At 58.2% G+C, this 57,671-nt stretch carries 52 protein-coding genes, 4 tRNA genes and 1 pseudogene (2 of these 57 cut by a window edge); 24 read left to right on the forward strand and 33 right to left on the reverse strand.

What is annotated here, in order from left to right; genetic code table 11:
- The 12 genes and pseudogenes from neuB to DDIC_RS02510 all read left to right on the forward strand — a co-directional run.
- Positions 1-619, forward strand: the 3' portion of a protein-coding gene (gene neuB, locus DDIC_RS02455; RefSeq protein WP_136398983.1) for an N-acetylneuraminate synthase. The gene continues 395 nt to the left of window position 1, outside the view; only the last 619 of its 1,014 coding nucleotides appear in the window; the start codon falls outside the window, past its left edge; it ends in the stop codon at positions 617-619.
- Between the two features lie 44 nt (positions 620-663).
- Positions 664-1,770 (forward strand): UDP-N-acetylglucosamine 2-epimerase, encoded by a 1,107-nt coding sequence (neuC, locus tag DDIC_RS02460; protein ID WP_247647523.1) that lies wholly within the window; start codon positions 664-666, stop codon positions 1,768-1,770.
- A complete protein-coding gene (locus tag DDIC_RS02465; protein WP_136398985.1) occupies positions 1,770-2,801 on the forward strand; it encodes a nucleotidyltransferase family protein in 1,032 nt (343 codons plus the stop codon). The genes neuC and DDIC_RS02465 overlap by 1 nt, the downstream gene beginning before the upstream one ends.
- A gap of 5 nt (positions 2,802-2,806) precedes the next feature.
- Positions 2,807-3,745, forward strand: a complete 939-nt coding sequence (locus DDIC_RS02470; RefSeq protein WP_136398986.1) for a Gfo/Idh/MocA family protein — start codon at positions 2,807-2,809, stop codon at positions 3,743-3,745.
- A complete protein-coding gene (locus DDIC_RS02475) occupies positions 3,727-4,446 on the forward strand; it encodes a cytidylyltransferase domain-containing protein (RefSeq protein WP_136398987.1) in 720 nt (239 codons plus the stop codon). Before DDIC_RS02470 ends, DDIC_RS02475 begins: the two co-directional genes overlap by 19 nt.
- Positions 4,446-5,234, forward strand: coding sequence for an SDR family oxidoreductase (locus DDIC_RS02480; RefSeq protein ID WP_136398988.1), 789 nt, complete (start codon positions 4,446-4,448; stop codon positions 5,232-5,234). The genes DDIC_RS02475 and DDIC_RS02480 overlap by 1 nt, the downstream gene beginning before the upstream one ends.
- Positions 5,235-5,337: 103 nt before the next feature.
- Entirely contained in the window at positions 5,338-6,522 is a 1,185-nt protein-coding gene (locus DDIC_RS02485; RefSeq protein WP_136398989.1) for a hypothetical protein, read from the forward strand.
- Complete coding sequence (locus DDIC_RS02490; protein ID WP_136398990.1) at positions 6,510-8,306, forward strand: ABC transporter ATP-binding protein; 1,797 nt, start codon at positions 6,510-6,512, stop codon at positions 8,304-8,306. The genes DDIC_RS02485 and DDIC_RS02490 overlap by 13 nt, the downstream gene beginning before the upstream one ends.
- 271 nt (positions 8,307-8,577) lie before the next feature.
- On the forward strand, positions 8,578-9,492 hold the full coding sequence (locus DDIC_RS02495; protein ID WP_168732450.1) for a glycosyltransferase: 915 nt from the start codon (positions 8,578-8,580) through the stop codon (positions 9,490-9,492).
- A gap of 160 nt (positions 9,493-9,652) precedes the next feature.
- Positions 9,653-10,738, forward strand: coding sequence for a DegT/DnrJ/EryC1/StrS family aminotransferase (locus DDIC_RS02500; RefSeq protein ID WP_136398992.1), 1,086 nt, complete (start codon positions 9,653-9,655; stop codon positions 10,736-10,738).
- Positions 10,739-10,997: 259 nt separating this feature from the next.
- Positions 10,998-11,213 (forward strand): annotated as a pseudogene (locus DDIC_RS02505) (phosphomannomutase); the annotation flags it as partial.
- A gap of 1,208 nt (positions 11,214-12,421) precedes the next feature.
- On the forward strand, positions 12,422-13,627 hold the full coding sequence (locus DDIC_RS02510) for a glycosyltransferase family 4 protein (RefSeq protein WP_136398993.1): 1,206 nt from the start codon (positions 12,422-12,424) through the stop codon (positions 13,625-13,627).
- A 195-nt stretch (positions 13,628-13,822) separates the two neighbouring features.
- Here DDIC_RS02510 and DDIC_RS14115 read toward each other — a convergent pair whose 3' ends face one another.
- From DDIC_RS14115 to DDIC_RS13765, 8 genes are all read right to left on the reverse strand, one after another.
- Entirely contained in the window at positions 13,823-14,023 is a 201-nt protein-coding gene (locus DDIC_RS14115) for an integrase core domain-containing protein (protein ID WP_136400987.1), read from the reverse strand.
- A gap of 290 nt (positions 14,024-14,313) precedes the next feature.
- On the reverse strand, positions 14,314-15,279 hold the full coding sequence (locus DDIC_RS02520) for a glycosyltransferase family 2 protein (protein WP_136398994.1): 966 nt from the start codon (positions 15,277-15,279) through the stop codon (positions 14,314-14,316).
- Positions 15,272-16,312, reverse strand: a complete 1,041-nt coding sequence (locus tag DDIC_RS02525) for a polysaccharide deacetylase family protein (protein WP_168732451.1) — start codon at positions 16,310-16,312, stop codon at positions 15,272-15,274. Before DDIC_RS02525 ends, DDIC_RS02520 begins: the two co-directional genes overlap by 8 nt.
- Before the next feature lies 1 nt (position 16,313).
- Positions 16,314-17,474, reverse strand: coding sequence for a glycosyltransferase family 4 protein (locus tag DDIC_RS02530; RefSeq protein ID WP_136398996.1), 1,161 nt, complete (start codon positions 17,472-17,474; stop codon positions 16,314-16,316).
- Positions 17,475-17,737: 263 nt separating this feature from the next.
- On the reverse strand, positions 17,738-19,456 hold the full coding sequence (locus DDIC_RS02535) for a DUF6056 family protein (protein ID WP_136398997.1): 1,719 nt from the start codon (positions 19,454-19,456) through the stop codon (positions 17,738-17,740).
- A 78-nt stretch (positions 19,457-19,534) separates the two neighbouring features.
- Complete coding sequence (locus tag DDIC_RS02540) at positions 19,535-20,614, reverse strand: GNAT family N-acetyltransferase (protein WP_136398998.1); 1,080 nt, start codon at positions 20,612-20,614, stop codon at positions 19,535-19,537.
- A 254-nt stretch (positions 20,615-20,868) separates the two neighbouring features.
- A complete protein-coding gene (locus tag DDIC_RS14120) occupies positions 20,869-20,946 on the reverse strand; it encodes a hypothetical protein (protein WP_432612325.1) in 78 nt (25 codons plus the stop codon).
- 252 nt (positions 20,947-21,198) lie between these two features.
- Positions 21,199-21,636 carry a hypothetical protein gene (locus DDIC_RS13765; RefSeq protein ID WP_168732454.1) on the reverse strand — a complete coding sequence of 146 codons (438 nt, stop codon included), beginning with the start codon at positions 21,634-21,636 and terminating at the stop codon, positions 21,199-21,201.
- Here DDIC_RS13765 and DDIC_RS02550 point away from each other — a divergent pair.
- Both DDIC_RS02550 and DDIC_RS13850 read left to right on the forward strand, forming a co-directional pair.
- On the forward strand, positions 21,574-22,803 hold the full coding sequence (locus DDIC_RS02550) for an ISL3 family transposase (protein WP_432612324.1): 1,230 nt from the start codon (positions 21,574-21,576) through the stop codon (positions 22,801-22,803). The two genes, DDIC_RS13765 and DDIC_RS02550, sit on opposite strands and share 63 nt — an antisense overlap.
- Positions 22,794-23,285: a transposase gene (locus DDIC_RS13850; protein WP_247647525.1), complete on the forward strand. Its 492-nt coding sequence runs from the start codon at positions 22,794-22,796 to the stop codon at positions 23,283-23,285. Before DDIC_RS02550 ends, DDIC_RS13850 begins: the two co-directional genes overlap by 10 nt.
- A gap of 307 nt (positions 23,286-23,592) precedes the next feature.
- Here DDIC_RS13850 and DDIC_RS02560 read toward each other — a convergent pair.
- The 5 genes from DDIC_RS02560 to DDIC_RS02580 all read right to left on the reverse strand — a co-directional run bounded on the left by DDIC_RS02560 (position 23,593) and on the right by DDIC_RS02580 (position 25,475).
- Positions 23,593-23,667, reverse strand: a tRNA-Gly gene (locus tag DDIC_RS02560).
- A 5-nt stretch (positions 23,668-23,672) separates the two neighbouring features.
- A tRNA-Gly gene (locus DDIC_RS02565) sits at positions 23,673-23,747 on the reverse strand.
- A gap of 34 nt (positions 23,748-23,781) precedes the next feature.
- Positions 23,782-23,855, reverse strand: a tRNA-Cys gene (locus tag DDIC_RS02570).
- 9 nt (positions 23,856-23,864) lie between these two features.
- Positions 23,865-23,939: transfer RNA gene (locus DDIC_RS02575), tRNA-Gly, on the reverse strand.
- A 231-nt stretch (positions 23,940-24,170) separates the two neighbouring features.
- Complete coding sequence (locus DDIC_RS02580; RefSeq protein WP_136399000.1) at positions 24,171-25,475, reverse strand: phenylacetate--CoA ligase family protein; 1,305 nt, start codon at positions 25,473-25,475, stop codon at positions 24,171-24,173.
- 313 nt (positions 25,476-25,788) lie between these two features.
- Here DDIC_RS02580 and rsfS point away from each other — a divergent pair, with 313 nt between their 5' ends.
- The 4 genes from rsfS to DDIC_RS02600 all read left to right on the forward strand — a co-directional run bounded on the left by rsfS (position 25,789) and on the right by DDIC_RS02600 (position 29,972).
- Entirely contained in the window at positions 25,789-26,202 is a 414-nt protein-coding gene (gene rsfS, locus DDIC_RS02585) for a ribosome silencing factor (protein WP_136399001.1), read from the forward strand.
- Positions 26,199-27,758 carry a 2,3-bisphosphoglycerate-independent phosphoglycerate mutase gene (gpmI, locus tag DDIC_RS02590; RefSeq protein WP_211088906.1) on the forward strand — a complete coding sequence of 520 codons (1,560 nt, stop codon included), beginning with the start codon at positions 26,199-26,201 and terminating at the stop codon, positions 27,756-27,758. The genes rsfS and gpmI overlap by 4 nt, the downstream gene beginning before the upstream one ends.
- A complete protein-coding gene (locus DDIC_RS02595; protein WP_136399003.1) occupies positions 27,751-27,993 on the forward strand; it encodes a hypothetical protein in 243 nt (80 codons plus the stop codon). Before gpmI ends, DDIC_RS02595 begins: the two co-directional genes overlap by 8 nt.
- 407 nt (positions 27,994-28,400) lie before the next feature.
- Positions 28,401-29,972, forward strand: coding sequence for an outer membrane homotrimeric porin (locus DDIC_RS02600; protein WP_136399004.1), 1,572 nt, complete (start codon positions 28,401-28,403; stop codon positions 29,970-29,972).
- A 461-nt stretch (positions 29,973-30,433) separates the two neighbouring features.
- On the opposite strand, the gene pstA is transcribed toward DDIC_RS02600, so the two are convergent.
- From pstA to DDIC_RS02615, 3 genes are all read right to left on the reverse strand, one after another.
- Entirely contained in the window at positions 30,434-31,252 is an 819-nt protein-coding gene (gene pstA, locus DDIC_RS02605) for a phosphate ABC transporter permease PstA (protein WP_136400989.1), read from the reverse strand.
- 239 nt (positions 31,253-31,491) lie between these two features.
- Positions 31,492-32,382 carry a phosphate ABC transporter permease subunit PstC gene (pstC, locus tag DDIC_RS02610; protein WP_136399005.1) on the reverse strand — a complete coding sequence of 297 codons (891 nt, stop codon included), beginning with the start codon at positions 32,380-32,382 and terminating at the stop codon, positions 31,492-31,494.
- An 84-nt stretch (positions 32,383-32,466) separates the two neighbouring features.
- A complete protein-coding gene (locus DDIC_RS02615) occupies positions 32,467-33,285 on the reverse strand; it encodes a phosphate ABC transporter substrate-binding protein (RefSeq protein WP_136399006.1) in 819 nt (272 codons plus the stop codon).
- 247 nt (positions 33,286-33,532) lie between these two features.
- Here DDIC_RS02615 and DDIC_RS02620 point away from each other — a divergent pair, with 247 nt between their 5' ends.
- The 4 genes from DDIC_RS02620 to phoU all read left to right on the forward strand — a co-directional run bounded on the left by DDIC_RS02620 (position 33,533) and on the right by phoU (position 37,809).
- Entirely contained in the window at positions 33,533-34,210 is a 678-nt protein-coding gene (locus DDIC_RS02620) for a response regulator (RefSeq protein WP_136399007.1), read from the forward strand.
- Positions 34,211-34,307: 97 nt separating this feature from the next.
- The gene (locus tag DDIC_RS02625) at positions 34,308-36,161 is read left to right on the forward strand and encodes an ATP-binding protein (protein ID WP_136399008.1); all 1,854 of its coding nucleotides are present in this window, start codon (positions 34,308-34,310) and stop codon (positions 36,159-36,161) included.
- A complete protein-coding gene (pstB, locus tag DDIC_RS02630; RefSeq protein ID WP_136399009.1) occupies positions 36,158-36,913 on the forward strand; it encodes a phosphate ABC transporter ATP-binding protein PstB in 756 nt (251 codons plus the stop codon). The genes DDIC_RS02625 and pstB overlap by 4 nt, the downstream gene beginning before the upstream one ends.
- A 92-nt stretch (positions 36,914-37,005) precedes the next feature.
- Positions 37,006-37,809, forward strand: a complete 804-nt coding sequence (gene phoU, locus DDIC_RS02635; RefSeq protein WP_136399010.1) for a phosphate signaling complex protein PhoU — start codon at positions 37,006-37,008, stop codon at positions 37,807-37,809.
- A 78-nt stretch (positions 37,810-37,887) separates the two neighbouring features.
- On the opposite strand, the gene dapA is transcribed toward phoU, so the two are convergent.
- The 17 genes from dapA to DDIC_RS02720 form a co-directional block, all read right to left on the reverse strand.
- Positions 37,888-38,766, reverse strand: coding sequence for a 4-hydroxy-tetrahydrodipicolinate synthase (gene dapA / locus DDIC_RS02640; protein WP_136399011.1), 879 nt, complete (start codon positions 38,764-38,766; stop codon positions 37,888-37,890).
- Positions 38,767-38,881: 115 nt separating this feature from the next.
- Entirely contained in the window at positions 38,882-39,157 is a 276-nt protein-coding gene (locus DDIC_RS02645) for an HU family DNA-binding protein (protein WP_136399012.1), read from the reverse strand.
- Positions 39,158-39,272: 115 nt separating this feature from the next.
- On the reverse strand, positions 39,273-40,085 hold the full coding sequence (locus DDIC_RS02650; RefSeq protein ID WP_136399013.1) for a MinD/ParA family protein: 813 nt from the start codon (positions 40,083-40,085) through the stop codon (positions 39,273-39,275).
- On the reverse strand, positions 40,085-40,897 hold the full coding sequence (locus DDIC_RS02655) for a diguanylate cyclase domain-containing protein (protein ID WP_136399014.1): 813 nt from the start codon (positions 40,895-40,897) through the stop codon (positions 40,085-40,087). Before DDIC_RS02655 ends, DDIC_RS02650 begins: the two co-directional genes overlap by 1 nt.
- Positions 40,881-41,994 (reverse strand): peptide chain release factor 2 gene (prfB, locus tag DDIC_RS02660; RefSeq protein ID WP_136399015.1). Its coding sequence is split into 2 segments (ribosomal slippage): positions 40,881-41,918 and positions 41,920-41,994, totalling 1,113 coding nucleotides; the frame shifts between segments, so codons are not numbered across the junction. The genes DDIC_RS02655 and prfB overlap by 17 nt, the downstream gene beginning before the upstream one ends.
- Positions 41,995-42,180: 186 nt before the next feature.
- Entirely contained in the window at positions 42,181-43,785 is a 1,605-nt protein-coding gene (gene lnt / locus DDIC_RS02665; RefSeq protein WP_136399016.1) for an apolipoprotein N-acyltransferase, read from the reverse strand.
- Complete coding sequence (locus DDIC_RS02670) at positions 43,782-44,645, reverse strand: hemolysin family protein (protein ID WP_136399017.1); 864 nt, start codon at positions 44,643-44,645, stop codon at positions 43,782-43,784. The genes lnt and DDIC_RS02670 overlap by 4 nt, the downstream gene beginning before the upstream one ends.
- 79 nt (positions 44,646-44,724) lie before the next feature.
- Positions 44,725-45,657, reverse strand: coding sequence for a hypothetical protein (locus DDIC_RS02675; protein WP_136399018.1), 933 nt, complete (start codon positions 45,655-45,657; stop codon positions 44,725-44,727).
- Positions 45,658-45,694: 37 nt separating this feature from the next.
- On the reverse strand, positions 45,695-47,641 hold the full coding sequence (gene mnmG, locus DDIC_RS02680) for a tRNA uridine-5-carboxymethylaminomethyl(34) synthesis enzyme MnmG (protein ID WP_136399019.1): 1,947 nt from the start codon (positions 47,639-47,641) through the stop codon (positions 45,695-45,697).
- Positions 47,634-48,875 (reverse strand): M20 family metallo-hydrolase, encoded by a 1,242-nt coding sequence (locus DDIC_RS02685; protein ID WP_136399020.1) that lies wholly within the window; start codon positions 48,873-48,875, stop codon positions 47,634-47,636. Before DDIC_RS02685 ends, mnmG begins: the two co-directional genes overlap by 8 nt.
- A gap of 157 nt (positions 48,876-49,032) precedes the next feature.
- Positions 49,033-49,299 (reverse strand): PxxKW family cysteine-rich protein, encoded by a 267-nt coding sequence (locus DDIC_RS02690; protein ID WP_136399021.1) that lies wholly within the window; start codon positions 49,297-49,299, stop codon positions 49,033-49,035.
- 191 nt (positions 49,300-49,490) lie between these two features.
- Entirely contained in the window at positions 49,491-50,201 is a 711-nt protein-coding gene (locus DDIC_RS02695) for an ABC transporter ATP-binding protein (protein WP_136399022.1), read from the reverse strand.
- Between the two features lie 3 nt (positions 50,202-50,204).
- Positions 50,205-50,975: an ABC transporter ATP-binding protein gene (locus tag DDIC_RS02700; protein ID WP_136399023.1), complete on the reverse strand. Its 771-nt coding sequence runs from the start codon at positions 50,973-50,975 to the stop codon at positions 50,205-50,207.
- Positions 50,972-51,943, reverse strand: coding sequence for a branched-chain amino acid ABC transporter permease (locus tag DDIC_RS02705; RefSeq protein WP_136399024.1), 972 nt, complete (start codon positions 51,941-51,943; stop codon positions 50,972-50,974). The genes DDIC_RS02700 and DDIC_RS02705 overlap by 4 nt, the downstream gene beginning before the upstream one ends.
- The gene (locus DDIC_RS02710) at positions 51,940-52,845 is read right to left on the reverse strand and encodes a branched-chain amino acid ABC transporter permease (protein WP_136399025.1); all 906 of its coding nucleotides are present in this window, start codon (positions 52,843-52,845) and stop codon (positions 51,940-51,942) included. The genes DDIC_RS02705 and DDIC_RS02710 overlap by 4 nt, the downstream gene beginning before the upstream one ends.
- A gap of 157 nt (positions 52,846-53,002) precedes the next feature.
- Complete coding sequence (locus DDIC_RS02715; RefSeq protein ID WP_136399026.1) at positions 53,003-54,124, reverse strand: branched-chain amino acid ABC transporter substrate-binding protein; 1,122 nt, start codon at positions 54,122-54,124, stop codon at positions 53,003-53,005.
- 339 nt (positions 54,125-54,463) lie between these two features.
- Positions 54,464-54,778, reverse strand: coding sequence for a hypothetical protein (locus DDIC_RS02720; RefSeq protein WP_136399027.1), 315 nt, complete (start codon positions 54,776-54,778; stop codon positions 54,464-54,466).
- Positions 54,779-54,827: 49 nt separating this feature from the next.
- Between DDIC_RS02720 and DDIC_RS02725 the strand changes: the two genes are divergently transcribed.
- Complete coding sequence (locus tag DDIC_RS02725) at positions 54,828-57,008, forward strand: amylo-alpha-1,6-glucosidase (protein WP_136399028.1); 2,181 nt, start codon at positions 54,828-54,830, stop codon at positions 57,006-57,008.
- Positions 57,008-57,671 carry the start of a glycosyltransferase family 4 protein gene (locus tag DDIC_RS02730; protein ID WP_136399029.1) on the forward strand. The gene runs 683 nt beyond the window's last position, so the window shows 664 of its 1,347 coding nt (coding positions 1-664); it begins with the start codon at positions 57,008-57,010; its stop codon lies beyond the right edge, outside the window. Before DDIC_RS02725 ends, DDIC_RS02730 begins: the two co-directional genes overlap by 1 nt.

The following is a 57,671-nucleotide window of genomic DNA, read 5'->3' on the forward strand; positions in this document are numbered from 1 at the left end:
TGGCAGCTTGGGAAAAGACATCATCCTTTCCACAGGCATGAGCACCATTGGAGAAGTGGCCGATGCCATGCGCATTCTGGAGGCGGCAGGCACCCCCCGCGCTCGCATCACTTTGCTGCATTGCACCACCCAGTATCCTGCTCCCCTGGACTCGGTGAATCTGCGCGCCATGCTGACCCTGCGCGAGGGTTTTCCGGGTGTCGCGGGCGTGGGCTATTCCGACCACACGCAAGGCATTGAAGTGCCGTTGGCGGCGGTGGCCTTGGGCGCAACGGTCATTGAAAAGCATTTTACTCTGGACAAAAATATGGAAGGCCCGGATCACAAGGCCAGCCTGGAGCCTGACGAACTGCGGGCTATGGTCGCGGGCATCCGCAGGGTGGAACGTGCCATGGGCGATGGAGTCAAGGCCCCGGCACAGGCAGAAATCCTCAACATGGCTGTGGCGCGCAAGAGCCTTGTGGCGGCGCGGCCCATCAAAAAAGGGGACCTGCTCAATGAAGAAAACATGACCGTCAAGCGCCCTGGCAACGGCATTTCTCCCATGCGATGGGACGAATTTGTTGGCAAGGTTGCAACGCGTGACTATGCCGAGGATGAACTGCTGTGCGAACCATAGCCGTTTTTACGGCAACACGGGCGGAATACGGCCTGCTACGCCCCTTGCTGCTGTGCCTGCGCGAAGGCCGCCAGTGTCGCTTGCAACTGATTGTGAGCGGGACGCATTTGTCCCATGCCCACGGCTACACACTGACGGAAATACGCAGTGACGGCTTTGAGCCAGACGTCATGGTTCCCCTAAACTTTTCAAAGGACTCCCCCGAACATCTTTGCGGCGCATTGGGTACAATGATTGCGGAAACCGGTGCGGCTCTCACACGCCTGCAACCTGACCTTCTTGTTTTGCTGGGCGACAGGTACGAATGCCTTGGCGCGGCCACTGCCGCCGCCATGATGCAGGTACCTGTGGCGCACATTCACGGCGGCGAAATCACCCGTGGAGCCATGGATGACAATTTTCGCCACGCGGTGACAAAGCTGGCTCACCTGCACTTCACTTCTTGCGAACAGTACCGCCAGCGTGTCATCCAACTGGGTGAACAGCCCCAGTGCGTGTGGAATGTGGGTGCACTGGGCGTGGAAAACGCACTTTCACTCCCTCTGCTGGACGAAGCTTCCGTCCGGGAGTATTTGCGCCTTGAAGCAGGTCGTCCGTATTTTTTGTGTACTTTCCATCCCGTGACGCTGGAGCCGGGGCAAGAGGAAACGCAGTGGCTGGAGGTGCAACAGGCGTTGGAAAGGTATGTGGACCATGCGGTTATCGTCACTGGCGCCAATGCCGACCCCGGCGGGGGGCTGATCAACCGCTTGCTGGAGGAATGGAGTCAGCAACAGCCTGAGCGGGTGCGGTTGTTTACCTCTCTGGGGGTGCTGCGTTATCTTTCCGCCGCAAAATATGCCGCCTGCGTGGTGGGAAATTCTTCCAGCGGTGTCGTGGAGATCCCTTCTCTGGGTACACCGGTGGTCAATATCGGCGACCGGCAGCAGGGGCGTATTGCTTCATCGGCTGTTTTGCACTGCCCATCACAGGCGGGCGATATCGTCACAACCATGGCAAGGGCTCTGACTCTGCAATTTCGGGAATACGCACGTATTACGCCTAATCCCTACGAAAAAAACGGAACCAGTGCCGCGATTGCCGAAATATTGCTAACTTTCCCCCTTGAAAGTATACTTAAAAAAGTATTTTACGACATTGCGAGGTACTGATGATCTGGAAGGAGTTGCGCCTTTACCCCGAGCAATCTGTGCGGGACGCGCTCACACTTATTAACAGTACTGGAGAGCAGTTCGCCCTTGTAACCAATACTGAAGACAAACTCGTTGGCGTTGTCACCGATGGAAATGTCCGTCGTGGACTTTTGGCGGGCATATCGTTGGAAAGCCCCGTCCACACGCTCATGCAACCATCTCCCCACGTTGTGGATACCACCACATCCGCAGTGCAGGCCCTGTATTTGATGGAAACAGCATCCCTTACCCACCTGCCGGTACTGGGAGACGATGGCACTGTGCGCCATGTCTGGAGCCTGAAAAGCCTGAAGGGGGTAACCCCACTTCCCAATAGCGTGGTGCTTATGGCTGGAGGCTTGGGAACGCGGTTGGGCGAGCTGACCCAAAACTGCCCCAAGCCCATGCTTGACGTCGCGGGGAAGCCGATTCTGCAGATTGTTCTTGAAAATTTTATCAATGTGGGCTTTCGCAATTTTTTCCTGGCGGTGAACTATCTGTCGGAGATAATCATTGACTATTTTGGCGATGGTTCACGCTTCGGCTGCCAGATTCAATATCTGCGCGAACCCAAACGTATGGGTACGGCGGGCGCGCTCTCGCTGTTGCCGCCCCAGACAATGCCGTTTCTTGTCGCCAACGCCGATATTTTGACACACCTCAATATGCGCTGTTTGATACATGAGCATCAGGCCCACGACAATTCGGCAACCATGGTAGTCAGAAAACACTCCGTACAGATCGCTTATGGCGTTGTCGAAAACGATGGAAAGGGCAATCTCACAGGCATCAAAGAAAAACCTGTTTTCAATGTTCATATCAGTGCTGGCATTTATGCGCTGTCGCCTGCCGTCTTGCCCATGATTCCCTCCAATACGTTTTTTGATATGCCGGATTTGTTCCAGGAACTTTTGCGGGCGGGCCAGTGCCCCAGAATTATGGAAACAGACGACTACTGGCTGGATATAGGGCAGTTGCCCGACTACAAGCGCGCGCAAGACGAGTTTTGACCGGCATGACAAATCCAACTGTTCTTGTATGGGGGCACGGCTCTATTGGCGCGCGGCATGCCCGGCTTGCCGACGAGCTTGGGGCTTCCGTTATCTGCGTGAGCTCGCGTGACGGTCTGCCGTTTCCTTCTGTCAGGCGACTGTGCGACCTGCCGGGAGGCTTTGTTCCGGAAGTGGTCGTTGTGGCGACTCCCACCGCATTGCATGCGGAACACTTGCGTATGGCCTGCAGCCTTGGGGCTCGGCTGGTATTGGTTGAAAAACCCCTTGTGTCCACCACTGCGGAAATCGGTTCCTGGCTGACGCAGGAACAGCGGCAGAGAATTGCTGTTGCGTACAACCTGCGCTTTCACCCCGCAGTTCAGCGTTTGCGGGCGCTTTTAGAAGGGAAACGGCTCTTGGCCTTGCACCTGCATGTGGGGCAGTACCTGCCTTCCTGGCGTCCTGGTCAGGATTACCGCCAAAGCTATTCCTCCTCCCGGCAGCTTGGCGGCGGCGTGCTGCGCGACCTCTCCCACGAACTGGATCTGGCCTGCATGCTTGCCGGTCCATGGAACCGCGTTGCGGCCCTGAGCGGCCGCGTTTCTCATCTGCAAATCGAAAGTGAGGATTCGGTGACGGTTTTGGCTGAGCACGCGGGCTGCCCGCAGGTGAGCATTCACCTCGACTATCTGCAGACTCCCGCGAGGCGTGAAATTGTGGCCGTGCTGGAAGACGGCGGCGTAAGCTTGAACCTGCTGAATGGCAGGCTAGGTTATGACGGAAAGGAAGAGTTGTACCAATGTGAAAGGGACACTGCCTACCGTGGTCAGATGCAGGCTGCTCTTTCTGAAAAAACAGAGTTTTTGTGTTCATTTTCCCAAGGGCTTGACGTGGTGTCTTACATTGACGCCATTGAAGCGGCCGTAGCAAGGCAGGAGTGGGTATGGCGCGCCAACCAGTAGTTTATGCCTTTATTTTCGCACGGGGTGGCTCCAAGGGGGTGCCTCGTAAAAATATCCGTTTGCTCGGCGGCAAGCCGCTTATTGCCCACGCGATTGAGACCGCCAGTCAGATTGCCGCAGTACAGCGTATTATCGTGTCTACGGACGACGCGGAGATCGCGGAGGTGGCCCGGCAGTGGGGGGCGGAAACTCCCTTTATGCGCCCGCCGGAACTGGCCAGCGACACAAGCCCGGAATGGGAAGCCTGGCGGCACGCCCTGCGGCAGGTTGGCTGCACCGAGCAGGGCGGTCCGTGCGACGTCTTTTTATCATTGCCTGCCACAGCGCCCCTGCGCAGCGTGGCGGATGTGGAGCGCTGTCTTGCCGTGTTCCACGAAACCGGCTGCGATGCGGTTATCACCACCACGCTGGCTGCGCGGCACCCCATGTTCAACATGGTTCGGCAAGAGGAGACGGGGCTAGTTCGCCTTGCCATGGGCGCACCTGCAGGCTACAGTCGGCGCCAAGACGCCCCGCAACTTTTTGATATAACCACAGCAGCCTATGTGGTGCGTCCCCAGTTTATTTTGACGGGAAACAGGCTGATGGATGGGTGTGTGCGTCAGGTGGTTCTGCCGCGTGAACGCGCTGTGGATATTGATGATGAAACAGATTTAGCGTTTGCGGAGTTTTTGTTCGCACGCCAACAGGTACATAAATAATGGATATCCTACTGCATGGCAGGGTAGCGCTGGTTACCGGGGCGGCCGGGCATATTGGACGTGCCCTTTGCCAGGAATTGGCATCACATGGGGCTTCAGTGGCAGTGCTGGATGTGCGGGAACAAGATTGCAAGCTGGTATGTGAAGAAATCACCGCGCACTACGGTGTGCCAGCCTTGCCTGTGCCCTGCGATCTTGCCAATGACGAAAGCGTGCACGCAGCACCCCACCGAGTGGCCGAAATTTTGGGCGGTCTGGACATCCTGGTCAACAATGCTGGCTTTGTAGGTACAAGCGGCTTGTCCGGTTGGGTGACGGATATTGAACGGCAGACGACGCAAACCTGGCGTCAGGCGTTTGAAGTCAACCTCACAGCGCCGTTCACCCTGTGCAGGGAATCCATTCCTTATCTGAAAAAGAACGGGTACGGCAGCATTATCAATGTTGCTTCCATTTATGGTGTTCTTGGGCCGGACATGGGCCTGTATGAAGGCACAAGTATGGGTAATCCCATTGCGTACGCCGCGTCCAAGGGGGGGCTTATACAGATGTCGCGCTGGCTCTCCACCGTCCTCGCCCCTGACATTCGCGTCAACAGCATCTGCCCTGGCGGCGTGTGGCGCAACCAGCCAGAGGCTTTTGTGGAGCGCTACAAGGCGCGTACCCCCATGCGACGCATGGCCACGGAAGAAGACATGGTAGGAACTGTCCTCTACCTTGCCAGTGATTTGTCGCGCTATGTCACAGGGCAGAATATCATGATTGATGGCGGCTGGGCTGCGTGGTAATGCGCGCAGCCGCTGACTTGCAAGTCCGGCATACAAAAGCAGCAAAGAAACTATGGTAACGCGCAAAGTAGTTACTCTCGCCGCATGTCCCCTTAAAGAGAACATGATGAAGGTCGTGCATCTGGACGGCCTGTTGCGGGCCGGCATTGATTTTGCGGCCTGGAATGTCTGCGAGGCCATACATGGAAAATTTATTTCCCACGGGGATAGTTCCTGTCCAGACCGCGAGCATGACATCCCCTCCGTGGCGGCATTTGAAGAAGCACTGGATAAGGAAAATCTTGACCAGACCCTCTTCCTGGCGTTCATTGGCTACGAGTATGCCACTGCGGCACTATTTCAGGCCTTGCGACGCCGTGGAGCCGTTATAGGGTATCTCGAAAACATGAGCTGGCATGAGTACGGCGATTTGCCCCGTTGGCAACGTTTGTGGTTGCGAGCCAGAAATCCCTTGTCTTTTTTGACTTTTTTGCGAAAGAAAATGTCCCGCACACGGTTTGGAAACGCCAATGCCGGTTATGACGTGGTCTTTTATGAATCTGCCGCCCGCCGTCCAAAGGAATGCAGCTTGGCCGTACCGGTCAACTCCGTCCTTTATGAGGAGGCCATGCTCTCAGAGTCCCAGACGCCGTACGCGGATGGCCCTTATGCGGTGTATCTTGACACGGCCATGGGGGCACATCCAGATGTCCTGCAGTACACCAACGTGTATCCATCCGGCACGGAATACCGGGCATCGCTCATCGCTTTTTTTGATAGAATCGAGCGGGATCTTGGAGTGAAAGTCGTCATCGCCGCGCACCCAAAGGCAAATTACCGGGGTGACGAGTTCGCGGGCAGACCCATCCTGCGGCAGCAAACCTGCGCCCTTGTGCGCGGTGCGCAACTGGCCCTGAGCGATGGCAGCACTTCAACCCTGTACGCGGTGGCACTGGGCAAGCCAGTTATTTTTATACTTAATGACTGTCTGTTGCGCTGGTGTCGGGCTGTGGGGCGGGAATGCCCCATTTTTGCCGCCATACCCTTACTGCAGGCACGGCGCGCTGAGGCGCTCGGCATGCCGTTGCTGCATATTGACAAGTGTAGCGCAAAACCCTTGCAGTGGCCGCAAGTAAATATAAAAAAATATCAGCAAGAGTGCCTCAACTGGCTATCGCATCCCGGTATGGAGAACGTGAAATCTGAAAAAATTTTTCTTGATGCGCTACAACAACTGGATATTGCGCAATTGCGACAGCCTGCCGCAAACCTCATCGATATGAAGCAGCAACAGCCATGCCGCAACTGACCAAACTGCTTTGGAAGCAGCTTCCACGCGATCGGCGGCAGCAAGGAGCCACCCTGGTGGTTCTTATGGTGTTGGTGGGCCTGAGTGAGCTAGTTTTGACAGCCGCCGTTTCCCTGCTTGGCGTTGCGCTTTCTTCCCCAGGCACATTGGAACAGTTTGAACTGTTGCGTCATGGCGCAGCCCTGGTGCGACAGCTCGTTGCGGCGGATTCACCGGCCATTGCCATGTTGATTTTTTCTTTTTTTGTGGCCGCAAACGCCACGCTTATAAAAAATTTTGTGACAAGCCTGCAAACCTTTTTTCTCAACAGATTTGCACACGGCTTGTCTTGGGAGATGACCAGCAGCCTTTTTCGGGGTTATCTGCTGTCGCCCTATCTGTGGCATCTCAGCCACAACAGCTCAGACCTGCGCACAACTATTGAGTGGCGTGCGTATTTGGCTTTTTTTATTGTGGGTTTTATGAACATGATTAGCCAGGGGTGCATCATCTGTGTGCTTGTTTCCTCCACGCTGCTTGTTGCTCCGCTTGAAGCTTTTTTACTGTACACCATAATTGGATTATCAGCTTTTTCTATTTATAAGAGTGTTCAATATCGTGCAAAAAAGAACGGGGATGATTTAACCTCGTTGCATATGTGTAGCAGTAAAATCCTTACATCCGGGCTGAATGCAATAGAAGAAGTACAGATATACCGCCAACAGGATAAATTTTCACAAAAATATAGCGCATTTTATTCTCCATATACAAAAATAATGGCGTGGAGGGCTGTTTTTCCTTCCATCCCCCAGTGGTGCCTTGAAACCATTGGCTTCTTTGTGCTTTTGGGGCTGGCACAACTTATGGCGATCAGGGGCGAAAGCGTTGCCGCCACAACGGGGACGCTGACCCTGCTGGCGGGCGCCTGCTGGCGTTTGCTGCCCGCTTTCAACAAATTACTGGCGGGCAGTCTGGACTATAAAACTCATTTTGCGGCGGCCAAGTCGCTGCTTGAAGCCATGAATCACAGTGCTGACGAAAATTTAGAGCAGCCGAAGCGGTTTCACTGCAGCCTTGCGCTGGAACATGTCTCTTTTACCTACCCCGAAATGGAAACGCCTGTGCTCCGTAAGGTTTCATTGACCATTTCACGGGGCCAACTTATCGGGTTTGTAGGCCTTTCAGGCATGGGAAAAAGCACGCTGATAAATATTCTGACTGGTCTTGTGTCGCCGACACAAGGCAACGTATGCGTGGACGGAACAGCTGTTGCCACTTTTCCGGGCTATTTGAGAATTGGCTATGTGCCGCAGCAGCCTTATATGCTGGACGATAGCCTGGCGAAGAATATTGCCTTCAGCGACAAAGACTCTGAGCTGGATATGAAACGGGTGCAGCAATGCTGCCAGCTGGCCGCACTGACATTTGTGGATGAGCTCCCGCAAGGGCTAGATACAATTTTGGGAGAACGCGGGGTGCGCCTGTCAGGTGGTCAGTTGCAGCGTGTGGCAATTGCCAGGGCCTTATATTCACAGCCCGAAATCCTGTTTTTTGATGAAGCCACCAGCGCCCTCGACAGTGCTGCAGAAGCCGCCATACAACAGACAATTCTCAAGCTGAAAGAGAATCTTACCGTCGTTTTGGTAGCGCACAGGCTCAGTACGGTACAAGATTGCGATAATATTTTCTGGATACACAGCGGGGAGGTAAGGGCATCCGGCCCACCTAGCGCTGTCCTGCCAGCGTATCAGGAATATCTTGATACCCAGGCAGCAGCCGACAGGCTGTCCTGCGCCTGCCGCTAGGGCGGACGGTCTGGAATTCGGCAACCCAGGTCACTATGCAGCTCTTACTTGTTACCGAAAACTTTTTTTAAAGGCGGCATGGATACCGTCATCATGGAGTTGTACAACCACTGGCCTAATCCGGATGCCGAGCTGGCAATTTTTTGTAGTGGGCCGCACCAGTGTGTTGCGGCACTTGCGCAAACCTTTACACCGGATCGCATGGCGGCACGTTAAGCCGCCACAGTACATGCCTCAACCGTTGCCTCCACGGGGCAGTAAGGAAATACCTATGGCATCAGTACCTCAAACGGCGGAACGGAAGGTTCCCTTTTTTTCAGTCATTATTCCTGCGTACAATTGCGTCGGCTTTTTGCGTGAGGCTCTGCAAAGCCTGCGGGAGCAAACATGCAAGGATTTTGAGGTAATCATAGCCGACAGTCGTTCCACAGACGGCACAGCCACGGTGGCCTCCGAGTTCCCAGATGTGCCATGCTCTGTGTATAATATTGATATTATAGGTAATATCGCAGCTTCCCGTAATGTTGCCGCTGCGCACGCTACCGCACCCTGGCTGGCCTTTCTGGATGCGGACGATTTTTGGGCACCCGGCAAGCTCGCCAGGGTCAGAGATGCCATTGGGGAGCATCCAAAGGCCATCGCGTTTTGCCACGCAGAAAATATATTTAGAGACGGGCAGGTGATTGGCACACAAAGCTATGGGCCGCGCGGCCCTCACTTGCCCTCCAGCCTGTTGTTTGGAGGCAACGCCTTCAGCACTGCGGCCACCGTGTTGCGACGGGACATCTTTGAGCAGGTTGGCGGCTTTGACGAAAACCCTTCCATCATCACCGCAGAGGACTATGACCTTTGGGTGCGCACAACCCCCTTTGGTGAAAGTGTTTTTTTGCCAGATGTGCTGGGCTGTTACAGGCTGCACGGCGGTAATTCCACGGCAAAACTCAAGCGGCATCTGGACGCGACGGAAGCCGTGTTGCACAAGCATCTGACCGCCTATCAGGCCAGGTATGCCTGGGCTGTATATAGAAGAATGTTCAGGTTCACCGCGCGTTGCGCCCTTGATATGGTGCAGCACAAGCACTGGGGGCATGCGTTGGAGTATGCGGTACGCTCGCTGGGCTACGCTGTCCGCATGGCGGCATCGTGGCGGCCAACTCTTCAGGCCTGTCCGCATTCGCCAGAGTAACTCGGGCACCCATAGCCTTGGGTTACAACGTCCTTGGGGGCTTTTATGCCATGCAGCGTGTTTATTTTGTGTTTTTGCTCACGGTGGTGTGGTGTTATGTACTTGCAACCCGAGTGGTATACCTGTGCCCTCCCTGGCATGAACAGCAGGAAACTATATAATGCCGTCGCTTAGGCGTGTTGCCCGCAAACCGGCCACGGCCTTTGCCGCTCTTTTGGGGCAGAGGGGTGATGCCCCGACAGATGCACAGCCCGTGCCGCTGGCAACGGGGAGGGCGGCGTTTGAAATCGGGCTACGCGCTCTGGGTGTTACCTCCGGCGCACAAGTCCTGCTGCCTTCGTACATTTGCGATGTCATGCTTCTGCCGCTGAAGCGAATGGGCCTTTCCCCGCTTTTCTATGACCTTGACGACAGCCTTGCGCCTGATTGGGTAAGCCTGGAAGCTATGCTGCCATCGGCCGCTGCTGCGGTGCTGTTCCATCCCTTTGGGCAGCCGCAGGACAGTGCCCGTTTTGGCGAACTCTGTCTGCGCCATCACGCCATTTTTATCGAAGATAATGCGCACGGCTGGGGTGCCGAAACCGGTAACAAGCCGCTGGGCACTCTGGGGGATATGGGGTTTGTCTCACCCTGGAAGCAGTATGCTGTGCCCCACGGGGCTTTTTTATACCTCAAGGATGCAGCAGCGGCCCAAAAGGCACTGCAGCTTGGCGAAGGACTGCCCGTCCAGCAGATAAGCTATGGTGCGCCCCTTGCCAAAGCACTGGTGCGAAACTTTTTGACGTTGTTCCCGCAGGCGCGGTTGCGCTTGATGCCCCCGGCATATTTGCCGGAGGCTGCCGAGAGCGACCCTGCGCCGCCCCAGAGAATGTCGCCTGCCGTCATGCGGTATCTTGCGCGGCAGCAGGCAACTGATGATGCTGCCCGCCGCCGTGCGCTTTACCAGATATGGGAAGTATGGACGCGTGCGGCCGGCCTTTTGCCGGTTTTTCCTCTGATCCATTCTGCTGCTGCGCCTCTGTGCTTTCCGGCCTATGCCGTAGCGGGAAACAGCCGTGAACAGTGGCTGGAATGGGGCTGGCGGCACGATATCGCCATACATACATGGCCGACTCTGCCGGAACAGCTGCGTCTTATGCCCCCTATCCAGGATCGCTGGAACCGCTTGCTGTGCTTCCCTATCCATCACGAAATTGAACCTCAGGCCTTGCGCCGAATGTTGTACAGCCTGAATCCTCCCGGCTAGAATTTACCAGCTCATCCCTGTCGTGTATTTTGCTGGTCTGTGCCCGATGACAGCAGCAGTCTGCAGGCATCCTGCACCATGCTCCATCTGGCAGGCGCGGGTCTCTATGGCTGAGCAACCACGCGGATACCATCCGAACAGGTCTGAAACCGGGGGACATCCAGCGACGTGCGTTTGGTGATCCACAAAAAAAGGATCGGCAGGCCGCACAGATAATGGAGAATCCAAGGGCAAATTCCTTTCTTGTTTTAAAGCCTACGATATCCGGGGCAGTGTGCCTGCCGAGCTCAACGCACCGCTGACGCGGGCACTGGGCCGAGCAGTGGTGGAAATGCTCGGTGCTGATCGTGTTGTAATCGGGCGTGCCCGCCTTACCGGCTCGGAGTTGCGTGACGCGCCGGCATTGGGGCTACAGCAATCTGCGGCACAGGTGACGGACATCGGCATGTGCGGACTTGCCGAAAAATTGCCGTAACCGGGCAAATGTATTACCGGTGACGCAAAGAATACGGAAACAATGGTACTGAGCATCTTAACCATATGAAAGGAATAGAAAATAAAAATGTTAGGTTGCGGCGAGCCGTCGCTGATTTAAGCCTTGAAATAATTATTCTTGCTGAGGCGGCAAAGGGAAACTTCTGAGCCCCACCCAACGTCGCCAATGTGCGAAGCATGTCCGTGAGCAGACTGGGAGCAGTGAGCGCAAAGTATGTACATGTATTGTAGGGGCAAAGCCGGACTATTCAGCGGTATAAGTCCTCTGCTTGTGAGTTTTGCTCGGTTACGGGTACGGGGCAATACCGACTTCTTGCGGGCAGATGTGTGGGCTATTAGCTATATCGCATATCGTGTAAAGCGAATTGGAAAGCAGTAAGGATTGAAAGTTCCGGTAAAACAGCTCACAAGAAAGCGCTTGTGGCTGAACGATGGTTCCAGCGTTCGCTCAGGCCGGAGTGGAAAAATCACGTCTGATTCTATGATGTTGTGTATTGGCGCACGGCCAATGCAAATCTTTTCGTGTGCGAGTTATCGGCGAATATGCCCGTCATTGCGTGGCGCTACATGTGCGGCCCGCACGATTCGTGCAGAGTAAGTAACGTACCTTTTGGCAGATTTATTTCTGACGCATGGCAGACCAGATGGCATTCGTTCGGACAACGGGTCAGATACATCGCATTGGCTTTAAAGAAGGGTTGTCAAATCTATCTGTACAGACGCAGTATATTGAACCGGGCAGACCTTGGAAAAATAGTTGCCGGAAAGCTTTAACGGTAAGCTTCTGGACAAGCTGCTGGACGGTGAGATGGTTATGACGTTACAGGAAGTCGAAGTGGTTATCGAAAACTGGCACCAGCACTAGGACCACCGTGGGCCGCATCGTTTCTTAACTGCAGGCCTCGTGCCCCATTGAAAGTTTTTACCCTTCCCCAAAGAGGGGAAAGGGGCCGATCTCACCTCTTTCAGAATTATCGGCCAGACAGTGGTAGAAGCAGAACCGCAAAGAGTCTACCACTAGCAGTTAACTTGATATAAAATTGGGCTGGACAATGGGGCAGGAGCAAAGGAATCTCAGTTCCAGGGGCTCGCTGGGCAGATAGTATAAAGCGCAAACACCAGAAAAATCCGCGTCCAATTAAGAGATTCCCATCTCGGAAGATTAAATCAGGGCTGTGCGAGAACGATATGAAGATACTTATTGCTACTGAAAATTTTATGAAAGGTGGTATGGATACCATCATTGTTGAACTTTGCAACAACTGGCCGCACAGCGATGACGAGATTGCCATAGTGTGCAATAAATCGCATCCAGGTATTGAAACATACAAGAATAGAATAAAGCGCCATGTTAGTATTACGGAACATTCTTGGCCTTTTTTTGCTGAGGTGCAGGAGCGTATTCCCCGTAAATGGTGGCGCAAGATTCTCATTCCTTTCGTAAAGTACGGGCTGTTTCTGTACAATGTGCTGGCATTCAAAAAATATTTTATGGCTGGCGGCTTCGACAGGCTGCTTGTCGTTAACGGCGGATATCCAGCTGGCGACACCTGTCGCGCTGCTGCCATAGCTGGTTTGCTGTGCATGGGGGCGCGCAGTGTTGACTTCAACATACACAACCTCGCAAGCTCTGCACCCAAACTCCAGACTATCCCAGAATATCTGATAGACCGTCTCGTGGCAAAATCTTGTAAAAGTGTCATGGTGGTCTCCCGGTCGGTAAAAGAAAGCCTTAAGCTGCGGCCAGGGATGTTTGGCCACTGTCATATTTCAGTCGTGTACAACGGAGTTGCAGCCAAAGACCAGAAAGGTCCAGATGCGGGTGAGCTCTTTGCCCATGCAGCAGATGAACGCTACCTTCTTATGGTGGGTACGTATGAGAGTAGAAAAGGACACGATTTTTTGCTTAAGGTCTTTGAGGCTGTATGGGCGAAACATCCAAAGATTCACCTTGTCTTTTGTGGGCATGGCTCTGCTTCGCAGATTGAGGAAGTTGCTGCCCTAGTGCCAGTATCTTTGCGGAATAGAGTGCACTTGTTGCCTTTTCTGGCAGAGCCGGGCAATCTGTTGGCTGGTGCCTATCTGTTGCTTTCCGGCTCCCAAGAGTATGAATCCTTCGGGCTAACGGTGATTGAGGCCGGGAATGTAGGAGTTCCCGCCGTGGTCACAAATGTGGGTGGGCTGCCAGAGGTTGTGGAGAATGGCGTAACCGGCTTTGTTGCTGAGCGGGCGGATGTTGACGCATTCGCTGCTTGCGTCATGAATCTGCTGAATGACAGTGTATTGCGTTCGCAGATGGGGCTAGCTGCCAAACTGCACGCACAAAACTTTACCCCTGAGGTCATGGCGGAACAGTATGCCAGATTCGTCCGCTCAGATGCGGGGGAAGCTTAGCGTGCTCATCTGAGCGACAGGGCAGACGGCTGGTTGCAACCAGCAGTATCTGAGACGGCGCGCGGAGGATCAAACCTCCTCCATGCAGTTCTGGCCACAGGTATTAGGCTCCGACCCGGCTTCTGGCTGCCGTGGATGTTTATGCTGTGAGTTTGAGCTGTTAGCTATATTATACAGTGAGACGCAAAATTGGCCTTACCCCACTGCGTATACCACTTGCAAGTTAGTGGTTCCCAATGGGTTGCAGCTTGTATTCTTTTCGCGGAATTCTTTCGGTGTCAGCCAGCCCAATGAGCTGTGTGGTCGCCGCTGTGTATCCTGTCGACATGCCTCAACCGTTCTTCGGGCATCGTGCATGGATAGAGATACGTTCTGATTTAAAAACTCATTCCGGATTTTTCGTTAAAGCTATCAATGTGCCAATTACCCGTAGCTTCCCATGGCAAGTAAACTCTATCTGCACCCGTGCTCAAAAGCCCATGCACCCAAGGCCTTACCAGGCGTAGCCCCCATTTCGACCGGAGACTCCTCTAACAAAGGGGGAGGGGCAGTGAAAGCCGCGCATAGAGCTGGAACAGGGCCTGCGCGCGGCATGCAGCGATTTTTTGCAGAACGGTAGACAATAGGCGCGGCTGTGCATAACGGGAGCACAGCTGTCTGGGCATGCGGAGGACGCGAGCAGAAACTTACTGCGTTTTTTCAGCCTTCAGAGGCCTATTCAAAAACTGGCGAAGCCAGGGCAGATCTTTTTTTTTGCCAAGGGACATTACCAGTTTGCGCAGGGGCAGCACATAGAGGTTCATGTTAGCGGGGCAAAGGCGCACCGCCCGGAAATACCAACGTAGCGCCGTTTTCATGTCCTTTGTGGCAAAGGCGGCGATAACCGCCATCTTGAATGCCAGAAACGAATAACCACGTTGCCTGATGCGCGCTGGAACCAGCGGGTGTTCCAGATGCCTGCGCATGGTGTCCCATTCTTTTTGCAGGGCTTCATCGCCATTGCGAACAGCACTGCCCGCTCTTTGACGATAGAAAAGCAGCTCGTCGTCCAGCCCCACAGCGGCACTTGGATCATCTGCGCAGCACCGGGCCAGCAGACGCAGTAAAAAGTCCCTGTCTTCCGCTGTTGCCAGTTGCGTATCAAAAGGACCGGCTGCTTTCACATCCACGGTTTTTGCCACCCATGCGCCCATGCAGAATTCCGCATGCAGCAGCATATCCCACCAGATGTTGCCGGTCTGGTGCACATTGACCCAGGGCTGCGGCTTGCACTGGCTGCTGCCGTCCATAAACATGGCATAGCGACACCAGGCCAGGCGACGGGAATCATGGGTCAGAGCCGTAACCATGCGCTCAAGAAATGTGGGGTGCCAGATATCGTCACTGTCCAGCATGGTGACAAGGGGCGTCTCGACGAGCGCAATTCCTGCATTGCGCGTCGCACATACTCCCGCATGCGGGCGTGGCACAAAACGAAAGCGCGGGTCGCCTGTCGTGCTGTTTGCAAAAAATTCTGCGGTATTGTCCGTTGAGCCGTCATCGACCACCAGACAAAGAAAATCGGTGTACGTCTGCTCCCGCACGGACTGCAGGGTGTAAGGCAGCCAGGGCCCTGTGTTGTATGTGGGAATTATGATCGTAATTTCAGGCATTTGTTCTTCCTGTCATGCGCTGCCGTACACGGCGCAGGGCATTGTCCCAGCCTGTATTGAGTGAGCGCAGCATGCACTCGTCGTGCTCCTGCAGTATCACAGACCGAAATAGCGCGTGAGGGCTGGTCGCGGGGGAATTCGTGCCACGCTCTGTTGTTACCGCCGTGGCAAAGTCCAGTCTGGCAGCCATTTTGTATTCACGTTGCCATGCCGCATTGTACCCGCCAAAGGGATATGCCAGGTGTCTTACGGGCTTGCCCAGCATTTCTTCAATGCGCAGACGTGATTGCTCCATCTGGCGTTGGCATTCCTTATCTGCCAGCGTGCCGAGCGCGCCGTGGTTCAGGGTGTGCGCACCAATGGTAATAAGCGGGTGCTCGGCCAGCCTTGCGACCATTTCCCATGTGGGCATGGCATCGGGCTGGCGGCAGTGGCGGGTTGTACCCAGGCTGTCAATGAAGAGGCGCTGCTGTTCTTCCTCAAGGCGAAAGCAGAAAGTGTTGAGTCTGCGGAACATGGTCAGACGTTGCAATGGGGTGCGTAGCGGGCCAGTAAAGTGCGCACCCGCAAAATACGCGTCGAGCTGTTGCTTGCCGCTGTTGACTGCGGCATCAATGCCGTACCACCACAAAAATGGGTCGCCATCCACAAAATCTGTGCACAGGTAAAGCACCGCAGGAATGTTGAATTTTTCCAGTATGGGCAGGGCGTAGTGGGCCACATCCGCATAAAAATCGTCAAAGCCAACGGCAACGGCTTGCTGTGGCAGATTGCCCCGAGCAACGTCATCCATGGACACGGCATGGGCATTGGCGGCCCAGTAGGCCATATGCTCGGCAAACCGGGCGGGTGTGACTGCCAGGTCGGCATGGATGCATGGATACTGCTGCCACTGGTCGTGCTGCAATACTCGGTGGTAACCCACAATCACGGGATTACCGCGCAACGGCGCGCACAGGCAGTCAATGCCAGGCAGTTGGCCCATGGCTCGCGTAGCCTTCACAACAAGGCTCTTTACAGCCAGAGGAAGCATATCATCTCGTTGTGGTATCCCGCACGCCGCATAGACCGGCCAGCAGGGCTCGCAGGCGTTGCTGAAAGGCGGCATGGCAGTGCTGGGCCATTACCGTGTCATAGCGCTGGCGGCATTGCCGGGCCAGCTCTGCCGCCGGAGTCTGCAGCATGCTTTGCAGGCAGCCAGGAATATCCTGGTCTTCATGAAAAGACGGCAGGGACAGGTCTCTGGCAATATATTCCAAGCTTCCAAGTGAGCGCACGGCCACCATGCAGCCCATGGCAATCTGTTGCAGGGGCACAAGGGGGGCAGCCTCAAAACTGCGTCCGGGGGTTGCCTCTGGGCATCTTGAAGGGATAATGCACACCTGGAGCCCAATTTCATCTACCTTTGCGGGCAAATTTTCTACCCATCCGTGAAAAACAACATTGGCAGGGGATTCGGCACGCAGCCTGTCTTCATATGTTTTTTCAGAAAAAGCGGCATCTCCGAGCACGTGAAAGGTCAGGTCTGAAAACTGCCGTGCAAGGGCGGGCAGAACATCCTGGCCTTTTTCGGGAGAAATGCGGCCAACAATGCCAATGTGGCGGATGGGCCTGTCTGAAAAACGGTCTTTGAATGCCACCTGTGTAAAGCGCGAATCCAGACCATTTTCAACCAGTCGCAGCTTGGGGCTGTTGAAGTGTGGCGAAAACTGGCACAGCTGGTCACGTATAAACTCCGAAGGGGCTACAACCGCTGCCGTGTTTCTGAACATGATTACGCGAGAAAATATACTTTTTTCGAGGTTGGTGTGGTTGAGATGAATGTGGAACGCGGCCTTTTTGTTCAAAAAAATCATGCTCAGCAGCGCCACAGGCAGTAGTCTGTTGCCGTTGACATAAATCACATCTGCAGTTTTCAGAAGCTTGAGCTTTTGAAAAAAGACGCGCAACCCGTTGCCCACAAAGCGCAGAATATCAAAAAACGATTTGGTTCCACATGTCAGCCGGCACTCGTCGGTGTTCTCAACGTGCACGCCCATGGATGTAAGCCTATCGGCACAGCTCCCTTTGGGAATAATCACCGCCACATCGCAAAACAATGCCTGTGCTGCCAGAACCAACTCCAGCAACACCTGCTGCCCCCCACCAAGGGAGCCATATTGATCAAGGAATACGATTCTTTTATTGTATTTCATCTTAAATATGTACTAATATATCTTTGTTAGTGGGTGCGGTGTATTTAAATATTCTGCCAGAAAAAGTGCATCTATCTTGCATTGTATTTTATAAATATCATGTAACTGTGAAATTACGTACTATTTGCTGTAGGGTACAAACAAAAAAGTGAAAGTCTTAATTGCCCATTTTAGACGTTTCAGATTGCACAATAAAAAACCAATATCGTTCTGTTCAACAAGAATATCCTGAAGTTGCATGCCGTGCAAGCTAGAGCCATCCGCTAGAAGCATTGGACATAGGCCGTTTCACCAGCTGCCTTGATACGGATTATTAAAGCGATGTTGCCCTCAGTGCCGCCACGAGGGTGCAGCTTTGCGTAATACATGGTGGTCTTGTTGCCTTGGGGCATGGTTGTGTTGGGGCCGATGGCTATGCGCGTTCTGTCAAAAAGTTCAGAAGAAATTTTTTCAAAAGGCGAAGTAAGCAGGGCAGGCAACTGCTTTTGGGGTAGCAGGTGGGTGGCCGCTTTAGGAATCATGGAGCTGTCTTGTGCCACCGTAAAGAAAAAAATTTCGTCTATAGCTTTTTTGTCGTCCTGAAAAACAGCCGCTACCACGTTGCCCTTGTCGCGCGGCGTAACGTAAACGCCTTGCAGGCTTATGCCCTGCATCACGGGTAGGCTGCCAGTCCAGCGCTGGCTGGCCGTGTCTGTGAGCGTGCCGGGGGTGGCGTCCATGAGCAGGTAGGCGTTTTCAAGCCCGTACCAGCGCGAAAACTGGCTCGGCCAGGGCACAGGGTTGCCCCGCAGCGTGTCGAGGAAAAAGAAATTTTTGTGTCGAACTGCCGGGTATTCTGTAAGAAACACAATGTGTTCTCCGCGCTGCTGGGCGGCTTTGACATCGGCGTCGCGCGCGGCTTGGGCCTCTAAAAGCTGCACGTAATCAGTACGGGTTTGCAATGCGGAAACTGCGAGCAGCGGTATGCACAGGGCGGGCAGAATCCAGAGCCACGACCATTTTCTAAGCGCCGCATCAAAGGCCATGTTGGCCGCAACAAGCGCCATTACAAATGCCATGCTCAACGCCCGGTATGATGCAGAACCGCCGCCAAAGATGATGACCACCGACAGCGCGGATGCCGCAAAAAAGGCAAGCACCACAGCAAAAGGAAAACATTGGGTTTTACGTGATTTTTCATACAGCAAAGCTGCGACCAGCGCAGAAAACAGCGCCGGAACGGATATGGTGTACAGGTATTTGTAGATCAGTATAACCGCATTCGAGATGAATGTTCCCAGCTGGAAGGAGTTGGAAGCACTTGCCCTTGCAAAGTTGCCCGGTGCGCCAATGCTGAAGGCCGCACCAACTGCCAGGGCAATGAGGGCGGCTACGGCCCAAGCTGGCGGTCTGGTCTGGCCTCGTCTGCGGTAGAGCATAAACGCGCCCAGAAAAAGTGCGGGAAGAATGACGACCTCAACCCAGAATGGAATGCAAAACGCCAACAGCACGAATGGCAAGGCCAGCCAGCCTGGCAGCCATTTGCCGGAATCCATGTAATAGCGGTAGGGCACAAGAAAAAAGCACGTGCACGTAACCGCAAGCAGGTAAAGGGATCCTGTTCGCCACAGTAAAATTTCCCACGCTTCAGGCAGGCAGAACCAGAATATGGCAAAGGGAAATACCCAGCGCCACAGGCTGAAATTGCTTTTCCATGCCTGACCGTAGGTCAGCAGGTGCACTCCCGCGAGCAGCAGGCACACCGCTGCGGCAGATATGATGCCAAAAAGCTGGGGGCTGATGTGCTGCACGGAGATCATCCATGCGTGCCCCAGCAGGCGGCCGCCCCATGTAAAATACTTTTCCCAGATTGTTTGCAGCAGGTCGTCGTGGCTGCCCAAAAAAAAGGAATAGTCGTCCGCAAACATGGGCGTATGCGTAGAAAGGGAGTAAAAGAGCAGAAAAATGGCCAGCAAAAAAATAAAAACTGTATTTTTGCGCATAGGTGTTCTTTCTGCCTCTTGCTATAATATCACATAGCTACAGACGGAATATCGCTACATCAAGGGGTGCTGATCTCTTTATGCGCGTGCCATGGCCTTCTTGAGCCGTAACAGCGCCGCATAGGCAAAGCCGCGTGGGCCGGCGCTCTGGCAGTGGGCGTAGAGTGGAAGTTCCTCGTTGCACCAGTCTGCCTTGTACCCTTCAGCCCCGACGGTAAAATCAAAGCAGGTGCACTTTGCATCAATCACCTGCGTCATCAGCCATTCAAGCAGAAGGCGGCCGCAGGAATATCTTTGCCACGGGCCGCCCGCATGGGTGGGCATCAGGTAGTTGAAGCTGTGTCGCCACTGCATGCCCCAATGGGTTGCCAGAATTTCATCATCGAGCAGCATGGCTGCAACATGCACGCGTGGGCTGCACTGCGGCGCGCACCAGTGCTGCGCCATGCGCAGATAAAACTCTTCGTGCGCGGGTAAGGAAAAAATGTCGAACACGCCCGTTTCTGCATAACGGCGACGTTTTTGGGCAATCATGGCTCGGGTAAAGCGTGTTGCCAGTTCTGGCGTGTCTGCAATGGCGAACCGCACCTGGCCGATTTCGTTCAGGCGTTTGAGCTGGCGGCGCGAGTCCTGGGCCAGTTTTTTTTTATGTATACGGGCAAGGTGTGTCGCACCATCGGTACTGCTGCTGCGCGAGGCGCTTGATGAGCCAGCCTTCCATCCGTCCAGCAGCGTGAGGGGGTTTGGTCGGTCTGCGCCGTCTGCATTGGGGATAACACTGCTGATCTGGCGAAGATGCGCTGCCTGAGCACCGCTTTGGCGTACAATGTTTTTCCAGATGTGCCGGATTGTGGGCGCGTCCAGTTGCGGGCAGTCGGGGGCAAGCGCGGGGGCTTCATAGTCGCACAGCAGGCCGCCGCAAAATTCCAGCACCTTCATGCCGTATCGGGGACGAAGCACCAGGGGAAACAGCATGGCCGGGGCATTGTCCAGCTCAACCATTGCAAGGCGGGGTGTACGGTTTTGCGCAACTGCTGCCGTGTCGAGCCATGTTTGAACAAAGGCCCGTGTCTGGAAAACGTGCAGGCTGCCTTGAGCTTCCCACTGCTGCCAGACTGATTCCAGCGGAGAAACGGATTCTTCAATGATGATGCGCATGCGTGGCTTCTATCATGGAGGCGTCAGGCTGTCCAACCAGCGGCGGGCATGTGCATGATGGGCCAGAGATGGGGGGCGCTTCTTTGGCAGACCGCTGAGGATTGGTAGCAGGCCATTCAATGCCTATGGCGGGGTCGTTCCAGCGGGTTGCCGCCGCGTCTTCCGGCAAGAATAATCTGTGCATTTGTAGTGGAAATGGACGATATCGCTCGTGTCCACAAAGCCATGCGCCATGCTGGCGTACTCCCTCGCTGCTACTGGTTCTGCTGCGAGAGCTCAACCTCAAACCATTTTCCCAAAGTGGTTGAACCGTGGCGGCTATCAATGGCCACGCCAACAACGCTGCCCAGCAAAACATATACCAGGTTGCCCTACGTGAGTGTTTTCTGATAGTGCTGGCCGCGCAAAATGCCCCGTGCAGGCACAGCACAAATGGCAGGGTTATGCCTGCGACCTCGTAGCGCTGCTGCCAGGTTTGCACAAAATATCCGCGTATATCGTCCCAACACATTGGTTCTATTATCAATGCTCCTTCATGGTCTGCGCCCTGTCAAACAGACAGTTAAAAACGCCCCAGCCCGCATTCACTTGTTCGATAAGGTACTGTCCATAATCTGTTTTGGCCATGGCTTTGCCCGCGCTTGTAAATCGTTTGCCGCAATAAGCGCGTTACGCCAGGCAACTTTTTCCAGACAGACCATCTGGAGCCACTGGTGTTTTTCCACCGCCTGCACAAAGGTCCCGGCATCAATCGAGGGAATCGTGGTGCATGTGTCAAGCCTTGCAATGCCCAGCCCCATAAGCTCTAGCAGATTGCCCTGTTTGAGGATGCGGTTGTTGACATCTGTAATTTTCAGCTCGCCCCGACAGAGGGGCGCAGCCCCGGGCGATGTCGGCTCTACTTCAAAGACGGGGGCATAGCGTCTCCAAGAAAAATGGGCATACCAAGCAAAGCCGGTATGCCCACCAGGGCAACCTTTATTTTCCGACCAAAGAAAAGAAGAGAAGGCCCTGTGGAACAATTTTTAATTGGCTTGCGGGATTTTGCAATCGAAAAAGTGGTGAGTCGTACTCCCCCGGTTTTTGAGGCCAGGTGGACGGGCAAGAATACGTGCCCGCACTGCGCAGGCGAAAAACTACGCATCAAGGACTCATTCTGGCGGACGATCCGTAATATTTCCATTCATGGAAGGGCGTCACGCCTGTTGGTTCGCTGCCACAAATACCGATGCGAGAGCTGCGGCAGATATTTTAATACCAGACTTGCAGGAATAAAGGTGTGGAGCAGGACAACAGAGATGCTTAAGCGCAACATATTTCAGGCTTACAACAAAGGTGTTACCTGTAAGGAAATCGCCGATGAGCACCGGATTGGCGTTGCCAGCGTGGAGCGGTACTACCACCAGATGATGCAGCACAAGAGCAGCCACTGGGCAAACCGTACATGCCCGCGCATTCTGGGCATTGATGAGCATAGATTTACGCGCAGGCAGGGCTTTGCAACCACATTTTGCGACTTGGCCCGCCGCAGGGTATTTGATGTGGTTAAAGGGCGCAGTGCCGCCGATATGCGTGATTTTTTGCAATCACTGCAAGGCCGCCACAAAGTAAAAGTTGTCTGTATTGATATGAATTCTGCGTATCGGCGTCTGGTGCGGGAATGGTTTCCCAATGCGCGCATTGTTGCGGACAGGTTTCATGTTATCAGGCTGGTGAATCAACACTTTTCAGAGCTGTGTAAAGCAATTGATGAAAAACAACTTGCCCATGGGCGCGGCGGTATGATGCGTCTTTTGCTGACTCGCCGTGATCGGTTAACAGACTCACAGAAAGAGCGATTACGAACATACTTTGCTGACAGGCCGGACATTGAATCACTGTACGAATTTTTGCATGACACAGCCGATTTATTGCGTGTGCGAGCGCAAAGCATCGATTCTTGCCGCAAGTATGTTGCTGAATTATTAGATAAAATTGAGCAACTTCGAAAAACTAGCTTCGCGCCGTTGCGTACCCTGGGCAAGACGTTGCATAATTGGCGGGAAGAAGTGGCCCGAATGTTCCGCTTTACCCGGAATAACGGCATCACAGAAGGCTTTCACCGAAAAATGAAGTTGATCCAGCGGCGTGCGTATGGCTTTCGCAACTTCGAAAACTACCGCCTGCGTGTGCGCGTTTTGTGCTGCTGAAATGGCTGGGGAATCGTTCAGAAACCTGTCGGAAAAACTGCCCGCTGAAGGGGCTTGCCCCCGTCTTTGGTGTAGAGCCGCGTCTTTTGCTGACTCGCCGTGATCAGTTAACAGACTCACAGAAAGAGCGATTACGAACATACTTTGCTGACAGGCCGGACATTGAATCACTGTACGAATTTTTGCATGACACCGCCGATTTATTGCGTGTGCGAGCGCAAAGTGTCGATTCGTGCCGCAAGTATGTTGCTGAATTATTGAAAAAAATTGATCAACTTCGAAAAACTAGCTTCGCGCCGTTGCGTACCCTGGGCAAGACGTTGCATAATTGGCGGGAAGAAGTGGCCCGAATGTTCCGCTTTACCCGGAATAACGGCATCACAGAAGGTTTTCACCGAAAAATGAAGTTGATTCAGCGGCGTGCGTATGGCTTTCGTAACTTCGAAAACTACCGCCTGCGTGTGCGTGTTTTGTGCTGCTGAAATGGCTGGGGAATAGATCAGAAACCTGTCGGAAAAACTGCCCGCTGAAGGGGCTTGCCCCCGTCTTTGGTGTAGACCCTCTTTTCTTTGGTCGGAAAATAAAGGTTGCCCTGGTGGGCATACCGGCTTTGCTTGGTATGCCCATTTTTTTGTCGAGGCGCTATGCCCCCGTCTTTGAGGTAGAGCCCAAAAAATACGTTGTCGCCCAGCACAAGGCAGGTGTTGTGCCGATAATGGGGCTAAACACGGAAAACAAAAAAGGCTCTTACAGACGTTTTCTGTAAGAGCCTAATATTGCAAGCTTTTTTGGAGCGGGAAACGGGATTTGAACCCGCAACCTTCAGCTTGGGAAGCTGACACTCTACCGTTGAGTTATTCCCGCAAAAGTGGAGCGGGAGACGGGATTTGAACCCGCGACTTCAACCTTGGCAAGGTTGCACTCTACCACTGAGTTACTCCCGCATGGTATGCGAAACGGCGAAGCGTAAAGGATGCTTGGAGGCGGCATCCAGATTTGAACTGGAGATGGAGGTTTTGCAGACCTCTGCCTTACCACTTGGCTATGCCGCCAGCAAAAAGTGGAGCGGGAGACGGGATTTGAACCCGCGACTTCAACCTTGGCAAGGTTGCACTCTACCACTGAGTTACTCCCGCTCAGCGAGAAACGGTTGTACGCGGACTGGGGCGAGGTGTCAAGCATTACTGGACTTTTTTTTGTCGCCATTCCGCAAATGCAAATAACTATTTAATTTTATTTATTAAAAATGAGCATGCACGATATTGGGCCGGGGGGCCAAACAAAGGGGCCGCCGACATTGCCGACGGCCCCTGAAATCGCGGACGCAGCAGGCTTGCCGCGTCGGGATGCGGGCATCCCGTCTGCTGCTAATCTTTGGGCCGGTTGTCCACAATGCGTTTGGCCTTGCCCTCTGAGCGCTCGATGGAGCGCGGCTCCATCAGGCGAACCTTGGCGGTAACGCCCAGATATTCCTTGATGGCTTTTTGCAGGCGGCCTTCGAGCATCTGCAGCTTGCGGATTTCGTCAGCAAAGAGGTTTTCGTTCATTTCGACGCGCACTTCAATGGTGTCGAGGTTGTGCACGCGGTCCACGATGATCTGATAGTTGGGCGAAAGCCCGTCGTTTTCCATCAGGATGCCTTCGATCTGTTGAGGGAAGACATTGACCCCGCGGATGATGAGCATGTCGTCGCTGCGTCCCTGCAGGCGGGAGAGGCGCACATGGGTGCGGCCGCAGCGGCAGGGGGTATAGTCAAGGCTTGTGAGGTCGCGCGTGCGGTAGCGCAACATGGGGATGCCTTCCTTGGTCAGCGTGGTCAGCACAAGCTCGCCCACTTCGCCGGGGGGCAGCTGGTCGCCCGTAACGGGGTCGATGATTTCCGGCAGGATGTGGTCTTCCCACAGGTGCATGCCACACTTGGCTTCTTCGCACTCCATGGCCACGCCGGGGCCCATGATTTCGGAGAGGCCGTAAATATTGAGGGCGCTGATGCCCATTTTGTCCTCAATATCGCGGCGCATGGCTTCGGTCCACGGTTCCGCGCCAAAGACCCCTATGCGCAGGGGCAGATCGCGAAAGTTCACGCCCACTTCCTGCGAGGCTTCCCACAGGTGCAAACCGTAGGAGGGGGTAGCGCACAGCACGGTTGCGCCAAAATCGCGCAGCAGCCCCGCCTGACGGCGGGTAGCGCCGCCGGATGCGGGCACAACGGTGGCGCCGAGTCGTTCCGCGCCGTAGTGCGCGCCAAGCCCGCCGGTAAAGAGGCCGTAGCCGTACGCCACATGCACCACGTCCGAGCGGGTGACGCCTGCCGCCGAAAGGCAGCGGGCCATCAGCTCGGCCCAGTTTTCAAGGTCGCGCTGGGTGTAGCCCACCACAACCGCCTTGCCGGTGGTTCCGCTCGAGGCATGCAGGCGCACGATGTGATCTCTGGGAACAGCAAAAAGGCCGTAAGGATAGTTGCTGCGCAGGTCGTTTTTTTCTGTAAAGGGCAGCAGCCTGAGATCCGCCAGCGATTTGATGTCGGCGGGGGTGATGCCCGCTTCGTCAAAGCGTTTGCGGTAAAAGGGCACGTTGGCGTAAACACGGTTGCACAAATCACGCAGGCGGCGCAGTTGCAGCGCCTCCAGTTCTTCGCGTGGCAGAGTTTCCTGTTTGATGTTGAAAAGCACGGCCCTCTCCTTCTGCGGCTGGCGTTTGGCGGCGCGCTGACGCGACGCTGATCCCTAGATAAAAGCTTCGTTTGGGTATGCCGCAATGCGCGGGCGCGGTCAATACGGCGGGGTGCTGTTCCGCGCACGCAAAGCGCCGCCTGCGGTTGCGCGGCCAGCAGGCAGGGGCGTTGCGGGCATCTTGCAGCCGACCTGATTTGTGCGCCTGCATGTCGGCGGCGCAGGAACCCTGCGGCGGTTTTGTCACTGGGCTGTAGGCGCAACTGATCCTTGCGGCATTGCTCTTGCTTCTTCTTTACGGTATGTGCAGTGCATGGAAAACAATACTTCTCCTTCACCCGCAGGGGGCGTTGCCCCCAAGCGTTTTTCGGATGTCCCCCTGGAAGAAAAGCTGGCGGACGTGGTCACCTGGCTTGAAGAGCACAAGGCAGCTCGCGTGGTCAGCATTGATATGGCTGGTCAGGGCGGTTTTGCCGAGGCCCTGGTCATTGCCAGCGCTGGCTCCGTGCGTCATGCGCAAAGCCTGGCCGACGGCGTGGGCGAACTGTGCCGCGCGCGCAATTTTGAATACCTACGCATGGAAGGCTACACCGCTGGTCAGTGGATTCTGGTGGATATGAACGACATCGTCGTAAACGTCTTTCTGGAGCCTGTGCGCGAGCTCTACGGCCTTGAAGCCCTGTGGGGCAAGGCTGCCTCGCTGGCAAGCGTCCGCACCGGGGAATAATCATGACGCCCACGCTCTTGCTGATAATGGATGGCTGGGGCATTGCCGAGCCGGGGCCTGGCAACGCGCCCTCTGTGGCCGCCACCCCCAATATTGATGCGCTCAACGCCCGCTGCCCGCATTCGCTCCTGGCCGCATCAGGCCGCGACGTGGGTTTGCCGTCCGGCTACATGGGCAATTCCGAGGTGGGGCATCTGAACATCGGCGCCGGGCGTGTGGTGTATCAGGATATGACCCGCATCGACGTGGCGCTTGAGGACGGCAGCTTTGCCGCAAACGAGGTGCTGACCAACCTGGTTGAATCGGTGCGGCAGAGCGGCGGCAGACTGCATCTGGCCGGGCTGCTTTCCGATGGGGGCGTGCACAGCCACATCCATCATCTGGAAGCCCTGTGCGCCATGGCGCATAAGGCTGGCGTGCCCGTGCGCATCCATTGCCTTATGGATGGGCGCGACCGCGACCCGCACAGCGGCGTTGATTTTATGCGCGCGCTGCAGCAGAACATCGCAGGGCAGGGGCAAACGCGGGTCGCCAGCATGGTGGGCCGGTTTTTTGCCATGGACCGCGACAAGCACTGGGAGCGCCTCAAGGAAGCCTGGGATGTGATCGTCCACGGGGTTCCCGCCACCACGCTTGCGCCGCTCGCCGCCATCGAGGCCTCATATGCGGCCGGGGTCACGGACGAGTTCATCAAGCCCCTGTGCTTTGCGGCAGCTGGCGACGCCCCGGGCATGGCCGACGGCGACGGGCTGTTTATGTTCAATTTTCGCGCTGACCGCATGCGGCAGTTTACGCAGGCCTTTATTCAGCCCCAGTTTGACGGGTTTGACCGGGGCAGGGTGCCGGTTCTGGCGGGCGTGGCATCCATGACCGCTTACGAGTCGAGCTTCAACATCCCTGTGGCTTTTCCCAAAGAAGCCGTGAGCATGGGGCTTGGCGAGGTCGTTTCGCGCAAGGGGCTGCGCCAGCTGCGACTTGCGGAGACGGAAAAGTACGCCCATGTCACCTATTTTTTCAACGGCGGTGTGGAAGAACCCTTTGCCGGTGAAGACCGCATTCTGGTGCCGTCGCCGCGCGAGGTGAAAACCTACGACCAAAAGCCCTCCATGAGCGCGCAGAAAGTGACGGACAAATTTGTGGAAGCCTGGAACTCCGGCGTGTACGATCTTGTCGTGTGCAACCTCGCCAACGGCGACATGGTCGGTCACACGGGCAACCTGCAGGCGGCGGTAGAAGCCTGCGAAGTTGTGGACGCCTGCGTGGGGCGCATGGTCGCCGCTGTAGAAGCCCGCAAGGGGCGCATGATCATCATTGCCGACCACGGCAACTGCGAAAAAATGCTCACCCCCGAGGGGCAGCCGTATACCGCGCACACGACCAACCCCGTGCCGTGCATTTTGCTTGAACCGGAGGGCAAGGCGACCGCCCTGCAGAACGGCAGGCTGGCCGATGTGGCCACAACAATTCTCGGCCTCTGGGGGATGCAACCCTCTGATCTTATGACCGGGCGCAATCTCGCCGCGCCCCGCGCCGAAGGGGAGGCTGACCGTGGCTGAGCGTAAACGCCCCATCCAGCCCGTCGCCCCTGACGGCATGGAAATCCTGTTTTTTTACCAGTGCCCCAACTGCGGCAAGCACGTGCCCCAGGCCAGCCCCACCGAGCCGCGCATGGTGCGCTGCCCCGGCTGCTCGCAGTCTTTTCCCATTATCCCTGTTGACGAGCACAGCCTGCATTATGTGCGCATAATGCTGGCAGAGGGCAAGGCGGCGGCCGACCCCGATTTTCTGTAAAAATTCGGCTGTCGCATACACTGCGGTAAAGGCCCGCTCCCGTTTTGCGCCCCGATGCGGCGCAGAGGACGGGGGCGGGCTTTGTCTGTTTGCGAATGGGTATCCTGTCAGGCAGGGGCTACAAAAAATTGAACGCAAACCTGGGGGGCCGCCGCACACAGCCTGTGCATGCTAAAAACCGGCGATGGCTCCACGCGCGGTTGCGGCGGTTTGCTTGCGGCAGTGGGCTGTTTGGGGCGCGTAATTATATGTCGGAATGGCGTCATATTTCTGCCGGTGTGACAGCTTGGTAAAAAATTTTTGACGAAAACGGTTGCCTTCGACACAAAAGGCGGGTATCTTTTTTCTGCCTGTTTTGGAGCAGGTCTGTGTTAACCCTGTGGGAAAAACTAGAGAGGAAGGGATTTATGAAACGCATCTGTACGCTTATCCTGGCCGCCGGCCTGGTGTTCGGCGCGGCCACCGGTGCCAGCGCCATTGATTTCAAGGCCAAGGGCCAGTGGCTCATGGGCTTCGGCGTGGGCACCGACAGCCCTGTCAGCAAAACTTCGATCAACGGCGTGAAGAGCAAGGCCGACAACACCGACACCTTTGACGCTCAGCAGCGCGTGCGCTTGCAGTTGGACGCCGTGGCTTCTGAAGCCCTGTCCGGCACGGTGTACTTCGAAATTGGCACGCAGAAATGGGGCAACGCTGGCACCGGCGGCGCTCTTGGCGCTGACGGCAACAACCAGGTTCGCGTGAAGAACGCCTACATCGACTGGGCCATCCCCCAGACCGATGCCAAGGTTCGCATGGGTATTCAGGGTCTTGCCCTGCCCAACACCTACGCTGGCGGTTCCGCCGTGCTTGATACCGACGTGGCCGCTGTGGTCGCTTCGTACAAGTTCAACGAAAACGTTGGCCTCTCCGCTTTCTGGGCCCGTCCGTTCAACGACAACTTTGACGGCAGAGATCCCCGCTCCAATAACAACCAGAACGACCGCAACTATCTGGACAACATGGATCTGTTCGGCGTGATGGCCCCCCTGACCTTTGACGGCGTCAACCTTACGCCTTGGGTCATGTACGGCATGATGGGCAAGAACACCCTGACCAGCTACACCGACCCCGATGGTGACGGCACCTTCACCTACCACAACATCGGCAGCCGTGACGGCAACCCGCCCTACACCCTGATGCCCTTCCCCGCTGCCTCCGCGATCAACAGCGGCACCGCCAGGAACCTCGGCGGCACCAGCAAGGCCTACGGCAGCATGTTCTGGGCTGGCCTGCCCCTGGCTGTGACCATGTTCGATCCTTTCAACATCGAACTGGACATCAACTATGGTTATGTGGAAGGCATGGGCCGTTACGACGTGCAGAAGGGCTTTAACGGCCCCACCGTGCGCGGCAGCACCGAACGTCAGGGCTGGTTGGCCAAGGCTCTTGTTGAATACAAGATGGATTGGGCCACCCCCGGCATCTTCGGCTGGTACGCCTCCGGCGACGACAGCAACGTGAAGAACGGTTCCGAGCGCATGCCCTCCCTGGTGCCCACCGGCAACATGACCTCCTACATGGGTGACGGCAACTACGGCTGGCTGCGTCAGGACTACGGCGTTGACTACGCCGGTACCTGGGGCATCGGCGGCCAGTTGAAGGACATGAGCTTCCTCGAAGATCTCAAGCACACCTTCCGCGTGGCTTACTGGGGCGGCACCAACAGCACCACCATGGTCAAGTACATGAGCACCGCTTATGCCTGGACCGAAGGCGTGGGCGCCAGCACCGTGCCTTACCTGACCACCAAGGACGGACTTGTGGAATTCAACCTCGTGAACTCCTACAAGATCTACCAGAACCTGGAAATGAACCTGGAGTTGGACTACCTGGTCAACTGCATGGACAACAGCACCTGGAAGAAGTCCCAGAACCCCAGCTCGTTCAGCAAGCAGGATATGTGGAAGGCTCAGGTTACCTTCGCGTACAGCTTCTAATTCGAGCCCAGCCGTCTCTGGACGGCAGGATACGCATTCAAAGGGAGGCCCTCGGGCCTCCCTTTTTTGTCGTCCGACGACGGGCCTGCAGAACATGCCCATGCTGCCCGGCAGGGCAAAGCGCCCATAGTGCAGCGCCCCATCATATTTGCTGGATGGGGTGCGCGCCTTGTTTAATCCCCTGCGTGAAGCGGTCCAGTGCACCAGTCAGAAGCTGAGGGGCATGCAGCGGCTGCAAACCGGCAGACCTGCGTCCGCATCCATCAATAGTCCGCGATGCGCCTTGTCCACCTGCTGTTCCCGGTTCCCGTGCGACCAGAGCGCGGGCAGACGTGGCAAACCAGCAAGGGGCATCGCCAGCAGCACCGACAAAACAGGCAGAGCCCGCCGAAGCGGGCCCTGGTAGAGAGTGGGGAGGAGAGGGAGTTTGGAGTGTGTGAGGAGGGAGGGTGTGGAAAGTGTCAGCGACGCTTTTGCAGCCGGTCGCGCAGAATAATGGCGATCAGGTTCATGCCGAGCACCAGCAACAGCAGCACAAGGCCTGTGCCGTACTGCAGCGGGCGGGTTTTGGCGATTTCCGTCCCGGCGGTGGCAAGCACATACATGTGGTAGGGCAGAGCCATGACCGGGCTGAAAATGGAGTCCGGCCCCTTGGGCGTATAATAAACCGAAGCCGTAAACATGATGGCGGCGGTTTCGCCAGCGGCGCGGGCCACGCCCAGAATAGCGCCGGTGAGCATGCCGGGCAGGGCGCTGGGCAGAACCACGCGGGCGATGGTTTGCGATTTGGTCGCGCCAAGCGCCAGCGAAGCCTCGCGGTATGTATCGGGGACGTTGCGCAGCGATTCTTCGGCCGTGCCGATAATGACTGGCAGCGTCAGTACGGCCAGGGTGAGCACGCCAGAAAGTATGCTTACGCCAAATCCGCAAAATGTAACGAAAAATGAAAGACCGAACAGGCCAAAGACTACAGATGGCACGCCAGCGAGGTTGTTGACCCCCAACCGCACAAAGCTGGCAAAGGCATTGCGCTTGGCGTATTCGTTAAGATAAACGGCCGAGGCAACGCCCAGAGGAAAGGCGATGAGCAGCGATCCTAGGGAGAGTATGGCTGTGCCTATGATGCAGGGCAAGATGCCTCCCTTGGTCATCATCTGGCGCGGCGCTTCGGTCAAAAAGCTCCAGCTCATGGCGGGCAGACCGTTTTGCAGTAAAAAGGCGCACACAGCCAGCAGCACCAGCACATTGCAGGCGGCAATGAGCCGCAGCATCCAGAACATAAAGGTCTGGTACTGGCCGCGTCCCTTGCCGCTGGCAAACTGCAGGCGCACGCCGTCGTCCTTTGGCGGCTCCGCATCATGGTTCATGAGGTCTTCTTCCAGCGGGCGGGGGGCAAGCTTGATGCCGGGACCGGCGGAAACAACAGGGGTGAGGCGACTGGTGGCTGACATGAATTATTCCTCGTGCTGAGCTGGCTTCAGGCTGCGTACAGTGGTTGGGCTGCCGCCGCAGATTGCCCCTAAAGGCTTGAAGTCCCTACCTGCCGGTGCTTTTCAGCAATGTATCCGGCAGCCAGGTTGAAGGCCAAGGTCAGGAAAAAGAGCACAATGCCGATGGCGAACAGGGCGTGGTAGTGCTCGCTGCGAAAGGCCGCCTCGGCCATTTCGGCCGCAATGCTGGCGGGCATGGGGCGTATGGGGTCGAGCAGCGATGTGGGTATGATGCCCGCGCCGCCCGCAACCATCAGTACGACCATGGTTTCGCCGATGGCACGGGACATGCCGAGCATCACCGCAGTGCCGATGCCCGAAAGCGCGGCGGGTATGACCACGCGCACCGTGGTTTGCCAACGGGTCGCGCCCAGCGCCAGCGAGGCCTCGCGCAGGTCGCGCGGTACGCCAAAAAGGGCGTCTTCCGATACCGAGCAGATGGTGGGCACGCTCATAAGCGCCAGCACAAGCGAGGCGTTAAGCAGGTTAAGCCCGGTGGCCGCGTCAAGATAATCCTGCAAAAAGGGCGCAAGCACCACCATGCCCAAAAATCCCAGCACCACCGAAGGCAAGGCGGCCAGCAGCTCCACAAAGGGTTTGATGATGCGCCTAACAGTTGGGTGGGCTATTTCCGTCAGGTAAACCGCCGTCAGCACCCCCATGGGTACCGCCAGCATGGAGGAAAGCACCGTCACTGCCAGCGAGGCCACCAGCAGAGGAAATATGCCGAAAAGGCCCGGTTCCTCAGTGGGGTACCAAAGGTTGCCGAACAGAAAATTGAAGAAAGAATACTCGCTGAACAGCGGCAGACCTTCCATGAACAGAAAAATAACAATACCAGCCAGGGCCAGCAGCGAGCTGCCTGCCATGGCGGTAAGGGTGACCCGCACCGTTTTTTCCTTGATGTCTCTGGAGCGCATTGCGCTTTCTCCCCGGCGGTCGCGGGCGGCCCGTGGCCGTCCCGCTCCGCCGATGCTGTGGGTGTATCGCGGGTAGCCAGCTACCTACTTGCCCAGGGGCACATAACCCACTTCAAGCACGTCCTTCTGGCCCTTGCCGGGATCCAGCAGATATTCCACAAAAGCCTTGGCGGCGCCTGCGGGGGTGCCGTTGGTGAAGACAAAGAGTTCGCGGGCGATGGGCCACTGCTTGGACAGGGCGGTCTGGGGGTTAGCGGTCACGTCGTTGACCTTGAGGCCCTTGGTGGATTTGTCCAGGTAGCCCAGGCCCACATAGCCGATGGCGTTCTTGTTTTTGGAGACGGCCTGCACAACAGCGCCGTTGGAAGCCTGCATGAGGGCTGCGGGGTTAACGCGCTCTTCCTTCATGATCAGTTCCTGCCAGCATTCAAACGTGCCGGAAGACGTATCGCGCGAGATCACAACGATCTTGCCGTCGTGTCCGCCCACTTCCTTCCAGTTGGAGACCTTGCCATTGTAGATGTCGCGCAGCTGTGCAGTGGTAAGAGCGGCGACAGGGTTGGCGGGGTTGACCACCGGCACGATGGCGTCAACGGCGATGGTGATGCGGTTGGGGGTCACGCCGTTTTTCTTGGCGGCTTCAACTTCCTTGTCCTTGATGTCGCGCGAGCTCATGGCGATGTCGCACTGCTTTTCAATAAGGGCCTTGATGCCGTTGCCGGAACCGCCGCCGGAAATGCTCAGCTCCATGTCGGGGTGCGAAGCCATAAAGGACTCACCAGCTTTCTGAACAACGGGAAGCACCGTGGTGGAGCCGTTGATAACAACCTGCTGGGCAGCCATGGCCGGAGCGCTGAGGCTCAAGACCGTCAGGGCAGTGGCGAACAATTTTCCGATAGTCATGGAATTACTCCTGCGTTTATCGTGGTTGATACCGGGGTGTTTCCCGGTACGTTTCCCTTTTTGCCTGCCTCTGTTACAGAAGTATGACGAAACGCAGAAGACTGCGTGAAGCTGTAATCTGCGTGATTAATGTTGCGAAATATAAACGGATATTTGTAAAAATTTTCGTCACGCAATTGTAACATGTGCTCCATAAGTTTGGCGCACAAAGCCGTTTTACTCTTTTTGCGTCATAGAGGTGAAACATATGAGCCAGCAAATATTGATAGTTGAAGACGAAACCGATATCCGCGAACTTTTGCGTTTCAATCTTGAGCGCGAGGGCTTCACGGTGCATGAGGCCGCCGACGGCACGCAGGGTCTGGCCCTGGCGCGCCAGCACACGCCCGATCTGGTGATTCTGGACGTGATGCTGCCGGGTGTGGACGGGTTTGAAGTTTGCCGCCGCCTAGGGGCGCAGGCTGAAACATCGCACATCCCGGTGCTCATGCTCACGGCCAGGGGAGAGGAAGTGGACCGCGTGGTAGGTTTGAGCCTTGGGGCCGACGACTATGTGGTCAAACCTTTCAGCGTGCGCGAGCTCATGCTGCGGGTAAAGGCCGTGCTGCGGCGCGGCGGGCGCAGTGTGGAAAGCCCGGTGCTGGAGCGACATGGCATACGGCTGCGCACCGAGGCGCATTCCGCCGAGGTGGCGGGCGAAATACTCAACCTCACGGCAACGGAATTCCGCCTGCTCGAAGACCTGCTGCGTCACGCCGGATCAGTGCGTACCCGCGAGCAGCTGCTCAACAACGTGTGGGGATATTCTTTTGAAGGATACGCCCGTACGGTCGACACCCACGTGCGCAGGCTGCGCGCCAAGCTTGGCGAGGCGGCCCCCATGCTGGAAACGGTGCGCGGCGTTGGTTACCGCATAAAGGAATAGGCGGCGTAATGGTAAAACCCGGGCAGGGCCGCCGTGCGCAGCGCGACTGACGCCTGCAGCCGGTGGTCATGACAGCATGTTACGAGTGAGATAACCCATGCTTTCTTTCAGAACACGAATTTTTTGCAGCGTGCTTGCCGCAGCGCTCATAGCCTCGGGGATAGCCGTGTACTATGGCCGGGCATCCTTTGAGCAAAGCCAGATCGACGTGGCTCGCGAGAGACTGCTGCGCGAAACCGCGCTGTCTGCCGCGATTCTTGACAAAATCGGCCCGACCCCGGCTGGCGTGCTCGAACTGGCAAACATACTGCAAATGCCGCGAGAGCGCATTTCGCTGCTCGACAACTCGGGCAACGTGCTGGCCGACACAGCGCCGGGCGCGCAACCAGTGTCCAAGCTCGACAACCACTCCGACAGACCCGAGGTGCAGGCAGCCATGCAGGGCGGTCAGGGGTTTTCCATCCGTTCGAGCGGCACGCTGGGCACAGACATGGCCTATGCAGCCGTGCGCATCAACGCGAACAACCTGCTGCGCATCGCCTTGCCTCTGGTCAATCTGCAGCAGGAGATTGAAAGCCGCGTGGCCGTCTTTACCCGCATAGGCATTGTTACGCTGCTGCTCTCGCTTGTGCTTGCGGGCCTGCTGTCGGGCGCGCTGCGCAACTCGCTTGCGCAGATGGTGTCTGTGGTCGAGGCCATATCTCTGGGCAATTTTCAGCGCCGCCTGCGCCGCATCCCCGGCAGGGAGTTTGCCCCGCTGGCGGAGGCCGTAAACCGCATGGCCGAGAATATTGAAGACCATGTGAGGTCGGCGGCGGAGCAGACGGCGCAGCTTGAAAGCATCCTTGAGACCATGAGCGACGGTGTTCTGGTGCTTGGCCCGCACGGGCGCATCCGCAGGTGCAACCGTGCCCTGGCGCGGGAGTTTCCGGCTGCGGCCTCGGCTCTGGGCGCACAGGTGGTGGAGGTTATCCCCTCGCCCCAGCTGCAGTCTGCAGTGGATGCCGCCATGGCTGCATGCCCGACCGCCGGGCAGAAGGACGCGAGCCCCAGCGCTCCGGGCGAGGTCGTAAACGGGCCGGACGCCTCTGCCAGCGACGATGCGGCCATCAGCCGCCAGCAGCGCTATCTTCAGCTTGAGCTTTCGTCCGGGCAGGTCATGTCTGTCTGCATATCCCGCCCCTGCGGGCTGGAGCATCTGGGCCAGACGGGCATAGGCGCCGTGGCGGTATTTCATGACATTACGGAGCTCATGCGGCTCGAGCGCGTACGCCGCGACTTTGTGGCCAACGTGTCGCACGAGTTGCGCACCCCGCTCACAGCCATACAGGGTTATGCCGAAACGCTCATCAGCCTTGACGCCTCGCCGGAATGCCGCCGCTTTGGCGAAATAATACTCAAGCACGGGGTCAGCCTCAGCCGTATGGTGGAGGATCTGCTGACCCTTGCCCGGCTTGAGGGCAAGACCGGCAGCCTTGACCTCGTCCCCACAGACCCGCGCGAGGCGGTCTCGCAGGCCGCGGGCATGTGCCGCGAGGCTCTTGAACGCCGCAAGTGCACGGTTGTTGTGGATATTCCCGAAACCTGCCGCGTGCTGGCAAGCCAGCCGCATCTGGCGCAGGTATTCAGAAATCTCATTGAGAATGCTGGCCGTTACGCCCCCGAGGGCGGCAGCGTGCGCATCAACGCGCGCGAGAGCGGCCCGGATGTTGTCTTTCGCGTGGTGGACGATGGCCCCGGCATACCCAAGGCTGACTTGGAACGGGTTTTTGAGCGCTTCTATCAGGTAGAGCGGCACAGGGGCCAGGCGACCACGGGTTTGGGACTGGCCATCTGCAAGCACATAGTTGAACGGCACGGCGGCCGCATCCGGGCAGAAAGCCCGGCGCAGGACGGCAACACGGCCCTTGTTTTCACCCTTTCTTCCGTCCACGGAGCGGCACTTTCATGAACGAGCATCTGCTGGCACGCAACGTCAGTGTGTACTACGGCCAAAACAAGGCCCTGCACGAAGTAAGCCTCAATTTTGAGCCGCGCCGGGTTACGGCCCTCATCGGGCCTTCGGGCTGCGGCAAGTCAACCTTTTTGCGCTGTCTTAACCGCATGAACGATCTGGTCCCCGGCGCACGCGTTGAAGGCGAGATCATGCTGGACGGACAGGATGTAAACCGCCCCGATACGGATGTGGTTTCACTGCGCTGCCGGGTGGGCATGGTTTTTCAGAAGCCCAACCCCTTTCCCAAAACCATTTACGAAAACGTGGCTTACGGCCTGCGCGTCAACGGCCTGCGGGACGAAAGCCTGATCGCCGAAAAGGTCGAACTGTCGCTACGCCGCGCGGCCATCTTTGAAGAAGTGAAGGATCGCCTGCAAGGCCCCGCGCTCGGGCTGTCGGGCGGGCAGCAGCAGCGGTTGTGCATCGCCCGCGCGCTTGCCGTCGAGCCGGAGGTGCTGCTGATGGACGAACCGGCCAGCGCCCTTGACCCCATCGCCACCCAAAAGATTGAAGAAAGCATCCGCGAGCTGCGCGAATCGCTTTCCATCATCATCGTTACCCACAACATGCAGCAGGCGGCCCGCGTTTCAGACTACACGGCCTTTTTTTACATGGGCAGGCTCATTGAGCACAATGCCACAGACATCATGTTTACCCGGCCCGCCAAAAAACAGACGGAAGACTACATCACTGGCCGCTTTGGCTAAAAGACGGCTAACGTAGTACGCACCGTGCGCACGACGTATGAAGGCGCACAGGTAATTTCACATCCAAGCGTAGTTGTTTTGGGAGAACGATCATGCAGCAACAGGCCAATTATCTGCAACAATTGCTCGTATCACTGCGTACCCGCCTGCTGGTTATGTGCGCCAGCGTGGGCATCGCCCTGGAAGAAGCCGGCAAGGCCATGGCCGCTGGCGATCCCGGTCGGGCCGCGTCGGTCATTGAAAACGACGCAGCCGTTGACGCCCTTGAAAATGAAATTGACGAAATGGCGCTGCTGCTGCTTGCCCGGACACAGCCCGTGGCCAGAGACTTGCGGTTTGTGGTCAGCGCCCTGCGCATGGTGGTGGATCTCGAGCGCATTGGCGACGAGGCCGTCAGCATGGCCGAGCAGGCAATACTCATGCAGGACAAACCCGGCTTTGGGGTCATACCGCATGTGCGCGAAATGTTTTACAAGGCCAGTGAGGCCTTTGACCGGGCCGTGCGGGTTTTCCGCGAGAACAATGCCGAGGAGGCGCTGCATATGCTGCGCGGCGACGAAGAAGCCGTGCAGAGCGAAGTGCGCATCATCCAGCAGATTATGGAAAGCCTCTCAGACCCTGACGCCAACCTGCAGCCCTATCAGGCCATGCATGTTATTCTGGTGGCGCGTTCGCTCACACGCGTGTGGCGGCGTTCCATCAACATCGCCGAGCAGGTTTACTTTATCAGTCAGGGTGAAAGCGTAAAGCACAAGGCGGAAGAACGCGGCGGCGAAGCCCAAAACGCCTCTGCGGCAAAGCCCGCCGACGTGACGGGGCCTGCGGAGCAGGAAAATACAGGCAGCGCCATCCACCGCGCGGATGATGAAGACGAAGATATGGACGGGCGCGGCTGACAATCCATGCCCCGCGCAACGCAAAAGCCCCCGGACCATGCTGGTTCGGGGGCTTTATGGTATCTATGGGATACTGCGCTAGATAAGGTTTTGCTGGCGCAGCACTTCAAGGAGCTTTTGCTTGGTGGCCTCGGCCATGGGGCACAGAGGCAGGCGGATTTCCGCCTCCATACGGCCCATGAGCGCCAGAGCGGTCTTGGCAGGGATGGGGTTGCTCTCAAAAAAGAGGGCTTCGTGCAGGGGAAAGAGCCCATGGTGGATGCGCGCGGCTTCTTTGAGGTCGCCCTTGTTAAAGGCGTTGCACATGGCTGCCACTCGGCCGGGCACAAGGTTGGAAGTGACCGAAATCACGCCCTTGCCGCCAAGCGCCATCAAAGGCAGGGCGGTAAAGTCGTCGCCCGACAGCACGCAGAAGTTTTCGGGGCAGCTTTCGAGTACGCGGCTGCCCTGAATCATGTCGCCGGTGGCCTCTTTGACGCCCACGATATTGGAAAAATCGTGCGCCAGACGGGCCAGAGTGGCGGGCAGCAGGTTGCAGCCGGTGCGGCCCGGCACGTTGTAGGGCACCAGCGGCATGTCCACTGCCTGGGCAATGGCCTTAAAGTGCTGGTACATGCCCTCCTGCGTGGGCTTGTTGTAGTAGGGAGTGATCAGCAGCGCGCCGTCGGCGCCCGCTTTCTGCGCGTATTTGGTCAGGCGGATGGCCTCGACCGTGTTGTTGGAACCGGCGCCAGCCAGAACCGGCACGCGACCCTTGACCTGGTCAATACATATTTCAATGACCCTTTCGTGTTCTTCGTGGGTCAGCGTGGCGGATTCGCCCGTGGTGCCGCAGGGGACCAGACCGTGAATGCCTTCACTGATCTGGTGTTCAATAAATGCGCGGTATGCTTCTTCGTCCAGTTCGTTGTTTCTGAACGGGGTTACAAGCGCGGTCAATGCACCTGAAAATTGCATTATAAACTCCTGTGCGGCCACGCGCTGCAAAAAGCGAACAAAAGCCCGCGCGAAGGTTTGGCCTTCGCAAGCAGGCGACCCCGCAAAGGGTCTTCAGTTCGGCAGCGCTAAGGCCTTACTGATTGATAAATTCTTTCAATTCCTTGCCGGCACGGAAAAAGGGCAGGCGTTTCGATGCGACAACGACGCTTTCGCCGGTTTTAGGATTGCGGCCGGCGTAGCCTTCGTACTCCTTGATTTTGAAGCTGCCAAAACCGCGTATTTCAATACGCTCCCCGGACAGCAGTGATTTTTTCATGGCGTCAAAAAAGGTGGTTACCACCAGCGCCGCATCGTCGAGGGGAATGTTGGTGTCGTCGGCCAGTGCCTTGATAAGCTCGCTCTTGTTCATCATGCCTCCGTGACCGCGTTACATGTTTGCCCGAAGGGGCGACAAGGCCGGGCATTTATAAGCAATTCGACCCTATATCTTTTTTCAGACAAGGTAAACTGTTTGGATTTAAAATCTACTCCTGAATCGGCACAGGCTGCAAGATGTTGCGGCGTCCAAGCCAGTCGAGCATTCCCAGGCGGATACGCTGCAGCCGGGCGGCCAGCGTCTGCAGATCGTGGGCTGCGGGGCAGCCGGGCGCATGTACCATAAGCGGTTTTTGCAGGCATACGGCCTCGGGCAGTTTTTTGTCCAGCCGTACGTGCCCCAGCAGCACTGGCTCGATATGCAAAAAATGTCTGCACGCCCCGGCAAGCTTGTCAAAGGACGATTTGGCCTCGGCCTGAGAGGTCGCCTGGTTGACCAGCACCATAAAGTCGCGCAGCCCGTAGCGGCTGTTGAGCACCTTGATGAGCGCGTAACTGTCGGTGAGCGACGTTGGCTCAGGCGTAATGACCACAAGACGTACCGAGGCCATGGCGGCAAAGGTCTGCACCGTGCCGGATATTCCCGCGCCGATATCCATAAAAACGTAGTCGTACTTGTGCAGCACTGGCTCCAGCCGCGAGAGCAGCAGGTCGCGCGCGTCTGGCTGCAACTCGGTGAGTTCGGGAACGCCCGACGCGGCTGGCAGAACGGCAAAACCGTCGCCGTCGATGGGGCAAAGCACATCGGTGATGTCGGCCTCGCCCAGCAGCGCGGTCTGCAGGTTGCCCTCGGGCGTGATGCCCAGCAGCACGTCAAGATTCGCCAGGCCGAGGTCGCAGTCCATCAGCAGTGTCTTGAAGCCCATCTGGTGCAGTGCGCAGGCTATATTGAGCGACATGTTTGTTTTGCCCACCCCGCCTTTGCCGCTCAGCAGGGCAACGCTCAATGTCGTATTGGTCATCAGTTTCCCCCAAAAAAGAGAAATCGTTTTTCGCTGGAATGTACAAGCGTGTTTCGGGATTCAAGGGCAGCGCCGTCGGCAACGCAGATGTGCCCGCGCTTTTGCGCAAGCGCGTCATCCATGGCCTGGGCGGCCTTGCCCAGCAGTGATTCCGGGGTTGGGCGTCCGCCCTGGTCTGCGCAGGCAATGCCTATGGCGCACCCGGTCTTGACCGCATGTTTGCCCGTGGCGGAGGCTGCGGTTATTTCCGCAGCGCGTACGGCAAAAAGTTTTTGTATCTGCTCGGCCATCAGCCGGGCGCGCAGCACGCTTACCCCCGGCAGCAGCAGGGCAAAGCGTCCCTGCCCCGTGCAGCCCAGGGTGTCGCACTCTTCGCGGCACTGCCGCAGGCAGTCCACAAGGTGTTCTTCGAGCGCCATGAAGGTGAGGTGGTCAAGGCGTGATTCGAGCGCTCGGCGGTCGCACAGGCCTGACTCAAGCAGGGTCAGCTCTCCGCCGGTGCGCGCGAGGCGCAGCAACTCGCGGTTTATCTGCACTGTGAACATTTCGGCCATCAGCAGATGGGCAAGGTGGTCAGGCGCGTTGCCCGCGCCGCCGCCCATGTCGGGCAGCAGGCCCGGCCCTGCGGGCAGGGCGCACCAGCGGCCAGTGGGGTAGCGACGCAAAAATTCCTGCCATCTACCCACGCTGAAGCCCGGCAAAAGGCGCGCCACCAGTACAGATTCCCTGCTGGTGCGCGAGGTTGCGCCGTCCGCCTGTCGCAGTGCGCGCAGCTCGCTGGCCAGAGCGTCAAATTCAGCGTTGTTGCTCATGTCGGTACAGCAGGTAGTCGTGCTGGAACTGGTCGATCTGTCCGTTCAAAACCGCTTCGACGTCGCCTGCTTCGGAGCCGGTGCGGTGGTCCTTGACCAGCCGGTAAGGCTGAAGGGTGTATGTGCGTATCTGGCTGCCAAAGGCAATGGCGTCCTTGCCCGCGTATTCTGCCTGACGCTCTGCGTCGCGTTTTTGCATCTCAAGGTTGTACAGGCGCGCGCGCAGTACGCGCATGGCCGTGTCCTTGTTGTGGTGCTGCGATTTTTCGTTCTGGCACTGGGCCGAAATACCCGTGGGAATGTGCGTTACGCGCACAGCCGAGCTGGTGGTGTTGACGCTCTGGCCGCCAGGGCCGCTGGAACGGAAAATATCCACACGGATGTCCGATTCCTTGATGTCCAGCTCAATGTCGTTGCCCACGTCGGGGATGACGTCCACCGAGGCAAACGAGGTGTGGCGGCGACCCGATGAGTCAAAGGGAGATATGCGGATAAGCCGGTGGATGCCGCGCTCGCTTTTAAGAAAGCCAAAGGCGTGCGGCCCGGCGATGCGCAGGGTGACGCTTTTAAGCCCCGCCTCGTCACCGGGCAGGTAGTCCAGCTCTTCCACCGTATATTTGCGGCGCGACGCCCAGCGGGTGTACATGCGCAGCAGCATTTCGGCCCAGTCCTGCGATTCTGTGCCGCCCGCGCCGGGGTGGATTTCGAGGATGGCGTCCTGGTTGTCCTCCTCGGCGGAAAGCAGCATGACAAGCTCGGTTTCGTCCAGCAGGGCCGCGAGGTCGCGGCTTTGCTGGTCAAGGGATTCGAGCGCTTCGGGATCTTCGCTCTCGGCGGCAAGGGCCAGCCATTCGTTCATGTCGCCGTGGCTGGTCTTGAGGCGCGTCAGGCGTTCAATTTCTTCTTCAAGGCGGCGTTTTTCCTGCAAAACAGGCGTCAGCGCTTCCGGGTTGTCCCATGCGCCGGGCCGGGAAATTTCGTGTTCTATATCCTGCAGACGCTTCTGGCTGGCCGCAACGTCAAAGACGCCCCCAAAGGGTGGCAAAACGTTGCGAAAGGGGCTGGCAGGCGGCGCGCAGATCACTGAGTTGCAGCATTGTGGATACTAGGGGTTGAGTGTGAGCGCCGCTTGCGGCGCATGGAACGTCATTGCGTTAGTGCGGCCGATGCCGGATCAGGTCGCGTCATAGTCTCGGCCGTAGCAGGGTTGCTGCGGGCCTTGGATCTCTGTTGCCCTGGCCGCCGGGGGCAAGCCCGCCGGCTGTTGGCGCATACGGCTTGCCTCAGGCGTGCTGAGCTGCCGCACGGCGCGAAAGACCGCCGCCGGGGCCAAACAGCAGCAGGGCCGCAAATATAACTGCCGCAAGGGGCAAAAGCCATGGGGAAAGGACGTGGAACACGCTGGGCGCGGATTCAAGAGCAGCCTTTCCCCACACGGCCTGAGCCTTGAACTGCCCGCCCCGCACGGTCAGGCGGCCGCGCGTGTCCACAACAACAGAAATGCCCGTGTTTGTTCCGCGCAGTATCCAGCGGTTTTGCTCCACAGCCCTCAGGGTCGTCAGATAAAGGTGCTGCCGGGCCGCAGGAGTATTGCCGAACCATCCGTCATTGCTGATATCAACAAGAATATTGGCCCCGTCCGCCACGCGGTTTTGGGCAAGCCAAGGGAATATTCCCTCATAACAGATGAGCATTCCCAGGGCAAGATTGTCATGCCGCAGCGGGGCAATCGCCGTGCCGGTCTGGTACACGCCCACCCCTTGCAGCAGAGCTTCAAGAAAACTCCAGTTGAGCCATTCGGGCAGGTATTCCCCAAAGGGCACAAGGTGTTCCTTGTCGTAATGTGCTACGGTATCGCCGTTTTGTCCCAGCAAAAAGGCCCTGTTGTACACGTCCGGCTCGCGTTTGTCGGGGCGGCGTTCCATGCCCGGAGCGCCAAAAAGCACGGGGCAGGCGCTGCGTGCGGCCAGCTCGCGTATGCGGGGCGCGTGCAGCCCGTTTGCCTCAAAAAAGAACGGCATGGCCGTTTCGGGCCAGATAATGAGGGGATGGACGTCGGGTTTTTCCGCCAGCCCTTGATAGGTCAGGCCAAGGTACAGATCCACCGTCTGCCGCTGAAAGGCGGGAATCCACTTTTGGTTTTGGTCCACGTTGCCTTCGACAAACAGCACGTCAACGCTTTGCAGGCTGGCGGGGTTGACGGCAAACGGCGTTGCGTACAGACGCCATCCGCCGTAGCACAAAAGCGCCGCCGCCAGCAGCAGGCCGGGGACAAGGCTTGTCCGGTCAGGGCAAAACCGGCGGGTGGAGTCGACAAAGGCGAGGCAGCACAGCAGGGCCGCCATGGTCCACAGCCCGGTGAGCGCATAGCCGCCCACCAGGTCCGCAGCCTGCACCAGCACCGGCCAGGGCGACAGCGCGCCTGCCATGTCCAGCCAGGGAAAACCCAGGGCCAGAGCATAGACGGCTTCGAGCAGATACCACAGTATGCCCAGCAGCACAGCCTGAACCCATGCCGGACGGTGGCGGAAGGCATGCGCCGACACGGCAAAAATTCCGCCGACGCTGCCTATGCAGGTTACGATAAACAGGGCGCAGGGTATGGCCAGCAGCCAGGGCATGCCGCCCACGTTGTGCACCGGCAGCGTCAGCCAGTAAAGGGCCGCCATGCCGCCCGCAATGGTGGCAAGCCAGCCCTGACGCAAGGCCGTGGCGCGGGTTGCAGCCTCGCGCCCCAGCAGGGTCAGGGCAGCGGGCCATACCAGCACCAGAGGTGGAAAGCTGAAAAAATCGTTGGGAAAGCCCAGCCAAATACCCACAGCCGCAGCAAGGCACAAGAGCCAGCTGCGCAGCGAGGGCTTTGACGCTTCCGGGGTGGATAGCTTCATGCTTTAGCCGCTTCTTCCTCTTCCGGTTCAGGAGCGGCGTGGTCGGCTGGCTCCATGCGCAGGCGGATAATGAGTTTCCTGTCCGCTTCAAGCACGGTAAAGACCCAGCCGCGCAGGGTAAACCTTTCGCCGGGGCCGGGCACATGCCCCGCTTCCATGCTCAGGTAGCCGCCGATGGTGTCGACCTCGTCCGAATCCAGCTCAACCCCAAGGTCTTCGAGGTCCTCAAGCAGGGCGCGACCAGTGAGTTCGTAGACGTTTTCGCCCAGAGGGCGGATGTCTTCCTGCCGCGGCGCATCGTGCTCGTCTTCAATATCGCCCACAATTTCTTCCAGCACGTCTTCGATGGTGATGAGGCCGGAGGTGCCGCCGTACTCGTCAAGAGCTATGGCGATGTGCTGCTTGCGGGCGCGAAATTCCTGCAGCAGAGTGCGGATGGATTTTGTTTCAGGCACAAAGAAAGGCTCGCGCATGACCTTGAAAACAGGGGGGATCTGTTCCCCCTGGTCCATCAGGCTGCTGAGCACGTCCTTGGCGTGGAGTATGCCCACGATGTTGTCGCGGGTGTCCTTGTAGACGGGAATGCGCGAATGCCCGGAGCGCACAATGATGCGCGCCACTTCCTGCAGCGGCATGTCGTCGGGGACGCAGTCAATGTCGGTGCGGGGAATCATGGTGTCCTGCACCTGCAGATCGTTGAAACGCAGAATGCCCAGGAGCATGGATTCCTCGTAAGGTTCCACCTCGCCGTCGGCTCTTGCTTCCAAAATGGCTTTTTCGAGAGATTCCTGATCGTCGTGCCCAAACAGCCTGCTCAGGCGCGACCAGATGGTACTGTGACCTTCCGTGCCGCCGTCCAAAATAACCTCCTAGGTTGGCGTGCTGAGTATGCGCGGTGCGCGTTTGCCGGGGGCAATGCCGCCCGGCAGAAATTTTTTGTTATCCTGTCAGCTTGCGCTGCTGGATATCTATTTGCATCACCCATTGGGTAATGGGTGAAACACCACTTTTGGTGGTGCTGTGAAACCAGTTGATATCGGACTTGCCCTGTTCAAGGACAGCCCAGTTGCTGAATTCCGTTCCCAGAATCATGGCCGGTGAAGGTTCTTTTTGCATGCGGGTGTTGAGCACGTCGCAGGTGCACCAAAAGGTTACCATGCGTTCTTCCTTGCTCACCTGATAGATCAGCAGGCAAAGTAACTGTGAACCTTTATCCAGATCAACAGGCTTAACATCAACAGATTCCGCCGGAAAGCGCAAGGCCATGCCCGTAGCTGAGATGTCGGCCACCTGCACGGGTTCGCCTTCCATGCCCGTCTTGTAGTGCAGCAGCGGCTTGCCTATTTCTGCGGTGCTGCGGGGCATGGGCTTGTTGAGATCCAGCTCCCATACGCCGATAACGCGCACCAGCTCTTTGGGCGGTTTGACGCGGATAAAATGACGCTTTTGCCCGGCGTCTATATCCCTGGGCATGGTGAGGAGTAGGAGCGACTTTTCGTAGCTGCCCCGCACCTGCTGCACGTTGGAGCGGAATTTGAAAAAGGCGGGGCCTTCGGGCAGCAAAGCCCGAAAATAGACTTCTACCGCGGACCCCTCAAGCTCGCGCGACACATAGGAAAGAATTTCCAGCTCAAGCATGGCGGGGAGAATTCTTGTGAGAGTACCTGCCATGCCCTTGCTGTTGGGGCGCTCTTCAGCATTGAGGTCAAAAATTTCGTTCTGTTCCTGGGCCTTTTCGAGCAGGTGGCGGATCAGGTCGGCACGTTTCGCCTCATGCCGTATGCCCTGCAGCCGCCCTTTAATAACGACAAGCGTAAAGCAGAGAGCCGCTATCAGAATACCAAAAATAATGAGTAGCTCGGTGCCCGTCATAAATTCACCGCTGTCAACATTTGTAAGTCGTTGTCCGTTATGGCAGGAATGCCGCGTTGGCGCTGGCCTGCCGGTCTGGACGCAACAGGCCGAGTTTGTGGAGATGAACCTCAAGGCAGGCAACCGCCGCAGGGGTCACGCCTGATATGCGCCCGGCCTGGCCGAGGCTGCAGGGACGCACCCTGTTGAGTTTTTCCACCACCTCGTGAGACAACCCTGCTACTTTCGCATAATCAAGTTGCGGGGGCAAGGCCGTTGCCTCCAGCTTGGCCGAGCGGGCAATGAGCTCGCGCTGCCGCGCCAGATACCCTTCGTACTTTATCTCCGTCTGCACGCTTTCGCATGCTCCGGGGCCAGCCTGCGCCCTTGCCGCTGCCAGCTCGGCAGCCGCTTCGGTCAGCGCCTCGTGCGCCGTCTGGGCCAGCATGCCCTCAAGGGCGTCAAGGTCGACATTGGGGCGCTTCAGGGCTTCCGCCAGGGTTTTGCCCGCAGGCAGGCGCGTTTCGGGCGTGTCCTCGGACAGTTTATGGCCGGGGATGCGTTTTTTGCCCAGATACGCCCTGAATCGCTCGGCTGCTTCCATTTTTATGCAAAACGCGCGCCACTGGTCGTCACCGACCAGCCCCAGCTCCCGCCCCAGCGGGGTCAGGCGCGTATCGGCGTTGTCCTCGCGCAGCAGCAGCCTGTGCTCCGCGCGCGAGGTAAACATGCGGTAGGGTTCCTGAGTGCCCAGCGTCACAAGATCATCAACAAGAACAGCCATGTAGGCCTGGTCACGGCCTGGCGCAAAGGGCGGCAGCCCGCGCATGTCGCACGAGATGTTCAGTGCCGCCCACAGGCCCTGCGCGGCGGCTTCTTCGTAGCCAGAAGTGCCGTTGATCTGCCCGGCCAGCCACAGGCCCGGCACGGCCTTGGTTTCCAGGGTAGGCCGCAGCTGGATGGGGTTGGCATAGTCGTATTCAATGGCGTAGCCGGGGCGCAGCACAACGGCATTTTCCAGCCCTTTCAGCGCGTGCACCATGTCCAGCTGCACATCGAGCGGCAGGCTGGTGGGTATGCCGTTGGCGTAGACCTCCGCGCTGTTGAGGCCTTCGGGCTCCAGAAAAATCTGATGACGCTCGCGGTGCGGAAAGCGGGCCACCTTGTCTTCGATGGAGGGGCAGTAGCGTGCCCCGGTGCCCTTGATAACGCCCGTAAACATGGGCGAACGGTCAAAACCGCTGCGGATGATCGCGTGCGCCCGTTCGTTTGTCCAGGTGATATGGCACGAGACCTGCTCCAGCACGGGGCCGGGGCCGTGAAAGCTGAAGCCGGGGGGCGGTGTGTCGCCGGGCTGTTCCTCAAGCTGCGAATAATCAATGGACGATTTGAGGATGCGCGGGGTGGTGCCTGTCTTGAGCCTGCCCAGGGTCAGGCCGAGCTTGCGCAGGCTGTCCGACAGCCCCAGCGCCGGGGCGTCGCCCAGACGGCCTCCGGGCAGGTTGGTAAGGCCCATGTGGATGCGCCCGTCCAAAAACGTGCCCGTGGTCAGCAGCACGTTACGCGCGGCAAAGGCAAGCCCCTGCGCGGTGCGTACGCCGGTGACGCGGCCATCGCCGGTGGTTACCTCAATGACGGAATCCTGCCAGATGCGCAGGCCGGGCGTATTGTAGAGCGTTTTTTTGAGCACGCGCTGATAGGCCTCGCGGTCAATCTGGGCGCGGGTGGCGCGCACGGCGGGGCCCTTGCTCATGTTCAGCACGCGAAACTGTATGCCCGCAGCGTCGGCCCACAGGCCCATCATGCCGCCAAGGGCGTCAATTTCGCGCACCATATGGCCCTTGGCCAGTCCGCCGATGGCGGGGTTGCACGAAAGGTAGCCCAAACGGTCAAGGTTGCCGCTGACAAGCAGCACCTTGTGTCCCATGCGGGCGAGGGCCATGGCAGCCTCGCTGCCCGCGTGTCCGCCGCCAGCGACAATGCAGTCAAATGTGGAATCAGACATGGGTTGCGTTCATGAGAATGTGGGCGAACACCTGCGCGTCCTTGATGGTGGCCGTGATGGATGAGCGCTCGTCCGGTTGATGGCAGGTATTTTCAAGGCAGCCCCACACGGCGGCGGGCAGGCCCTTTTGCCGCAAAAACGCGGCCACCGTAGCGCCGCCAATGCCCACGGCCTGGGCCTCGACGCCGTAAATGCGCGCGATAGCGGCCTTGAGCGCCGTAACCACCTTGCCTGTCTGCGGTATGGCGGTAGCGTCCTGCCGCTGCACAACGCTTACCTGTATCTGCACATAGTGGCGCGCGGCCACCTCGGCGGCCACCTCGCGCATCTTTTCCAGCACGTTGTCCATCTGCACATGGGGCAGCAGGCGGCAGTCCACATAAAAAACATCGTTGCCGGGCACGGTATTGATGTTGGGCACGTTGGCCTCGTGCTTGCCCGGTACAAAGGTGGACTGGGGCGGATCAAACAGCGGGTTGGCGTCGCCAAAGGCTGCGCGCAGGGCGTTGTAGCTCGTCAGCGCCATGTCCGCAGCCGCCAGAAAGGCGTTGCGGCCTTTTTGCGGGGTAGAGGCGTGGCACTGGATGCCCGTGGTCTGCACCTTGAGCCACAGCTGGCTTTTTTCGGCTATTTCAATAACGTCGCCCTTGGATGAACCGGCATCGGGCACGATGTAAAGGTCGTCGGGGCTGAAAAAATGCGGGGCAGTGTTGAGCAGATGCTCCAGCCCGAAAATGCTGCCTGTTTCCTCATCAGCCATAAAGACCAGGCCGAGAGAAAGCTCGGGCGTAATGCCCATGGTCAGCAGCTCTTCGGCCAGCAGCAGCATGCTCACAATGGCCTGCTGGTTATCCTCGACGCCGCGCCCGTACAGAAAGTCGCCGTCCCGGCGCACCTGCCACGGGTTGCTTGTCCAGGCGTCAAGATCGCCCGGAGGCACAACGTCGGTATGGCCAAAAAGCCAGAGCGTACGCTTGCTTTTGCCGGGTATGCGGGCCACCAGATTGGGGCGCTGGCCGTCCGTTACGCGGGGGTCGGGGGCGTCAACGCGCGAAAGGGCCGTAACGCCGCACGACTTGAGCCAGTTGGTGATGCAGCGGACCTTTTCCATTTCGCCCTGGCCGCCGTTGTCCGGGCCAAGAGCATGGCATGCCGTAAGCACCGCCTGCAGTTCGGCCACGCGGTCTTCGCGACCTGCCAGCCCCCGCAGCAGCGTGTCGAGTGTCTTGAACATGGTGATTTCCGTATGGCGTTACAACGCGCAAGAGGCTGCTTGCGCAGCCCCTTGAAAAAGTCGTCAGCCCCGGCACAGCCGCATAACGACAGCCCCTGCGGAAAATCCGCTTGCGAACCGCCCACGGCGTGTCGGAACCGATGTAAGCCTGGTCGACCTAACGGCCACCCTTGGCGGCGCGCTTGGACGCCTTCAACGGGTTGACCTTGGCGGCGGCGGCAACAGTGGCCTTTACGTGGGTAGCAAAGTTGCAGCGACCAGCGGCCCACTTTTTGGCGGGGACAGGGTAGCTGGAGCAGAACTGTTCGCCTTCGAACTCGCGCAGGCGGTCACAGCCAGAGCACTGTTCCACCACCGGGGAAAGAACAAAACCGTTGACCACCACGCCTTCAGCGGTTTTGGTGGCTTTTTCCAGAGGGGTCATAGCAAAACCTCCATGCGCAGCAGCGCCGTATTGCTAAAATAACGGCGGAAGGGCCGCCGCGTTGGAATGGAAAAATATAGTTGAAAGCAATTTTCTGTCAAGTAAAACGCGCAGAAAATTTTTTGCCCCGGCCAGCTCAATGTGCGCTGCGCCGTTACCGCCCGGCATTGCTGCAATTGTTGCCAGGCTGGTTAGCCGCCAAGATACGCCTCGCGTACGCTGGCGTTGGCCAAAAGGTTTTGGGCCTTGTCTTCCATGACCACGCTGCCCACTTCAAGCACATAGCCGCGTGCAGCCAGTTTGAGGGCGGCGCGGGCGTTTTGCTCCACCAGCAGCACAGTGACCCCGCGTTTGTTGATGGCCCGCACTGTTTCAAATATGGAGCGTACCAAAAGCGGCGCAAGACCCAGCGAGGGTTCGTCCAGCAGCAGCAGGCGCGGCTCGGCCATAAGCGCACGGCCAATGGCCAGCATCTGCTGCTCGCCGCCCGACAGCGTGCCCGCGAGCTGGTCCTTGCGTTCCTGCAGGCGCGGAAACAGGTCAAAAATCCATTCCAGCGTACGTTCCCTGCGGGCTTTGTCCTCGATGCAAAAAGCGCCCAGGCGCAGGTTTTCGAGCACGCTCATGATGCCGAAGACGCGCCGTCCCTCGGGCGACTGGGCAATGCCGAGCCCCACAACCTTGTGGCTGGGCAGGCGCAGCAGGTTTTGCCCGTCGAACAGTATTTCGCCTTCAAAGGGGCGCACCAGCCCGCTGATGGACAGCAGGGTGGTGCTTTTGCCCGCACCGTTGGCACCGAGAATGGTGACGATTTCGCCTTCTTCCACCCTCAGGTCGATGCCGTGCAGCACTTCAACGCTGCCGTAGCGCACGCGCACATTAGACAATTGCAACAGGGACATGGCTTACCACTTTTCGTCGTCTGCGCCCAGGTAGGCTTCGATGACGGCGGGATCCTGGCGCACGTCTTCGGGCTTGCCCTGGGCAATCATGGTGCCGTGTTCCAGCACCACCAGTTTTTCGCAAATTTTCATCACCAGGCGCATGTCGTGCTCAATGAGCAGCACGGTGACGCCCCTGTCGCGTATGGCGCGTATGGTTTCCACCAGAGCGGCGGTTTCCTGGTCGTTCATGCCGCCGGCAGGTTCGTCCAGAATCACCAGGCGCGGGTCGGTCGCCAGCGCGCGGGCGATCTCGAGCAGGCGCTGGTTGCCGTACGAAAGGCCGCCTGCGGCCTCGGTGTAGCGGTCGGCCAGACCCACAAAGTGCAGTTCTTCCATACAGCGGGCCACGGCGGCCTTTTCTTCCGCCCGCTGGGCCGGTGTGTGCAGCATGCACGAAAGCAGACCGGCTCTGGTGCGGCAGTGGCGCCCGGCCAGCACGTTTTCAAGCACGGAGAGCCGCCCGAACAGGCGGATGGTCTGGAAGGTGCGGGCAATGCCCAGCTCAACTATCTTGTGGGGGCGCAGACCGGCAATGGACTTGCCGTCAAAAAAAATGCGGCCAGACTCCGGCGTGTAGTTGCCGGTGATGCAGTTGAAGACGGTGGTCTTGCCCGCGCCGTTGGGGCCGATAAGCCCCACGATGCTGCCTGCCTCAACGTCAAAGGTAAGGTCGTTGAGCGCAATGAGCCCGCCGAACATCTTGCTCATTTCTTCAAGGCGCAGCAGGGTCATGCGGGCCTCCCTTCACGGGAGGCGTCGGGCGGCGCAGGCACCTTGTAGCGCCTCTGCCTGGGCGGCAGCAGCCCCTGGGGCCGCCAGACCATCATGACCATCATGGCGAGACCAAAAATGAGCATGCGGGCGTTGGAAAACTCTCGCAGCACTTCGGGCAGGCCGATGAACAAAAAGGCGCTGATGAGCACGCCCAGCTGGCTGCCGCCCGAAAGAATGACCACGGCAAAAATAATGACAGATTCCATAAAGTTGAACGACTCAGGCGCGATGGTGGTCATCTTTGCGGCATAGAGAGTGCCCGCCATGCCCGCCCAAAAGGCCCCCAGCACAAAGGCGGCCAGCTTGTAGTGGGTCACGTTGATGCCGCAACCCTCGGCGGCCACGTCGTCCTCTTTGATGTAATTGAGGGCGCGGCCAAAGCGCGAGTGCCACAGGCCGTAGAACAGCAGCAGGCTCAGCCCCACCATGCCCCAGACCAGAAAATAGAACTGCATGCTTTTGACGATCTTGAAGCCAAAGAACATGGGCCGGCTGATGCCAAAAATGCCGTTGGCTCCGCCTGTGAGGCCAAAAACGTCGTTGATCAGGGCAATGCGCACAATTTCCACAATGCCGATGGTGACGATAAGCAGGTAGTCGCCGCGCAGGTGGATGATGGGACGGGCCACCACCAGGGCAAATATGGCCGCAGCGGCGCCGGAGAGCGGCATGACCCACAGCACGGGCCAGTGGCACACCGTGTTGAGAATGGCGGTGGTGTACGCGCCGACGGCAAAAAAGGCGGCGTGCCCCATGTGGAATATGCCCGCCTGCCCCAGAATGACGTTGAGCGACAGCGCGAGCAGGGCGTAAAGGCCTATGCTCACGCACACGTCAAGCCAGTAGGCGTTGCAAAAAAAGGGCAGGGCGCACATAAAAAGGCCGGCGGCCCCGTAAACGGCGGCATTGCACGGGATGTTTTTCATAGTTTGTCCGCCGTGCGTTCGCCCAGAATGCCAGTGGGACGGATAATCAAAATGAGAATGAGCACCAGAAAGGCTATGGCGTCCTTCCAGGCAATGGCAATGTAGCCAGCGGCCAGGGCTTCGATAACGCCGAGCAAAAGCCCGCCCAGCATGGCGCCGGGGATGTTGCCTATGCCGCCCAGAATGGCGGCGGTAAAGGCCTTGAGGCCGTACGACCAGCCCATGGTAAAGTCTATCTGTCCGTAGTAGATGCCCACCATCAGACCCGCCGCGCCGCCGAGTCCGGGGCCGATAAGAAAGACCAGCGAGATGATGCGGTCAACATTGATGCCCATGAGCTGGGCCGCGCCAGGGTCGACGGCCACGGCGCGGATGGCCGCACCCGTGCGGGTACGCTGGATAAAGGCCGAAAGCCCCAGCATCAGCACTACACTGGCCGCAATAACCAGCAGACGCACGCCGGGCACTTCAAGCCCGAGCATCCTTACCGTAAAGTCGGGGCGCAGGTAGTCGGGGTACACGTAAAAACGCGCTCCGTACACAAGCATGATCGCATTCTGAAAAAATATGGACGCGCCAAGCGCGGATACCACGGCGGAGAGGCGGCCTGCGTTGCGCAGAGGGCGGTATGCCGTGCGCTCAAGCAAAAAGCCTATAAGCGCGACCAGCAGCGCCACCATGATAAAAACGGCGGCAACGGCAAAAAACGGGTTGAGCGCCCCGGCCATGTTGCAGCTGACAAGCAGGGTAAGCCCCAGATAGGCGCCAATGGTAAACAGGTCGCCGTGGGCAAAATTGATGAGCTTGAGGACGCCGTACACCATGGTGTAGCCCAGCGCCACAAGCGCATAGATGCCGCCCACGGCCAGGCCGTTCAAAAGCTGTTGGAGAAATTGTTCCATAATGTTCGGCGTTGGTACTCGGCATTTGGCGGGCGACCGGGATGCCGGTCGCCCGCCGTAATGAACGCGCCCGCAGCGGGGCTACGCTTTTCGCCGGGGCGCGCAGGCCCCTGGCGTGTATCTGTGCAGCACGGGCGCGGCCTTGGGCCGCGCCGCATTACTTGGGCTGCAAAACAAAGTTGCCGGTGGCGTCGACCTTGTAGGTGCGGTAAAATTCACCCACGCGGTCGCCCTTGGCGTTAAAGCCAAGGTTGCCCGAAAGGCCGGGCATGCCCTTGAGCTCCTTGAGCCAGGCAGACATGGCCTTGGGCGTGTCCTTGCCAGCTTCAAGCGCGCCTTCGATTACCTTGAAGGCGTCGCCAGCCAGCACGGCCCACACGGAGACAGGCACGGTATTGTACTTGGCCTTGAAGGCCTTGAGGAATTCCTTGGCTTCGGGCGTGTCCATGTCCTGGGGCAGCGGCGGGCTGATAAAGAAGTAGCCCGTGGCGGCCTCTGTTCCTGCGATCTTTACCAGATCCTGATGGTTGGCTGCGTCGCCGCCCATCATGGGAACATTCCAGCCCATTTCTCTTTTCTGCCGCAACAGCATGCCGGTTTCAGGATAGTAACCGGTAAAGAACACGAGGTCGGGGCTGGCAACCTTGAGCTTGGTCAGAATGGCGGTGTAGTCGCGCTCTCCGGGGGTAAGAGCATCGTAAAACACCACCTTTACACCGGCCTTTTCCAGCACGGCCTTGGTTTCTTCAGCAAGTCCCTTGGCGTACGACGAGTTGTCGTGCAACAGGGCCACGGCCTTGTAGCCGCCCTTTTGGATGGCTTCGGCGGCAGATTTGCCCTGAGCGTCGTCGCGCGGGCAGGTGCGGAAAAAGAGCTGCAGGCCTTTTTCCGTCAGGCGTACGCTGGTGGAGCCGGTACCGATCTGCACCAGTTCCGCCTCGTCCAGGATGCTCTGGCTGGCCTCGGTCACGGCAGAGCCGTAGGTGCCGATAACAGCCACCACACCGGCTGAAGCAAGCTTTTGCGCGGCCAGAGCGGCAGTGCGCGGGTCGCCGGCGTCGTCTTCGACCACCAGTTCGATCTTGCGGCCCTTGACGCCGCCCTTGGCATTCACATCGTCAACCAGCAGGGTGACGATATTTTTCATGTCCAGACCTTCGGACGCCCATTTGCCCGTAAGCGGACACATAAGGCCAACCTTGATGTCACCAGCCAGCGCCGCAACCGGCACAAGCAGGGTAAGGGCCAAAGCCCCAAGCCAACGACCAAGTGCTTTCATGAACTACCCCCGTCAGGTATGCAAATATTGTGAGCAACGAACAAGCGTACCCTAAAAATGCAAAAAGAAAAAGCCCCCAGTGCGGCAGGGCCTTGCATTGCCGCCAGTTGGCGCGTGGCCTGCGCTGCCCGCCGCCAGCGCCCGGCCGTAGCGCCCTCACGGGGTCTTGCCCTCGCAACGGCAGAGCCTGAGATGTATAAAACAGGCCGTGGCGACCATCGCCTTGCAGGTCCAGTGCGCGCGGCGGTGTATGTTGAGCGCACAGTATTTTGCAGTGTCGGGTTTCAGATTTAAAATTGACATTTGTAATATTATGTTCGCAGGGCCGTTGTCGATTTGTCAAATGCGTCTACCATAATTGAGGGGGATGTGTTTCGCAGATAAAAACCGGCGCAAATCTGGCGACTGTGCTGAAAACAAAAGAGTTTCCGGCTCGACAGCTGAAAAATTATGGGGTACGATAAAATCGTAAAAGCAGGGAAGGCCTTTGTTTACTCTAATGTTTCCCTGCGTTGCGGTTTTTGCGGTCAGAGTTTCGGCTGTTTCAGTTCCTCTCTGCGCCCCTTGTGCCGTAACCCTTTCCGCATACATAGCCGCAAATTTACCCGCCGCAGCATCTGCTGGCGGCAGGGCGGCGGTTGCGTCCTTCCACATATCCCGCAGCTTTCGCCGTCGCGCTTTACCTGTGCGCCAAGGAGGCCGTATGCGGTTTAGCTTCGACAAGGCAGCTTGCCAGAACACGCGCAGGGCGTTGCACCGGGAGTGGCTGCTTGCCAACAGGCAGGGCGACTGCTCGTGCAGCAGCATCCTGTGCTGCAATACACGCAAATATCATGGTCTGCTGGCGGTCAATACGCAGCACGGTCGGCACATATTGCTCTCAACCCTTGAAGAATCGGTGTGCGGCGGCGGCAGGGAATTTTTCTTTTCTACCCGGCAGCACCCCGGCACGCTCTATCCCAACGGGCATGAATACCTTGAGGCCTTTCATCTGGATCAGTGGCCCCAGAGCGTGTACCGGGTGGGCGAGGTCAGCCTGGGCCGCGAGGTGCTGCTGTCGCGGACAACAGGCCGGGTGCTGCTGCGCTACGAGCTGCGCGGGCCAGCGGGCATGCCAGCTCTTACGCTGCGCCTCAGGCCGCTGCTGGCGTTCCGCAGCGTGCACGCCCTGACGCGGGCCAATGCCGCCCTGAGGCAAGACACGTCGGCCATGCCTGGGGGCTTTGGCATCCGCCCCTACGAAAGTTTACCGCCCCTGTATGTTCAGGCCTCCACCTGCGGCGTGCCCGCGCAGGATGCGGTCGATGCGGCCGCCATCCCCTTGGCAGGCCGCAAAACCCAACAAAGCGACCCTGCAGTCAGCTTTATCCCCGCGCCGGACTGGTGCCGCAATGTGGAGTATTTTGAAGAGCGCGAGCGCGGCTTTGACTACAGCGAAGACCTGTTTATGCCGGGCGTGCTTGAAATAACCCTGCCCCCCCTGCCGCAGGGCGGCTACGTGTACGTGGCTGCGGGCACGGAACCCTGCGCGGAAGACCTGTGCCAGCTGTGGGAGGCCGAGAGCCGCGCCCGCATTGCCGAGCACCACAAGGGGGGGGGGCTTATGGGCCAGTTGGCCCAGGCCGGCGGGCAGTTTTGCATCACAAGCCCTTCTGGCCGCCCTGCGGTGCTGGCCGGGTATCCCTGGTTTGGCTCCTGGGGGCGCGACACCCTTATCAGCCTGCCGGGGCTGACGTTCCATGCCGGGCGGGCCGAGTTTGGGCTGAGCGTGCTGGCGGAGATGGGGCGGCACATCCGCAACGGTCTTATCCCAAACATGTTCAGCGAGTCGGGCGAGCACGCCTACAATTCGGTGGACGCTTCGCTGTGGTACGCCTTTGCCCTGCAACAGATGCTGGCTACGGTTCCCGACGGACTGACCTGGGCGCACAGCCACGCCTGGGAGGCGCTTAAAGCCATTATCAAAGGCTACAGGCGCGGGCCGGGCATGGGTATATTTGTGGATGCCGAAGGCCTGCTGCACGCTGGCGACGCCCACACCCAGCTCACCTGGATGGACGCGCAGGCGGGCGGCTCGCCGGTGACGCCCCGCCACGGCTGCCCGGTCGAGGTCAACGCCCTGTGGTACAACACGCTGGCCTTTGCCGACAGCCTCGCCGCCGCCTTTCGCGAGCCGCCGCTCACCGGCGAGCGACAGCGGGGCGCGTTGCGCGACGCCTTTTTGCGCCGGTTCTGGACCAACGAGGACGGCGGGCATCTGGGCGACGTGTGGCGCGACGGCCAGCTCGACACCAGCGTGCGGCCCAACCAGATTTTTGCTGTTTCGTTGCCGCATGCGGTACTGACTGACGAGTGCCACGCCCAGGTGGTGGAATGCGTGCGCAACCGGCTGCTTACCCCGTACGGGCTGCGCACCCTGGCTCCCGACGCCCCGGCCTACGTGGGCCGGTACGGCGGCAACGCCCAGAGCCGCGACGCGGCCTACCACCAGGGCACGGTCTGGCCGTGGCTGCTCGGCCACTATGCAGACGCCCTGCTGCAGACGGCCTGGGACATGAACGGGGCGGTGCAGGGACTGCTTGAGCTGGTTACCCCGCTGTTCTGCAAACATTTGTGCGAGGCGGGCATGGGCAGCATTTCTGAAGTCTTTGACGGCTCGCCCCCGTACGCGCCCGGCGGGTGCACGGCCCAGGCCTGGAGCGTGGGCGAATGCCTGCGCATGCTCAAAAAGCTGCAAAAAACCGCACCAGAAATTTACAGCCAGTGGGAGCGGCAGGTGGCGCATTGTCTGGCCTATCCCGCATCAGGAGACAAAACAGGCGTGTGCAGGGCCATAATGACGCTGGAGCCGGTCACGGCTGACAGCGAGGAGCAGGTATTTTAATGCGAGTGCTCATGTTCGGCTGGGAATTTCCACCCCACATCAGCGGTGGGCTGGGCACGGCATGCTTTGGCATGACGCAGGCCCTGGCAAAAAAAGGTGCGGAAATCATCTTTGTGTTGCCTCATGTGGAGGGCGGCAGCGGGCAGAACGGCTTTTTGCGCATGCGGGGGGCGTCAGGAACGCCCGTCAGCCCTCAGGTCGCGCAAAGCATGGCCCAGGCCGGGCACGAGCTGTGGACCAGAAGCATCCGCTGTCTGCAAGTGGAAAGCCCGCTGGTTCCCTATCTCACGCCCCAGAGTTACGCTCAGGCGCTGGAATGCCTGCGGCAGGGGACTGCCGGGGGAAGCCCTGCGGGGCCTGTATATCCCCAGCAGGCCGAGCCGCACGGCCGCGACGTAACCTATGAGCTGCAGGGCGGCTACGGGCCGGATCTCATGACCGAGGTGCGGCGGTATAGCCAGCTGGCAGCGGCCATAGCCGTGCAGGAGCGGTTTGACGTCATCCACGTGCACGACTGGATGACCTACCCGGCGGGCATGCTGGCCAGAGAACTGACCGGCAAGCCGCTGGTGGCGCACATCCACGCTACGGAGTACGACCGCAGCGGCTTGAACATCAACGAGCAGGTGGCGGGCATAGAACGCGCCGGGCTCAACGCAGCCG

The organism is Desulfovibrio desulfuricans, from assembly GCF_004801255.1.
GTDB classification, from domain to species: domain Bacteria; phylum Desulfobacterota; class Desulfovibrionia; order Desulfovibrionales; family Desulfovibrionaceae; genus Desulfovibrio; species Desulfovibrio desulfuricans_C.

Coding starts and splice junctions, on each gene's coding strand:
- DDIC_RS02465 (WP_136398985.1), top strand. CDS start 1,770: ATGATCTGGAAGGAGTTGCGCCTTTACCCCGAGCAATCTGTGCGGGAC.
- DDIC_RS02470 (WP_136398986.1), top strand. CDS start 2,807: ATGACAAATCCAACTGTTCTTGTATGGGGGCACGGCTCTATTGGCGCG.
- DDIC_RS02475 (WP_136398987.1), top strand. CDS start 3,727: ATGGCGCGCCAACCAGTAGTTTATGCCTTTATTTTCGCACGGGGTGGC.
- DDIC_RS02480 (WP_136398988.1), top strand. CDS start 4,446: ATGGATATCCTACTGCATGGCAGGGTAGCGCTGGTTACCGGGGCGGCC.
- DDIC_RS02485 (WP_136398989.1), top strand. CDS start 5,338: ATGATGAAGGTCGTGCATCTGGACGGCCTGTTGCGGGCCGGCATTGAT.
- DDIC_RS02490 (WP_136398990.1), top strand. CDS start 6,510: ATGCCGCAACTGACCAAACTGCTTTGGAAGCAGCTTCCACGCGATCGG.
- DDIC_RS02495 (WP_168732450.1), top strand. CDS start 8,578: ATGGCATCAGTACCTCAAACGGCGGAACGGAAGGTTCCCTTTTTTTCA.
- DDIC_RS02500 (WP_136398992.1), top strand. CDS start 9,653: ATGCCGTCGCTTAGGCGTGTTGCCCGCAAACCGGCCACGGCCTTTGCC.
- DDIC_RS02510 (WP_136398993.1), top strand. CDS start 12,422: ATGAAGATACTTATTGCTACTGAAAATTTTATGAAAGGTGGTATGGAT.
- DDIC_RS02520 (WP_136398994.1), bottom strand. CDS start 15,279: ATGCCTGAAATTACGATCATAATTCCCACATACAACACAGGGCCCTGG.
- DDIC_RS02525 (WP_168732451.1), bottom strand. CDS start 16,312: ATGCTTCCTCTGGCTGTAAAGAGCCTTGTTGTGAAGGCTACGCGAGCC.
- DDIC_RS02530 (WP_136398996.1), bottom strand. CDS start 17,474: ATGAAATACAATAAAAGAATCGTATTCCTTGATCAATATGGCTCCCTT.
- DDIC_RS02535 (WP_136398997.1), bottom strand. CDS start 19,456: ATGCGCAAAAATACAGTTTTTATTTTTTTGCTGGCCATTTTTCTGCTC.
- DDIC_RS02540 (WP_136398998.1), bottom strand. CDS start 20,614: ATGCGCATCATCATTGAAGAATCCGTTTCTCCGCTGGAATCAGTCTGG.
- DDIC_RS02550 (WP_432612324.1), top strand. CDS start 21,574: ATGCCCACCAGGGCAACCTTTATTTTCCGACCAAAGAAAAGAAGAGAA.
- rsfS (WP_136399001.1), top strand. CDS start 25,789: ATGGAAAACAATACTTCTCCTTCACCCGCAGGGGGCGTTGCCCCCAAG.
- DDIC_RS02600 (WP_136399004.1), top strand. CDS start 28,401: ATGAAACGCATCTGTACGCTTATCCTGGCCGCCGGCCTGGTGTTCGGC.
- pstA (WP_136400989.1), bottom strand. CDS start 31,252: ATGTTCTGGATGCTGCGGCTCATTGCCGCCTGCAATGTGCTGGTGCTG.
- pstC (WP_136399005.1), bottom strand. CDS start 32,382: ATGCGCTCCAGAGACATCAAGGAAAAAACGGTGCGGGTCACCCTTACC.
- DDIC_RS02615 (WP_136399006.1), bottom strand. CDS start 33,285: ATGACTATCGGAAAATTGTTCGCCACTGCCCTGACGGTCTTGAGCCTC.
- DDIC_RS02620 (WP_136399007.1), top strand. CDS start 33,533: ATGAGCCAGCAAATATTGATAGTTGAAGACGAAACCGATATCCGCGAA.
- DDIC_RS02625 (WP_136399008.1), top strand. CDS start 34,308: ATGCTTTCTTTCAGAACACGAATTTTTTGCAGCGTGCTTGCCGCAGCG.
- pstB (WP_136399009.1), top strand. CDS start 36,158: ATGAACGAGCATCTGCTGGCACGCAACGTCAGTGTGTACTACGGCCAA.
- phoU (WP_136399010.1), top strand. CDS start 37,006: ATGCAGCAACAGGCCAATTATCTGCAACAATTGCTCGTATCACTGCGT.
- dapA (WP_136399011.1), bottom strand. CDS start 38,766: ATGCAATTTTCAGGTGCATTGACCGCGCTTGTAACCCCGTTCAGAAAC.
- DDIC_RS02645 (WP_136399012.1), bottom strand. CDS start 39,157: ATGAACAAGAGCGAGCTTATCAAGGCACTGGCCGACGACACCAACATT.
- DDIC_RS02650 (WP_136399013.1), bottom strand. CDS start 40,085: ATGACCAATACGACATTGAGCGTTGCCCTGCTGAGCGGCAAAGGCGGG.
- DDIC_RS02655 (WP_136399014.1), bottom strand. CDS start 40,897: ATGAGCAACAACGCTGAATTTGACGCTCTGGCCAGCGAGCTGCGCGCA.
- lnt (WP_136399016.1), bottom strand. CDS start 43,785: ATGAAGCTATCCACCCCGGAAGCGTCAAAGCCCTCGCTGCGCAGCTGG.
- DDIC_RS02675 (WP_136399018.1), bottom strand. CDS start 45,657: ATGACGGGCACCGAGCTACTCATTATTTTTGGTATTCTGATAGCGGCT.
- mnmG (WP_136399019.1), bottom strand. CDS start 47,641: ATGTCTGATTCCACATTTGACTGCATTGTCGCTGGCGGCGGACACGCG.
- DDIC_RS02685 (WP_136399020.1), bottom strand. CDS start 48,875: ATGTTCAAGACACTCGACACGCTGCTGCGGGGGCTGGCAGGTCGCGAA.
- DDIC_RS02690 (WP_136399021.1), bottom strand. CDS start 49,299: ATGACCCCTCTGGAAAAAGCCACCAAAACCGCTGAAGGCGTGGTGGTC.
- DDIC_RS02695 (WP_136399022.1), bottom strand. CDS start 50,201: ATGTCCCTGTTGCAATTGTCTAATGTGCGCGTGCGCTACGGCAGCGTT.
- DDIC_RS02700 (WP_136399023.1), bottom strand. CDS start 50,975: ATGACCCTGCTGCGCCTTGAAGAAATGAGCAAGATGTTCGGCGGGCTC.
- DDIC_RS02705 (WP_136399024.1), bottom strand. CDS start 51,943: ATGAAAAACATCCCGTGCAATGCCGCCGTTTACGGGGCCGCCGGCCTT.
- DDIC_RS02710 (WP_136399025.1), bottom strand. CDS start 52,845: ATGGAACAATTTCTCCAACAGCTTTTGAACGGCCTGGCCGTGGGCGGC.
- DDIC_RS02715 (WP_136399026.1), bottom strand. CDS start 54,124: ATGAAAGCACTTGGTCGTTGGCTTGGGGCTTTGGCCCTTACCCTGCTT.
- DDIC_RS02720 (WP_136399027.1), bottom strand. CDS start 54,778: ATGTGGAAGGACGCAACCGCCGCCCTGCCGCCAGCAGATGCTGCGGCG.
- DDIC_RS02725 (WP_136399028.1), top strand. CDS start 54,828: ATGCGGTTTAGCTTCGACAAGGCAGCTTGCCAGAACACGCGCAGGGCG.